The organism is Blastomonas sp. CCH9-A1 (genome assembly GCF_001557175.1).
Classification (GTDB): domain Bacteria; phylum Pseudomonadota; class Alphaproteobacteria; order Sphingomonadales; family Sphingomonadaceae; genus Blastomonas; species Blastomonas delafieldii_A.
This window is the reverse complement of sequence record NZ_LSHM01000031.1, coordinates 55,153-111,039: the sequence shown is the minus strand read 5'-3', so window position 1 is coordinate 111,039 and position 55,887 is coordinate 55,153. Positions and strand designations below refer to the sequence as shown.

Annotated in this window: 57 protein-coding genes and 1 pseudogene (2 of these 58 cut by a window edge); 22 read left to right on the top strand and 36 right to left on the bottom strand. The window is 64.7% G+C overall.

What is annotated here, in order from left to right; genetic code table 11:
- On the top strand, window positions 1–1,148 hold the 3' portion of the coding sequence (bchE, locus tag AX725_RS09745; RefSeq protein ID WP_066114086.1) for a magnesium-protoporphyrin IX monomethyl ester anaerobic oxidative cyclase. Its footprint begins 472 nt before the window's first position; the window shows 1,148 of its 1,620 coding nt (coding positions 473–1,620); the start codon falls outside the window, past its left edge; its stop codon occupies window positions 1,146–1,148.
- Window positions 1,126–1,680, top strand: a pseudogene (gene bchJ / locus AX725_RS21505) (bacteriochlorophyll 4-vinyl reductase); the annotation flags it as partial. The gene bchE and the pseudogene bchJ, both read left to right, overlap by 23 nt.
- A 76-nt stretch (window positions 1,681–1,756) precedes the next feature.
- Here bchJ and AX725_RS09740 read toward each other — a convergent pair.
- Together AX725_RS09740 and AX725_RS09735 are read right to left on the bottom strand one after the other, a co-directional pair.
- Complete coding sequence (locus tag AX725_RS09740; RefSeq protein ID WP_060979334.1) at window positions 1,757–4,288, bottom strand: ABC transporter permease; 2,532 nt, start codon at window positions 4,286–4,288, stop codon at window positions 1,757–1,759.
- Entirely contained in the window at window positions 4,285–5,010 is a 726-nt protein-coding gene (locus AX725_RS09735) for an ABC transporter ATP-binding protein (protein WP_060979335.1), read from the bottom strand. Before AX725_RS09735 ends, AX725_RS09740 begins: the two co-directional genes overlap by 4 nt.
- A gap of 56 nt (window positions 5,011–5,066) precedes the next feature.
- Between AX725_RS09735 and AX725_RS09730 the strand changes: the two genes are divergently transcribed.
- The 3 genes from AX725_RS09730 to AX725_RS09720 all read left to right on the top strand — a co-directional run bounded on the left by AX725_RS09730 (window position 5,067) and on the right by AX725_RS09720 (window position 9,624).
- Window positions 5,067–5,744, top strand: coding sequence for an arylesterase (locus tag AX725_RS09730; protein WP_208598011.1), 678 nt, complete (start codon window positions 5,067–5,069; stop codon window positions 5,742–5,744).
- 147 nt (window positions 5,745–5,891) lie between these two features.
- Entirely contained in the window at window positions 5,892–8,564 is a 2,673-nt protein-coding gene (locus tag AX725_RS09725; RefSeq protein WP_060979337.1) for a TonB-dependent receptor, read from the top strand.
- A 13-nt stretch (window positions 8,565–8,577) separates the two neighbouring features.
- Window positions 8,578–9,624 (top strand): tyrosine-protein phosphatase, encoded by a 1,047-nt coding sequence (locus AX725_RS09720; RefSeq protein WP_060979338.1) that lies wholly within the window; start codon window positions 8,578–8,580, stop codon window positions 9,622–9,624.
- A 76-nt stretch (window positions 9,625–9,700) separates the two neighbouring features.
- On the opposite strand, the gene AX725_RS20525 is transcribed toward AX725_RS09720, so the two are convergent.
- Both AX725_RS20525 and mscL read right to left on the bottom strand, forming a co-directional pair.
- A protein-coding gene (locus AX725_RS20525) for an IS5 family transposase (protein ID WP_155645956.1) occupies window positions 9,701–10,458 on the bottom strand; the annotation gives its coding sequence in 2 pieces (ribosomal slippage) (window positions 9,701–10,131 and window positions 10,131–10,458; 759 coding nt in all).
- A gap of 146 nt (window positions 10,459–10,604) precedes the next feature.
- Entirely contained in the window at window positions 10,605–11,030 is a 426-nt protein-coding gene (gene mscL, locus AX725_RS09705) for a large conductance mechanosensitive channel protein MscL (protein ID WP_066043928.1), read from the bottom strand.
- 160 nt (window positions 11,031–11,190) lie between these two features.
- Between mscL and AX725_RS09700 the strand changes: the two genes are divergently transcribed.
- From AX725_RS09700 to AX725_RS09685, 4 genes are all read left to right on the top strand, one after another.
- Entirely contained in the window at window positions 11,191–11,781 is a 591-nt protein-coding gene (locus AX725_RS09700; RefSeq protein WP_066043925.1) for a LemA family protein, read from the top strand.
- 50 nt (window positions 11,782–11,831) lie between these two features.
- On the top strand, window positions 11,832–12,620 hold the full coding sequence (locus AX725_RS09695) for a TPM domain-containing protein (RefSeq protein ID WP_155645791.1): 789 nt from the start codon (window positions 11,832–11,834) through the stop codon (window positions 12,618–12,620).
- Between the two features lie 6 nt (window positions 12,621–12,626).
- Complete coding sequence (locus AX725_RS09690) at window positions 12,627–13,310, top strand: TPM domain-containing protein (RefSeq protein WP_066043923.1); 684 nt, start codon at window positions 12,627–12,629, stop codon at window positions 13,308–13,310.
- 127 nt (window positions 13,311–13,437) lie between these two features.
- A complete protein-coding gene (locus tag AX725_RS09685; RefSeq protein ID WP_060980166.1) occupies window positions 13,438–13,968 on the top strand; it encodes an NUDIX hydrolase in 531 nt (176 codons plus the stop codon).
- A 28-nt stretch (window positions 13,969–13,996) separates the two neighbouring features.
- Here the strand turns inward: AX725_RS09685 and rimK are convergent, their stop codons facing one another.
- The 8 genes from rimK to AX725_RS09645 form a co-directional block, all read right to left on the bottom strand.
- Window positions 13,997–14,902: a 30S ribosomal protein S6--L-glutamate ligase gene (gene rimK, locus AX725_RS09680; RefSeq protein ID WP_060980134.1), complete on the bottom strand. Its 906-nt coding sequence runs from the start codon at window positions 14,900–14,902 to the stop codon at window positions 13,997–13,999.
- Between the two features lie 10 nt (window positions 14,903–14,912).
- A complete protein-coding gene (locus AX725_RS09675; protein WP_060980135.1) occupies window positions 14,913–15,383 on the bottom strand; it encodes an ATP-dependent zinc protease family protein in 471 nt (156 codons plus the stop codon).
- Between the two features lie 84 nt (window positions 15,384–15,467).
- Window positions 15,468–16,823, bottom strand: a complete 1,356-nt coding sequence (gene gdhA, locus AX725_RS09670; protein WP_060980136.1) for an NADP-specific glutamate dehydrogenase — start codon at window positions 16,821–16,823, stop codon at window positions 15,468–15,470.
- A gap of 220 nt (window positions 16,824–17,043) precedes the next feature.
- Window positions 17,044–17,919, bottom strand: a complete 876-nt coding sequence (locus tag AX725_RS20520) for an SRPBCC family protein (protein WP_082730842.1) — start codon at window positions 17,917–17,919, stop codon at window positions 17,044–17,046.
- A gap of 93 nt (window positions 17,920–18,012) precedes the next feature.
- Window positions 18,013–18,690, bottom strand: coding sequence for an MBL fold metallo-hydrolase (locus AX725_RS09660; RefSeq protein WP_060980137.1), 678 nt, complete (start codon window positions 18,688–18,690; stop codon window positions 18,013–18,015).
- 37 nt (window positions 18,691–18,727) lie between these two features.
- Window positions 18,728–19,066 (bottom strand): helix-turn-helix domain-containing protein, encoded by a 339-nt coding sequence (locus AX725_RS09655; protein ID WP_060980138.1) that lies wholly within the window; start codon window positions 19,064–19,066, stop codon window positions 18,728–18,730.
- Window positions 19,067–19,120: 54 nt separating this feature from the next.
- On the bottom strand, window positions 19,121–19,282 hold the full coding sequence (locus AX725_RS21705) for a type II toxin-antitoxin system RelE family toxin (RefSeq protein WP_196490519.1): 162 nt from the start codon (window positions 19,280–19,282) through the stop codon (window positions 19,121–19,123).
- A 140-nt stretch (window positions 19,283–19,422) separates the two neighbouring features.
- On the bottom strand, window positions 19,423–20,121 hold the full coding sequence (locus AX725_RS09645; protein ID WP_060980139.1) for a S24 family peptidase: 699 nt from the start codon (window positions 20,119–20,121) through the stop codon (window positions 19,423–19,425).
- Window positions 20,122–20,248: 127 nt separating this feature from the next.
- On the opposite strand from AX725_RS09645, the gene AX725_RS20515 reads away from it, so the two are divergent.
- Window positions 20,249–20,434 (top strand): hypothetical protein, encoded by a 186-nt coding sequence (locus AX725_RS20515; RefSeq protein WP_066117455.1) that lies wholly within the window; start codon window positions 20,249–20,251, stop codon window positions 20,432–20,434.
- On the top strand, window positions 20,431–20,763 hold the full coding sequence (locus AX725_RS09635; protein WP_060980141.1) for a hypothetical protein: 333 nt from the start codon (window positions 20,431–20,433) through the stop codon (window positions 20,761–20,763). The genes AX725_RS20515 and AX725_RS09635 overlap by 4 nt, the downstream gene beginning before the upstream one ends.
- Before the next feature lie 43 nt (window positions 20,764–20,806).
- On the opposite strand, the gene AX725_RS09630 is transcribed toward AX725_RS09635, so the two are convergent.
- From AX725_RS09630 to AX725_RS09615, 4 genes are all read right to left on the bottom strand, one after another.
- A complete protein-coding gene (locus AX725_RS09630) occupies window positions 20,807–25,120 on the bottom strand; it encodes an LVIVD repeat-containing protein (protein ID WP_502685938.1) in 4,314 nt (1,437 codons plus the stop codon).
- Window positions 25,101–26,924: a hypothetical protein gene (locus tag AX725_RS09625; RefSeq protein ID WP_066115117.1), complete on the bottom strand. Its 1,824-nt coding sequence runs from the start codon at window positions 26,922–26,924 to the stop codon at window positions 25,101–25,103. Before AX725_RS09625 ends, AX725_RS09630 begins: the two co-directional genes overlap by 20 nt.
- A gap of 339 nt (window positions 26,925–27,263) precedes the next feature.
- Window positions 27,264–29,246: a heme-binding protein gene (locus AX725_RS09620; RefSeq protein ID WP_060980142.1), complete on the bottom strand. Its 1,983-nt coding sequence runs from the start codon at window positions 29,244–29,246 to the stop codon at window positions 27,264–27,266.
- Between the two features lie 95 nt (window positions 29,247–29,341).
- Window positions 29,342–30,727, bottom strand: coding sequence for a multiheme c-type cytochrome (locus AX725_RS09615; RefSeq protein ID WP_082737530.1), 1,386 nt, complete (start codon window positions 30,725–30,727; stop codon window positions 29,342–29,344).
- A gap of 265 nt (window positions 30,728–30,992) precedes the next feature.
- On the opposite strand from AX725_RS09615, the gene AX725_RS09610 reads away from it, so the two are divergent.
- Window positions 30,993–31,670, top strand: a complete 678-nt coding sequence (locus AX725_RS09610) for a Crp/Fnr family transcriptional regulator (protein ID WP_066115111.1) — start codon at window positions 30,993–30,995, stop codon at window positions 31,668–31,670.
- A gap of 133 nt (window positions 31,671–31,803) precedes the next feature.
- Here AX725_RS09610 and AX725_RS09605 read toward each other — a convergent pair whose 3' ends face one another.
- From AX725_RS09605 to coxB, 15 genes are all read right to left on the bottom strand, one after another.
- On the bottom strand, window positions 31,804–32,400 hold the full coding sequence (locus AX725_RS09605) for a fasciclin domain-containing protein (RefSeq protein ID WP_066117452.1): 597 nt from the start codon (window positions 32,398–32,400) through the stop codon (window positions 31,804–31,806).
- A gap of 26 nt (window positions 32,401–32,426) precedes the next feature.
- Window positions 32,427–33,209 carry an SDR family oxidoreductase gene (locus AX725_RS09600; RefSeq protein WP_060980146.1) on the bottom strand — a complete coding sequence of 261 codons (783 nt, stop codon included), beginning with the start codon at window positions 33,207–33,209 and terminating at the stop codon, window positions 32,427–32,429.
- On the bottom strand, window positions 33,206–33,589 hold the full coding sequence (locus AX725_RS09595; protein ID WP_060980147.1) for a dihydroneopterin aldolase: 384 nt from the start codon (window positions 33,587–33,589) through the stop codon (window positions 33,206–33,208). The genes AX725_RS09600 and AX725_RS09595 overlap by 4 nt, the downstream gene beginning before the upstream one ends.
- A 167-nt stretch (window positions 33,590–33,756) precedes the next feature.
- The gene (locus AX725_RS09590) at window positions 33,757–34,653 is read right to left on the bottom strand and encodes a class I SAM-dependent methyltransferase (RefSeq protein WP_060980148.1); all 897 of its coding nucleotides are present in this window, start codon (window positions 34,651–34,653) and stop codon (window positions 33,757–33,759) included.
- Between the two features lie 9 nt (window positions 34,654–34,662).
- Window positions 34,663–36,078 (bottom strand): threonine synthase, encoded by a 1,416-nt coding sequence (gene thrC, locus AX725_RS09585; protein WP_060980149.1) that lies wholly within the window; start codon window positions 36,076–36,078, stop codon window positions 34,663–34,665.
- 66 nt (window positions 36,079–36,144) lie between these two features.
- Entirely contained in the window at window positions 36,145–36,651 is a 507-nt protein-coding gene (locus AX725_RS09580; RefSeq protein WP_060980150.1) for a GNAT family N-acetyltransferase, read from the bottom strand.
- Between the two features lie 17 nt (window positions 36,652–36,668).
- Complete coding sequence (locus tag AX725_RS09575) at window positions 36,669–37,256, bottom strand: SURF1 family cytochrome oxidase biogenesis protein (RefSeq protein WP_060980151.1); 588 nt, start codon at window positions 37,254–37,256, stop codon at window positions 36,669–36,671.
- Window positions 37,253–37,645 carry a DUF983 domain-containing protein gene (locus tag AX725_RS09570; protein WP_060980152.1) on the bottom strand — a complete coding sequence of 131 codons (393 nt, stop codon included), beginning with the start codon at window positions 37,643–37,645 and terminating at the stop codon, window positions 37,253–37,255. Before AX725_RS09570 ends, AX725_RS09575 begins: the two co-directional genes overlap by 4 nt.
- On the bottom strand, window positions 37,638–38,150 hold the full coding sequence (locus AX725_RS09565; RefSeq protein WP_060980169.1) for a DUF3291 domain-containing protein: 513 nt from the start codon (window positions 38,148–38,150) through the stop codon (window positions 37,638–37,640). Before AX725_RS09565 ends, AX725_RS09570 begins: the two co-directional genes overlap by 8 nt.
- A gap of 18 nt (window positions 38,151–38,168) precedes the next feature.
- A complete protein-coding gene (locus tag AX725_RS09560; protein WP_060980153.1) occupies window positions 38,169–38,984 on the bottom strand; it encodes a cytochrome c oxidase subunit 3 in 816 nt (271 codons plus the stop codon).
- A 42-nt stretch (window positions 38,985–39,026) separates the two neighbouring features.
- On the bottom strand, window positions 39,027–39,602 hold the full coding sequence (locus AX725_RS09555; RefSeq protein ID WP_060980154.1) for a cytochrome c oxidase assembly protein: 576 nt from the start codon (window positions 39,600–39,602) through the stop codon (window positions 39,027–39,029).
- Window positions 39,599–39,757 (bottom strand): cytochrome c oxidase system small membrane protein, encoded by a 159-nt coding sequence (locus AX725_RS21275; protein ID WP_167348233.1) that lies wholly within the window; start codon window positions 39,755–39,757, stop codon window positions 39,599–39,601. The genes AX725_RS09555 and AX725_RS21275 overlap by 4 nt, the downstream gene beginning before the upstream one ends.
- On the bottom strand, window positions 39,754–40,668 hold the full coding sequence (locus AX725_RS09550) for a heme o synthase (RefSeq protein WP_060980170.1): 915 nt from the start codon (window positions 40,666–40,668) through the stop codon (window positions 39,754–39,756). Before AX725_RS09550 ends, AX725_RS21275 begins: the two co-directional genes overlap by 4 nt.
- 152 nt (window positions 40,669–40,820) lie before the next feature.
- The gene (ctaD, locus tag AX725_RS09545; RefSeq protein WP_060980155.1) at window positions 40,821–42,488 is read right to left on the bottom strand and encodes a cytochrome c oxidase subunit I; all 1,668 of its coding nucleotides are present in this window, start codon (window positions 42,486–42,488) and stop codon (window positions 40,821–40,823) included.
- Between the two features lie 15 nt (window positions 42,489–42,503).
- Window positions 42,504–43,601 carry a cytochrome c oxidase subunit II gene (coxB, locus tag AX725_RS09540; RefSeq protein WP_060980156.1) on the bottom strand — a complete coding sequence of 366 codons (1,098 nt, stop codon included), beginning with the start codon at window positions 43,599–43,601 and terminating at the stop codon, window positions 42,504–42,506.
- Window positions 43,602–43,799: 198 nt separating this feature from the next.
- On the opposite strand from coxB, the gene pyrE reads away from it, so the two are divergent.
- The 5 genes from pyrE (at window position 43,800) to lepB (ending at window position 47,753) form a co-directional block, all read left to right on the top strand.
- Window positions 43,800–44,393 (top strand): orotate phosphoribosyltransferase, encoded by a 594-nt coding sequence (pyrE, locus tag AX725_RS09535; RefSeq protein ID WP_060980157.1) that lies wholly within the window; start codon window positions 43,800–43,802, stop codon window positions 44,391–44,393.
- The gene (locus tag AX725_RS09530) at window positions 44,390–45,487 is read left to right on the top strand and encodes a serine hydrolase domain-containing protein (protein WP_060980158.1); all 1,098 of its coding nucleotides are present in this window, start codon (window positions 44,390–44,392) and stop codon (window positions 45,485–45,487) included. The genes pyrE and AX725_RS09530 overlap by 4 nt, the downstream gene beginning before the upstream one ends.
- Window positions 45,484–46,224, top strand: a complete 741-nt coding sequence (locus tag AX725_RS09525) for a pyridoxine 5'-phosphate synthase (protein WP_060980159.1) — start codon at window positions 45,484–45,486, stop codon at window positions 46,222–46,224. The genes AX725_RS09530 and AX725_RS09525 overlap by 4 nt, the downstream gene beginning before the upstream one ends.
- Window positions 46,225–46,441: 217 nt before the next feature.
- A complete protein-coding gene (gene acpS, locus AX725_RS09520) occupies window positions 46,442–46,846 on the top strand; it encodes a holo-ACP synthase (protein ID WP_060980160.1) in 405 nt (134 codons plus the stop codon).
- Between the two features lie 37 nt (window positions 46,847–46,883).
- Window positions 46,884–47,753, top strand: coding sequence for a signal peptidase I (lepB, locus tag AX725_RS09515; protein WP_060980161.1), 870 nt, complete (start codon window positions 46,884–46,886; stop codon window positions 47,751–47,753).
- Window positions 47,754–47,878: 125 nt separating this feature from the next.
- Here lepB and AX725_RS09510 read toward each other — a convergent pair whose 3' ends face one another.
- Window positions 47,879–48,676 (bottom strand): NTP transferase domain-containing protein, encoded by a 798-nt coding sequence (locus tag AX725_RS09510; RefSeq protein ID WP_066115109.1) that lies wholly within the window; start codon window positions 48,674–48,676, stop codon window positions 47,879–47,881.
- A gap of 141 nt (window positions 48,677–48,817) precedes the next feature.
- Here AX725_RS09510 and AX725_RS09505 point away from each other — a divergent pair, with 141 nt between their 5' ends.
- Window positions 48,818–50,122 (top strand): homoserine dehydrogenase, encoded by a 1,305-nt coding sequence (locus tag AX725_RS09505; RefSeq protein WP_060980164.1) that lies wholly within the window; start codon window positions 48,818–48,820, stop codon window positions 50,120–50,122.
- A 3-nt stretch (window positions 50,123–50,125) separates the two neighbouring features.
- A complete protein-coding gene (locus AX725_RS09500; protein WP_060980165.1) occupies window positions 50,126–51,064 on the top strand; it encodes a DUF808 domain-containing protein in 939 nt (312 codons plus the stop codon).
- A gap of 167 nt (window positions 51,065–51,231) precedes the next feature.
- On the opposite strand, the gene AX725_RS09495 is transcribed toward AX725_RS09500, so the two are convergent.
- Window positions 51,232–51,759 (bottom strand): GNAT family N-acetyltransferase, encoded by a 528-nt coding sequence (locus AX725_RS09495; protein WP_060978084.1) that lies wholly within the window; start codon window positions 51,757–51,759, stop codon window positions 51,232–51,234.
- Window positions 51,756–52,265, bottom strand: coding sequence for a hypothetical protein (locus tag AX725_RS09490; protein ID WP_060978085.1), 510 nt, complete (start codon window positions 52,263–52,265; stop codon window positions 51,756–51,758). The genes AX725_RS09495 and AX725_RS09490 overlap by 4 nt, the downstream gene beginning before the upstream one ends.
- A gap of 97 nt (window positions 52,266–52,362) precedes the next feature.
- Between AX725_RS09490 and glpX the strand changes: the two genes are divergently transcribed.
- Complete coding sequence (glpX, locus tag AX725_RS09485; RefSeq protein ID WP_060978086.1) at window positions 52,363–53,364, top strand: class II fructose-bisphosphatase; 1,002 nt, start codon at window positions 52,363–52,365, stop codon at window positions 53,362–53,364.
- Between the two features lie 29 nt (window positions 53,365–53,393).
- Here glpX and AX725_RS09480 read toward each other — a convergent pair whose 3' ends face one another.
- Entirely contained in the window at window positions 53,394–53,654 is a 261-nt protein-coding gene (locus tag AX725_RS09480; RefSeq protein ID WP_060978087.1) for a hypothetical protein, read from the bottom strand.
- A gap of 72 nt (window positions 53,655–53,726) precedes the next feature.
- The gene (locus tag AX725_RS09475) at window positions 53,727–54,620 is read right to left on the bottom strand and encodes a LytR/AlgR family response regulator transcription factor (protein ID WP_060978088.1); all 894 of its coding nucleotides are present in this window, start codon (window positions 54,618–54,620) and stop codon (window positions 53,727–53,729) included.
- 102 nt (window positions 54,621–54,722) lie between these two features.
- Between AX725_RS09475 and nadC the strand changes: the two genes are divergently transcribed.
- Both nadC and AX725_RS09465 read left to right on the top strand, forming a co-directional pair.
- On the top strand, window positions 54,723–55,571 hold the full coding sequence (gene nadC / locus AX725_RS09470; RefSeq protein WP_060978089.1) for a carboxylating nicotinate-nucleotide diphosphorylase: 849 nt from the start codon (window positions 54,723–54,725) through the stop codon (window positions 55,569–55,571).
- On the top strand, window positions 55,571–55,887 hold the start of the coding sequence (locus AX725_RS09465) for a ribonuclease T2 family protein (protein ID WP_066115106.1). It continues 400 nt past the right edge of the window; 317 of the gene's 717 nt are visible here — the first part of the coding sequence; the start codon lies at window positions 55,571–55,573; the stop codon falls past the right edge of the window. Before nadC ends, AX725_RS09465 begins: the two co-directional genes overlap by 1 nt.

Here is a 55,887-nt window from a genome sequence, read left to right as displayed (position 1 = left end):
CGATCGTCGCAACCAAGGCGGCCGAGACGATCAAGGATATGGACAGCCTCAAGCCCGACTGGGACATTCTCGACTGGAAGCAGTACACGTACATTCCGCTCGGCACGCGCGTTGCCATCCCCAATCTGGCGCGCGGCTGTCCGTTCACCTGCAGCTTCTGTTCGCAATGGAAATTCTGGCGCGATTACCGCGTGCGCGATCCCAAGAAGGTCGTCGACGAGATCGAGGAGCTGCACGAGAAGCACGGCGTCGGCTTCTTCATCCTCGCCGACGAGGAGCCGACGATCAACCGCAAGAAATTCATCGAGTTCTGCCAGGAGCTGATCGATCGCGGCCTGCCGGACAAGGTGAAATGGGGCATCAACACCCGCGTCACCGATATCTATCGCGACAAGGAATTGCTCAAATTCTATCGCTCAGCGGGGCTGGTGCATGTGAGCCTCGGCACCGAGGCGGCGGCGCAGATGCGGCTCGACCTGTTCAACAAGGAAACCAAGGTCGAGGAGAACAAGACCGCGATCCGCCTGTTGCGCGAGGCCGATATCTTCGTCGAGGCGCAGTTCATCGTGGGGCTGGAAAGCGAGACCGCCGAGACGCTCGAGGAAAGCTGGCGCATGGCCTGGGACTGGCAGCCGGACCTTGCCAACTGGTCGATGTACACGCCCTGGCCGTTCACCCCGCTGTTCGAGGAGCTGAAGGACAAGGTCGAGGTCCATGATTTCAGCAAGTACAATTTCGTGACGCCGATCATGAAGCCCGCGGCGATGGAGCGCGGCGAGCTGCTCGACCGGGTGATGGCCAATTACCGCCGCTTCTACATGCGCAAGGCCCTGTTCCATTATCCCTGGCGCGGCACCGGCTTCCGGCGGCGCTATCTGCTGGGCTGCCTCTATGCCTTTCTGCGCGCAGGCTTCCGCCGCACCTTCTATGATCTCGGCAAGGCCGGCTATTGGGGGCCGCAGACGGCCAAGAGCGTCGACTTCCACTTCGACGAGAAGCGCATCGCGGTCGAGCAGGCGGCGTCCGATTGGGAAACGGCGGCGGATCGCGCCGCGCGCGCCGGGGAACGCCGCGCCGCCGTCCGCGCGCAAATGAAGGAGCGCGCGCGCGATCGCATCGAGTTGAGTGCAGCACCGAAGGGCGAGTGAGGTGGCTGCCGCTCCCTCGCGCGCTGGCAGTGTGCAGGCGCACACGGGCGCGCTGATCGGCCCCAATGCCGTCCTGCAAATGGCATGGGCGATGGAGGGCACGATTGGCGCAGACGCGGCGCGCGAGGTCCTCGAGGTCGCGGGGATCGATGCCCTGCCCTCGGGCGAGGCGATGATCTGCGAGGGCCAGGCGCTGCGACTGCACCACGCGCTGGCGATGCTGCATCCAGCCGAAGCGAATGACATCGCGGTGGCGGCGGCTGTCGGCACGGCGGACTATATCATCGCCAACCGCATCCCGCGCCTTGCCGCGATGGCCTTGCGCTGGCTCCCCGCCCCGCTCGCCGCGCGGCTGCTGATGCGCGCAATCGAGCGCCATGCCTGGACGTTCGTGGGCGCAGGCGCGTTCACCGTCACCGGGCCCTGGCATTTCACCATCGACCGGTCTCGCTCGGGCGATGCGACCGAGCCGCCCGACACGCTGTTCCTATGGTATGCGCACGTTTTCGCGCGGCTCTATTCGCGGCTGGTGCGCGCGCGATCAGGCTGCACCGGCACCGCGCCCGATCCGCGCTACCCGTGCCGCTGGCATTACCATATCGCCCCGCTCAAAGCTGGCGCAGCGCCCGCGCGGGCCTTGCCGCCAGCACGGGGAGCGATCCGGCAATCCCCAGCCCCAGCGTCAGCAGTGCCCCGCCCGCCAGCGTCAGCATCACCACCGGCCAGTCGGGTGCCCAGTTGAAGCTGAAAATCTGGGTGATGACATACCAGGCCGCCGTCAGCCCCAGCGCCAGCGCGACCAGCGCGAGCAGCGCGGCGAGCAGGCCATATTCGAGCGCCTGGGCCGACAATATCTGCCGCCGCGTCGCGCCCAGCGTCTTCAGGATCACGCTGTCATAGATGCGCGCCTGACGGCTGGCCGCGATCGCGCCGATCAGCACCGCGATGCCGGAGAGGATCGCGATCGACCCCGCAGCAGCGATGGCCGTCGCGATCTGCGTCAGGATCGTGGTCACCTGGCCGATGACATCCCGCACCTCGATCACCGAGCTCGAGGCGAACCCGGCGAGCACCGCCTTGCTCACCGCGCGCTCCTTTACGTCGGCATCGGCCATGCCCTTGAGCGAGACCGTCGCGGCCAGGTTGTGCGGTGCATCGCGCAATGTGTTGGGGCTGAACACCATCACATAGTTGAAGCCCATCGTGTCCCAGTTGATCTGGCGCAGCGAGGCGATTCTGGCGGTGAACTCGCGCCCCAACAGGCTGACGGTCAGGCTGTCGCCAACCTTGAGGTCGAGCACATTGGCCATCTCGCGGTCGATCGAAACCAACGGCGGGCCTTCATAGCCTTTCGGCCACCATTTGCCTTCGATCAGTTCGCTCCCCTCTGGCAGCGTTTCGGCATAGGTGAGCCCCCGCTCGCCGCGCAGCACCCAGGCGTTTTCGGGAATGTCCTTGAGGTCGGCGACGCGGATGTTCTTGTAACCGGTCACCGTGCCGCGCAGCGAGGGCACCGCGTTGATCGCCGCGCCCGGCGCGGCCTGCTCGACCGTGCGGCGAAATTCGGCCTCGCGCGCCACCGGCACGTCGAGCACGAACAGATTGGGCGCTTCTTTCGGCACCGTCCGGGTAATCTCGTTGGTCAGGCTGGTCTGGATGCCCGCCAGGATCACGAACAGCGTCAGCCCCAGCCCGAGCGCCACCACCAGCTGCCCGGTCTGTGCGCCCGGGCGGTGCAGGTTGGCGAGCGCAAGGCGCAGCAGCGGCGCCTTGGGCCGCGGCAGGCGCGAGGCGGTCCAGCGGATCGCCCAGCCGATTCCTGCGAGCATCAGCAGCACGCCCGTTGCCGCCGCCATGAACCAGGCCGAGAACACCGCCTCGCGCGCTGTCACCAGCGCCAGCGTGACGATGCCCGCAATGCCGATGCCGACCGCGATCAGCGTCGCGCGGTCCGGCCAGCGGTTGCCCTCGATCAGCGATCGGAACAGCCCCGCCGCCGGCACATGCCGCGCGCGCGCCAGCGGCGGCAGCGCGAAAATGAACGCGATCAGCAGGCCATAGGCCGCGCTCACCGCCAGCGGTCGCGGATAGATGGCAAATCCCGGCTTGACCGGCAGCACATCGCCCGCCGCCGCGATGATGGCAGGGGGGATCAGTGCGCCTGCGATCAGCCCGCCGAGAATCGCGAGCGCCGACACCGCGAGAATCTGCACGAGGTAAATCCGCAAGATGTCGCCGGAACCGGCGCCCAGGATCTTGAGCGTCGCGATGCCCTGGCGCTTGGTGGCAAGATACGAGGCGACGCCGTTGCCGACGCCGATCCCGGCAATCACCAGCGCGGCCAGCCCCACCAGCGACAGGAACTGGCCCATGCGCTCGATGAAGCGCGCAGTGCCCGGTGCGCCGCGATCGCGGTCGCGCAGCTCGAGCCCGGCTTCGGGGAATTCCGCCTTCAACCGCGCGATCGATTGCGCCGGGTCGGCGAGCGGGCCGACCTTCACGCGATATTTCGCCTCGTACATGCTGCCCGGCTGGATCAGCCCGGTGCGCTGGATGCCGAGATCGGAGACGAGCGCGACCGGGCCGAGCGTGAAGCCCTCGCCCAGTCGGTCGGGCTCATCCGCGATGATGCCCGTGATAGTGAACTCGGCGTCGCCAAAGCGGATTTTGTCACCGCGCTTGAGGTCCAGCCGGTCGGCCAGCCCTGCCCCGATCACTGTGCTGGCGGGGTCGAGCGGCGCGTATTTGCCCGATTGCAGCGTCATCGTGCCATAAAGTGGGTAATCGTAATCGACGCCCTTCAGTTCGGCGAGGATCGCATCGGGGCCGCTGCCGCTCGCGCGCGGCGCAGTGCGCTGCGCCATCGCCTGCATGCGTACGGTTTCGGACAGCAGGCCCTCGCGCTCGAACGCGGCGAGCTCGGCCTCGCTCGCGAGGCGCTGCGACATCGTCACCTCGAAATCGCCGCCCAGGATCACCTGGCCGCGCTGCGACAGCTCGCCGGTGATCGACGCGGTGAGGCTGCCGATCGTCGCCAATGTCGCGACGCCAAGGAACAGGCAGATGATGAGCAGGCGAAGCCCGCGGAACCGCCCGGATAGGTCACGCCGCGCAATGCGCCAGATCTGCGCCCAGGTCATGCGCCAGCGCCGCCAGCCCGGTCCGCGACGATCAGACCGTCGCGCATCTCGATCACGCGGTCGCAATGCGTTGCGAGCGAGGGATCGTGGGTGATGATCAGCAGCGTCGCGCCGCTCGCGCGCTGGCGGCTGAACAGCAGGTCGATGATCGCCTCGCCGGTCGCGCCGTCGAGATTGCCCGTGGGCTCGTCGGCAAAGATGATCTCCGGCCCCGGTGCCATCGCGCGCGCAATGGCGACGCGCTGCTGCTCGCCGCCTGAAAGCTGGCTGGGATAATGCGTCACGCGGTGGCCGAGCCCGACCGCCTCCAGCTCGCGCTGCGCCGTACCGAACGGATCGGCAATCCCGGCCAGCTCGAGCGGCACCGCGACATTCTCGAGCGCGGTCATCGTCGGCAGCAGGTGGAAGGCCTGGAGCACGATGCCGATGCGCCCGCGCCGCGCGCGCGCCAGGCCGTCCTCGTCCATCGGCCCGAAATCGAGGCCGGCGACGCGCACCTCGCCGCTGCTCGCGCGTTCCAGGCCGGACAGGATCGCCATCAGCGACGACTTGCCCGATCCCGAAGGTCCGAGCAGCGCGACCGACTGGCCCAGCGGAATTTCCAGATCGATGCCCTTCAAAATCTGCGTTTCATGCCCCGCTTCGCCGAGGACAAGGGTGACATTGCGGGCTGCAATAGCAATATGGGGGGCAATATGCGGCCGCGTGAGCGTATCGTGCATGAAATGAAAGGGCTTTCGCTTTGGGACGGAACAGCATTCTATATGGGGCGGCTTTATTGCTTGTCCATTGCACTGCGGCCTGCACGCAGCCGTCGGACGAAGCGACCAAGCCGCCGGTCGAAAAGGGCCAGGAAACCGGTGCCGAACAGCCCGGCCGCAATCCGCTCAACGCCGACACCCGGCTGGTCATGGCGTTCGGCGACAGCCTCTATGCCGGTTATAACGTAAAGCAGGACGAGAGCTTCCCCGCGCAGCTCGAAAAGGCACTGTCCGCCAGGGGCCTGAACGTCCAGGTGCACAATGCCGGGGTGTCGGGCGACACCACGGCAGCGGGGCTGCAGCGCCTCGCCTTCGCGCTCGACGGCCTGCCGCGCAAGCCCGATCTCGTCATCCTGGGCCTGGGCGGCAACGACATGCTGCGTGGGATCAGCCCGGAGCAGACCCAGAGCAATCTGAAAGCGATTCTCGACGAACTGAAGAAGCGCGACATTCCGGTCGTACTCACCGGCATGATCGCCGCGCCCAATCTGGGCCAGGATTATGCGAGCAAGTTCAACCCGATCTATCCCGCGCTCGCCAAACAATATGATGCGGGATTATATCCCTTTTTCCTCGACGGCGTGATCACCGACAAGGCATTGATGCTGCCCGATGGCATTCACCCCAATCCGAAGGGAATTGCCAAGGTGGTCAACGGGATAGACGATATGGTTGCGAGCAGGTTGCAGAGCTGAACCCGTTTTGGCGACAAAGACGCGACATCTTGATTACGATAGCAAGTCATATCGTAACCGAAGATCGACCATTTTGTCATCAAGACGCCATGGCGGCGTCATCGCGCGTCCCTAGCTGCGCCCCCGAACACCAACGGGGGTTGCGCCATGATTCTGAAAACATCTGCCACCGCGCTGCTGCGCACATCGATCTCGCTCATGGCCTTGGCCGCAGCAGCCACCGGCATGCCCGCGATGGCGCAGGAAGCTGCCGCGGACGATAAGGACGGCAATGGCGAGATCATCGTCCAGGGCGCGATCATCACCGCGCAGGGGGAATCGATCGCGCAAAAGCGCAATGCCGACAATCTGATAGACATCTCGGCAGCGGACTCGGTCGGCCGCTTCCCCGACCAGAACAGCGCCGCCGCGCTCTCGCGCCTGCCCGCCGTCGCGGTGCAGCGTGACCAGGGCCAGGAACGTTATATCCAGGTGCGCGGCGCGCCCAACCGCTGGACTTCGGTCAGCATCGACGGCGTGCCGATGATCGGTGCAGACGAAGGCGGCCTCACCCGCGCCTATCGCTTCGACGCGGTCCCAGCGGTCATCCTGAGCGCGCTGGCGATCAACAAGTCGCTCACCCCCAATATCCAGGCCGAGGCGATCGTCGCCAATATTGACCTCCGCACCTTTTCGCCGCTCGAGGGCAAGACCGGTTTCCATGTCCAGGGCGATGTCGGCTACGGCTTCATGGAGCTCGGCGAAGGCGACCAGCGCCAGGGTTCGCTGCGCGTCTCGTACAGCGACGGCACGTTCGGCGTCGTCGCAGGCGCATCGCATTACCGCCGCGAGCAGGTGACCGACAACCGTGAGGTCGGCCTCTATGACGAACCGAGCGGCCCTACCGATACCCAGTTCGGCCCGACCGAGATCGACATCCGCCAGTATCGCCTTTTCCGCGAGAATAACGGCCTGTTCGCCGCGTTGGAATATTCGCCGCAGGAAGGCCAGAAGCTCTATGCCAGGACCATCTATACCGAGTTCAAGGACGACGAGCAGCGCGACCAGTACGAGATCCGGCTCGACCGCGCGCTGTCGGGCACGCGCAACCTTTCGGGCGGCGATCTTGTTCGCGTGCCGATCCGCGGCTCGTTCAACCTCGGCAACTATCGCACGCGCAATTTCATCAACACCATCGGCGGCGATTACGAGGAAAATGGCTGGAAGGTGAATTTCGCTGCCAATTATACCCGTACCGAGAACACAACCTATCTGCCCTTGGTCCAGGCGAGCACCGCCACCGCGACCTCGCCTTCGGTACGCTATGATTTCAGCCGCCCGAACCTGCCGATCGTGCAGCTGTTCCAGACCGTGCCCGGGGCGACGGCGGGCAGCTTCGTGCGCGGCCCGGCGCTGGCGAATTTCGACCAGACCACGCTGATCAACGCCAACACCTCTCCCGCCTTGGTCATCCCGATCGTGCAGGACGTGTTCACCGACAGCTATACCGTGAAGCTCGATGTCGCCAAGGAACTGGGCGATGTGACGCTGACCGGCGGGCTGCTCTATGCCGATCGCGATATCGGCGGGTTCATCTTCGCGACCTCGAACGCGGTGCTGCTCTCGCCCCAGGCGCTGGCGGGCACGGGGCTCAGCTTCAACCCTGCCAGCTATATCACCAACACCCCCTGGGATACCGGCTTCCCGCTCGGGATCACTTTCAACTATGTCGACAACACGCGGATGCGCGCCGATCTCGACACTATCTTCGCGACGCTCCAGCGCCAGGGCCGGTTCAACCCCGCCAACAACGTTCCTGCGGAAAACCGCTTTCAACTGAACGAGAAGACGCTGACCGCCTATGGCATGGCCAAATGGGTGTTCGACGGCGGCCAGGTGATCGCCGGTGCGCGCGTCGAGCATTTCCGGCTGCAGAACCAGGGCCAGGCGCGGCTCGCCAACGGCACACTGGTGCCGCTCTCGGCACCGCAGGACTATACCGACATCTTCCCGAGCGTGAATGCGCGCTTCGATGTCACCGACAATCTCGTCTTCCGCGTCGCCGGACAGCGCGGCATCGCGCGGCCCAGCTTCGGCGAAATCCGCGTGGGCTCTGCGATCAATGACACGAACAGCCCCGGCACAATCGCTGGCGGCAACCCCGATCTTCGTCCCGAATATACCTGGGGCGTCGATGCGAGCCTCGAATATTACATTCCGGGCCAGGGCATCATCGCGGTGTCGGGCTTCCACCGCTGGGTCGACAACGTGCTGTTTTCGAACACGCAGATCGTGGGGTCGGACGCGTTCAACAGCAACGGCGTCGATCGCTCGCGCTATCTGCTGACCTCGAGCTTCAACGGCAATTCGGGCGAGCTTTACGGGGTCGAGTTCAACTATCAGCAGCAGTTCACCTTCCTGCCCTCGCCGCTCGACGGTTTCGGCTTCCAGGGCAACCTGACGCTGATCGAGGGCAGCTTCGATACCGACCAGCGCCGCAATATCGGCTTCCCCGGAACCTCGGACACGATCGTCAACGCCTCGCTCTATTACGAGAAATACGGGCTTTCGGTCCGTGCGAGCTATCAGTGGCGCAGCGACTATCTGGAAACGCTGTCGATCGGCACCGGCGGCACCGTGACCGGCGACGAGTTTCGCGGCGGCTACACCAATGTCGATGTCGCCATCCGCTATGACATCACGCCGAACATCAGCCTGTTTGCCGATCTCAACAACTTGACCGACGCCAAATATACCGCCTTCCTTGGCAACAAGGGCCGCCCGACCGAGGTGGAACAGATCGGCAGGCGCTACCTTGCCGGCATCCGCTTCGGCTTTTGACAGGAGAGACTGTATGCGCCTCAAGACCGCTTTCGCCCTCGCGCTGTTCGCCAGCGCCGCGCCTGCCCTCGCCATCGATAGCGTGACGGTCAGCCGCATCGATGCCGACAAGGTCAAGGTGACCTGGACCGACAGCGATCCGGTCGACATCATCGTCACCGACACCCCGGTCGCCGCCGGCGCTGCCGTTCCGGTGGTCAAGGCCAATCGCAAGGGTGAGGCGATCGTCGCCATGCCGTCAGCCAAGCGCCAGTTCCTGGTGCTGCGCGATGGCGGCGATGCCTCGCTGACGCTGACCGCCGAGCGCGAACTGCCGCTCGCCAAGGGATCGAATTTCCGCGATCTCGGCGGCTACAAGGCGGCGGGCGGAAAGACCGTGCGCTGGGGCAAGATCTTCCGCTCGGGTGCGCTGCCTCTGCTCACCGATGAGGATTATGCGCTGCTCGGCGGGCTGAATATCGGCACCATCGTTGACCTGCGCTCGCTCGAGGAGCGCGAGGTCGCTGCAACCCAGCTCGACGACCGCACCGGCGCGCTTTTCGTCTCCAACGATTATTCGCTGAAACCGCTGATGGCGAACATGGGCAGCATGAAGGGCGAATATGTCTATACCGGCATGGAAAAACTGCTCGCCCCGCAATACCGCTCCTTGTTCAAGCGGCTGCTCGCCGATGATGGGGCAGTCATGTATCACTGCTCGGCCGGACAGGACCGCACCGGCATTGCTTCGGCGCTGATCCTCAGCGCACTCGGCGTCGACCGCGAGACGATTCTCGCGGACTATCACCTTTCGACCCAGCTGCGCCGACCGCAGAACGAGATGCCGCCGCTCGATCCGGCGGATTATCCGACCAATCCGATCGTGCAATATTATGCCGCCGCCGCAAAAAAGCCCGGAGGGGTCAAGGCCGAACCGCTCTATTCCGCGTCGGGCAAGTCGCACCTGGCGCAGTTCTTCGAGGTGCTCGACCGCGATTATGGCGGGGTTGAGGGCTATCTGGCGACGATCGGGGTGACCAAAGTCGATATGGCGCGGCTGCAGGGGCTCTATCTGGAGTAATAGCCCTCTCCCCTTCAGGGGAGAGGGTTGGGAGAGGGGCCTGCGTTACTCGTGCCCCTCTCTGCTGCGACTAGGGTCAGGACTCATTGATCCAGAAGATGAAAATAGCTGCGAACGTGATGGCGGCGAGGAAGACGTCTGCACAACGGTCGTAGCGTGTGTGGATACGTCGCCAGTCCTTGAGTTTGGCAAACATGTTTTCGATGCGATGCCGCTGGCGGTATGTGACCGGATCATATTCGGGCAGATGCCGCCGGCGTCGCTGGGCCGGGATGCAGGCGGTGATTGCGCGTTGATCGAGCGATTGGTGCATCCAGCGTGAGGCGTATGCCTTGTCGGCGATGAGCACACGAGCGTTCGGCAGATGCGGCATCAACGCCTCAGCGCCTTTGTGATCGCTACGCTGGCCCTCGGTGAGATGGAGCCGAAGAGGGCGCCCCCGCCCATCACAAACGACGTGAAGCTTGGTGGTCAGCCCGCCCCGGCTGCGCCCGATACATCGGGGTAGAGCCCCTTTTTAAGCAGACTGGCTGCCGTGCGATGCGCCTTGAGATGGGTGGCGTCTATCATCAGAACGCCATCGCCATCCTTGGCCAGTTCGACGAAGATACGGTTGAATACCCCTAGCCGACTCCACCGAATGAAGCGGTTATAGATCGTCTTGTGCGGCCCATAGTCCTTCGGCGCATCACGCCAGCGAAGCCCGTTGCGGATGACGAACAGGATCCCGCTCAATATCCGCCGATCGTCAACTCGCGGAATGCCGTGCGACAGCGGGAAATACTTCTCAATCCGGCGCATCTGCGCATCGCTCAACATCAGCAAATCAGCCATGGCAGCTACCTCCTGCCATATTGAATCAACCGTTCACGCCGCGCGCAAGCGGTTAATAGGTCCTGACCCTAGGTGGCAAGCCACCAAGTCTCGCTGCCTCTCCCATCAAGGGAGAGGTGTTCAGCGCAATATGTTCTTATGATCGCTCACTTCTTCAGCAAGTCCCGGATTTCCGCGAGCAGTTCCACCTCGCTCGGACCGGTCGGCGCGGCGGGCTCCTCGGGCTTTTTGAACAGCTTGTTCGCCGTCCGCACGATCAGGAAGATGATGAACGCCAGGATCACGAAATTGATGATCACGGTGATGAACTGGCCATAGCCGAACAGCGGCACGCCCGCCTTCTTGAGCGCGGCATAGTCGTTCAGCGATCCGGTATAGGTCTCAGGCACCGGACCCAGCATGATGAAATAGCTGGAAAAATCCGCGCCGCCAAAGATCGCGCCGACCACCGGCATGATGATGTCCTCGGTCAGCGAGGTGGTGATCGTCGCAAAGGCCGCACCGATGATCACCGCGACCGCCAGATCGAGCACATTGCCGCGCGCGATGAACGCCTTGAATTCCTGAAGCACGTCTTTCCCCTTTTTATGCCTGCAGATGCCCCTATAATCGCCAGTGACGTGGAGATGTCGAGTGGCTTGCAAGTGGGGCGTGTAAAACATGGTCTTGCAGCTTTGCCGTATTAACACGATATAACGGTCGCGCGTTATCAACCGGAGGGAATTACTGACTATGCGTATCACCCGTTATGCCCTGCCCCTGCTGGCAGCGCTGTCGCTTACCGCGTGCGGCATCAACTCGGTCCCCACGGCGGAAGAGAACGCCAAGGCGAAATGGGCCGATGTGGAAAACCAGTATCAGCGCCGCGCCGACCTGGTGCCGAACCTGGTCGCGACGGTTCGCGCTGGCGCTGCATCCGAAGAAAAGATCCTGACCCAGGTGACCGAAGCGCGCGCCAAGGCGACAGCGATCAACGTGACGACCGAGGATCTTTCGGACCCCGAAACCTTCGAGAAGTTCAGCCAGGCCCAGAACCAGCTGACCCAGGCACTGGGCCAGCTGCGCACGGTGGTCGAGGCTTATCCGCAGCTGCAGAGCCAGCAGAATTTCACCACGCTGATGAGCCAGCTCGAGGGCACCGAGAACCGCATATCGGTCGCGCGGCGCGACTATAACGAGGCGGTGCGCGAATATAACACCACCATCCGCACCTTCCCCGATTCGATCGGCGCGAACCTGATCCACGGCGCCAAGCCCATGGTGCCGTTCAAGGCGACCACCCAGGGTGCCGAGGAAGCGCCCAAGGTCGATTTCGGCCAGTGAGCCGTGCGCCCGCCTCTGCGGGTGGCCTGAGAGCATGGCTCGGCCAGTGGCTGGCGGTAACGCTGCTGCTGGTCGCCGCCGCGCACAGCGCCGCCACCGCGCAAACCTTCCCCAAGCTCACCGGCCGGGTGGTCGACAATGCCAATCTGCTCGATCCCGCGCAGGAGGCATCGCTTAGCGCCAAGCTGGAGGCGCTGGAAAAGCAGTCGACACGCCAGCTGGTCGTGGTCACCCTGCCCGATCTGCAGGGGTACGAGATCGAGGAATATGGTTATCAGCTCGGCCGCAAATGGGGCATCGGCCAGGCCGAGAAGGGATCGCTCGAAAAGGACAATGGCGCGCTGCTGATCGTCGCTCCCAACGAGCGCAAGGTGCGGATCGAGGTCGGCTATGGCCTGGAAGGCGTGCTGACCGATGCGCTGTCGAGCATCATCATCCAGCAGGACATATTGCCGCGTTTCCGCGACAAGGACATGCCCGGCGGTATCGCGGCGGGCACCGATGCGATCATCACCCAGCTGACCCTGCCCGAAGAGGAAGCGCGCGCCTATGCCGCCAAGGTCGAGGAGGAATCGCGCAAGGCCGATGACGGCGACGGCATCGGACTGTTCATCTTCTGGCTGATCATCATTTTCTTCTTCTTCGTCATCCCGATGATCCACGCCGCGCGCGGCAAGGGCCGGCCCTATCGCAGCTCCGGCATCGGCGGCATCACGACCTGGGGCGCGTCCTCGGGATCGTCCTGGGGCAGTTCTTCCGGCTCATCCTGGGGTGGCGGCGGCGGTTTCGGTGGCGGCGGCGGCAGCTTCGGCGGCGGCGGCTCCTCGGGCGGATGGTGAGGCATCATGGCAAAAGTTGAAAGCGTGAGCCCCGACGAGCACTGCATCGTCACGGCCGCTGTGGCGGAGGCCGAGAAGCAGACCGATGGCGAGATCGTCACCGTGATCGCCCAGCATTCGGATGACTATCGCGAAACGCCGATCTATTGGGCGGTCGCGGCGATGTTCCTCGCGCTGGCCTGTGTCGCGGTCTTTCCCGAATGGTTCGAAGGGCTGCTGAGCTTCGCCACCGGCGGATGGCAGCATGTCTATACGCCCAGCGAATATCTGACGCTGGTGATGTTGCTGCTTGCTGCCAAGTTCGGCGCCGTGCACCTGATCGTGGCATGGAAGCCGCTGCGCTTGGCGCTGACGCCATCGGCGGTGAAACATGCGCGGGTGCGCGCCCGCGCGGTCAACCTGTTCCGGGTGAGCGCGGAGAAGCGCACGCGCGGGCTGACTGGCGTGCTGATCTATCTCTCGATGGCCGAGCACCGCGCGGAGATCGTCGCCGACAGCGCGATCGCTGCCAAGGTCAGCCCCGATGTCTGGGGCGAGGCCATGGCCGACATGATCACCGAACTGCGTGCGGGCCGCGCGGGCGATGGCATGGCGGCGGCGGTGCGCGATGTCGGCAAAGTGCTGGCCGAGCATTTCCCCAAGAGCGATGACAATCCGAATGAGCTGCCCGACCGGCTGATCGAGCTTTGAGGGCCTCTCGCCCCTCCCCATCCCCCGTCACCCCCGCGAACGCGGGGGTCCCGCTTTTCCGCTGGCATCGCACAACCAGCGGGATTCCCGCTTTGCCGGGAATGACGATAACAGGACCAAGACCATCATGACCCACCCCGCCATGAGCGAACCCGAAGAAACCGTCTGGCAGGGCCGGTTCATCACCACCAAACGCCGCGGGACATGGGAATATGTCTCGCGCAGCCGCGGGATTGGCGCGGCGGTGATCCTCGCAGTGTACAACGGCGCGGTGGTGCTGGTCGAACAGTTCCGCGTTCCGCTGGGGCGCAACTGCCTGGAACTGCCCGCCGGGCTGATCGGCGACGAGCAAAGCGGCGAGACCCCCGAACTCGCAGCCGCGCGCGAACTCGAGGAGGAAACGGGCTTTCGCGCTGGCCGGATCGAGAATCTCGGCGAATTCTTCTCTTCGCCCGGCATGGTCAGCGAATGCTTTCACCTGATGCGCGCACACGATCTGGAACGGGTGCATGCAGGCGGCGGCGTCGCGGGCGAGGAGATCAGCGTCCACGTCGTGCCACTGGCAGAGCTGGATACCTTCATCGCCGCAAAGCGCAGCGAAGGCTGCGGCATCGACGTGAAGCTGCTGCTGTTGCTCGGCGCGAAGATGCTGGGCTGACCGGCGCTCCGGTCAGCCCGATCGCGGCTTACCCTTTGCCCTTGGTCTTGGTCTTGCCCTCGCGGCAATTGGCGGCGAGGAAATCGATGATCATGCCCGCAATATCCTTGCCGGTGGCATTCTCGATCCCCTCCAGCCCCGGCGAGCTGTTAACCTCCATGATCACCGGGCCGTGATTGGAGCGCAGGATATCGACGCCCGCGACATTGAGACCCATGACCTTGGCCGCGCGCACGGCAGTCGAGCGTTCCTCGGGGGTGATCTTGATCGCCCTGGCGCTGCCGCCGCGGTGCAGGTTCGACCGGAAATCGCCCTTCGCCCCGGTGCGCATCATCGATGCGACGACCTTGCCGCCGATCACGAAGATGCGGATGTCGCTGCCATCGGCTTCCTTGATGAACTCCTGCACCAGGATATTGACGTTCGCGCCGCGAAACGCCTCGATGACCGACTTGGCCGATTTCTCGGTCTCGCCCAGCACGACGCCGATGCCCTGCGTGCCTTCGAGCAGCTTGATGACGACGGGCGCACCGCCGACGATCTTGAGCACCTCGTCGGTCTGCTTCGGGTCATGCGCAAAGGCGGTGACGGGCAGGCCCAGGCCATGCTTGGCAAAAATCTGCATCGAACGCAGCTTGTCGCGCGAGCGGCCGATGGCGACGCTCTCGTTCAGCGACCACACGCCCATCATCTCGAACTGGCGCAGCACCGCCAGGCCATATTGCGTGATCGACGCCCCGATGCGCGGGATCACCGCGTCATATTTGCCGATCGGTTCGCCATGATATTGCGCGCCGGGCCGGTGCGAGGTGACGTTGAGCGTCACCCGCAGCGTGTTGAGGATGTCGACCTCGTGTCCCCGCTCGCGCGCCGCCTCGCACAGGCGGACATGCGAATAGAGATTGGGATTGCGCGCCAGCATCGCGATTTTCATTGGGGGCACTTCATCTGTCGGTTTCCTCTGGCAGGCCGAGCGTCCATTTGCGTCGGCAGTCGACGCGAAAGCCGCGCCGCAGCGCCCGGCGGCCAATCAATATGGGGAAGTTCATGGTGTTGCGGTTGGCCAAGGTCATGTGCCCTTTCCAGCGCACGCTACCAAGGACCATGGTCGTTTCGATGACATAGCGCAGCTCGATCGCTCCGTTCGAGCTCTTGACGCTGCGCTGCTCCACTCCGGGCGCGCGATACTTGCGTGCCGCCTCGCCGCGATGCGCGCGAAACCAGAATTCGACGACCAGCTGGCCGTCGATCATCACCGGCTTGACGCGGGTTGCGTGGATGGAAGAGGTCGCTGCCCCGGTATCGATCTTGGCCTTGATCTTCGACAGGCCAAGGTCGGGCAGGTCGACGCATTCGACCCAGCCGATATCGATCGGTTGCCGGTCTGCTTTCGGGGTGCGGAGAGACCGGGCCATCGCCGCGCCCGTTAACAGGCGCGGCGACGAATGCAACAGGGTTGCGGCGAGCAGTTCGTCCTGCCCGCCGCACCCTTCACGGCGTCAGACTACGCCAAATGCGAGCATGGCATCGGCGACCTTCTTGAAGCCCGCAATGTTCGCGCCCTTCACATAGTCGATATAGCCGCCGCCCTGATCGCCATATTTGATGCAGCTGTCATGGATGCCGGACATGATGTCCTTGAGCATCTGCTGCAGCTCCTCTTCCTTCCACGCGCGACGCTCGGAATTCTGGCTCATTTCGAGGCCCGAAACCGCGACGCCGCCGGCATTGGAAGCCTTGCCCGGCGCGTAGAGGATCTTGGCCGCCTTGAACGTGTGCACGCCGTCGAGATCGGTCGGCATGTTCGCGCCTTCGGACACCGCGATGCAGCCATTGGCGACCAATGTCTTGGCATCCTCGCCCAGCAGCTCGTTCTGCGTGGCGCAGGGCAGCGCGACATCGCAGGGCACGCCCCAGGGGGTCTTGCCCGAATGGAAGGTGGCATTGGGGAAGGCTTCGACATATTCCTCGATCCGGCCCCGGCGGTGCGTCTTGTGTTCCTTCACCCAGTTGATCTTGTCCTGGGTGATGCCATCGGGATCATGGATGAAGCCGCCCGAATCGGACAGGGTGAGCACCTTGCCGCCGAGCTGCACGATCTTCTCCGCCGCGTGCGTGGCGACATTGCCAGAGCCGGAGATGACCGCCGTCTTGCCGACCAGGTCCTGGCCCTTGGTGGCGAGCATGTTGGCGAGGAAATAGACCGCACCATAGCCGGTCGCCTCGGTGCGGATCAGCGACCCGCCCCATTCCAGCCCCTTGCCGGTGAGCACACCGGTAAACTGGTTGGTGATGCGCTTGTACTGGCCGAACATGTACCCGATCTCGCGGCCCCCCACGCCGATATCGCCGGCAGGCACGTCGACATCCGCGCCGATATGGCGATAGAGCTCGGTCATGAAGCTCTGGCAGAAGCGCATGATTTCGCGCGTGCTCTTGCCCTTGGGGTTGAAGTTCGATCCGCCCTTGCCGCCGCCCATGGGCAGGCCGGTCAGCGCGTTCTTGAAGGTCTGTTCGAAGGCCAGGAATTTCAGCACCGATTCGGTGACCGAGGGGTGGAAGCGGATGCCGCCCTTGTACGGGCCGATGGCGTTGTTGTTCTGCACGCGCCAGCCGCGCTGCACGCGGATATTGCCGTTATCGTCCTCCCAGCAGACGCGGAACGAGACGACACGGTCGGGTTCGGCAATGCGGCGCAGGATCTGCTGCGCGTGATATTGCTCCTTGTCCGCCATGAAGTCGAAAATGTCTTCGGCGACTTCCTGCACCGCCTGGACGAACTCCGGCTGGTGCGGGTTGCGCTTCTTCACGCCTTCCATGAAGGTCGGCAAGTCTACGTGATCGGATACGGCCATAGGTCCCCCCTTTGAGGTGGTGCTGCGAACTGCGCGACCCGGCCCCAATGCAGCGAACTCTCCTGATTCGCCTGCATTGCTGCGCGAACTCTAACGCAAAACCCGCGCTGCGAAAGTGCTAATCCGCACAGAAAGGGGCAGCATTCCGGGGCTCGCAGCCAGCATGGCCGTTCGAGCGATGACGCTCATGCTGCACGCATGCGGTGCAGCATTGCCGGGATCAGCGACCGCCCTGCTCTTCATCCTCATCGCGCGCCGGTCGCGTCAGCGGACGCGTGCCGGGCTTGTAGCGCTTGGGCGCGCCGGGGTCCGCTACGACAGGTTTCGCAGCCGGCTTGGCAGCCGCAGGCTTCTCGATAGGCTTGGGGGGAGTCGCCTCCCCGCTGGACACGCTATCGTCGGGTCCGAGATCGGTGACGAGCGCGCTGACACCGCCCGGCGATCGCGCCGTTGCGGGCGCGTCCTCGTCCGGTACAGAGTCCTCCTGAAGAGTGGCAGGCTTGTCATCGGCCGGCTTGCTCGCCTCGCCCGCTCCGACCAGCGGCCCCAGCGCCATGCCGAGCCGCGAGAGCTGGGCGACCATCACCCCGTTCACGGCGGGCGCGATCTCGGACATCTTCATGCGCATATAGCCGCCGACGACATAATCCATCGTGATGCGCGTGCCACCCTTGACCGGCGCCAGCGTGAACGTCAGCGCGCCGGTCACCGCTTCGCCCTGTAACGGTCCCAGCCCGCCGGAAAGACGCAGCAGCTTGCCCGGATCGACATAGAGGATCTGCATGTGCTGCACGCTGCCGCGAAGCGTCCGCTGCGGTGCGCCGCTTTCGGTCGTCGCCTCATTGGGGATCAGTTCACAGAAACAGCCGCCCGCCTGCGCATCCATGTACAGATTTTCGGCATTGCCGGTCCATGTGTGATCCTTGTCCCACCATTTGGCGGGTGTCCGCAGCATGGCGAAGGTGGCATCAGGATCGGTGGAGACGGTGACGCTGTGCTGGACGACAAAGCCGTTATCGGCCTGCTGAACAATCTCGGCCCGGGCAGGCGTGACGACGGCCAGCGTGGCGGCGAGTGCGGCAAAAGCGGTGCGCATGGAAAATCCCCTCGATCAGCCGCACAGCCATGCCGCCGAAAGCGCGCCGGGGCAAGTGGGGGCATAGGCAAGCCCCTCACCCGATTGTCAGGATCACGCCAGGACGTGATCGGCGACAAAGCCGTTGCGCTGGCGCTCGAAGCCGAAATTGCTGGTCGGGCCATGGCCGGGCACGAATACGGTGTCATTGCCCAGCGGCCAGAGCTTCTGGGTGATCGAATCGATCAGGTCCTTGTGATTGCCGCGCGGAAAGTCGGTGCGGCCGATCGAGCCCTGGAACAGGACATCGCCGACGATCGCCAGCTTCGAAGGCGCGTGGTGGAAAACGACATGGCCCGGCGTGTGGCCGGGGCAATGGATCACGTCGAGCACCAGATTGCCGACGGTGACGGTATCGCCGTCCTTCAGCCAGCGATCGGGCTCGAACACCGATCCGGCGATCCCGTAATTGCGGCCATCATCGTCGAGCCGCGAGATCCAGAACCGGTCTTCCTCATGCGGCCCCTCGATCGGCAGGCCCAGTTCCTTGGCGAGCGTGCCGGTCTCGCCGCAATGGTCGATATGGCCATGCGTCACGAGCAGCTTTTCCAGCGTTACCCCCGCCTGTGCCACCGCGGCCTTGAGCTTGGGCAGATCGCCGCCGGGATCGACCAGCGCGCCCTTCATCGTCTCAGTGCACCAGAACAGCGTGCAGTTCTGCTGCAACGGCGTCACCGGAATGATCGCAGCACGAAGCGGCGGCTGGGCGGGATTGGCGGATGCGTCGGTCATGTAAGGCTATGTGGCAAGGATGGCGGGAGGGTGCAAGTCAGTCGTCCTCGATAGACCAGAGCGGCGCATCCAGCGCCTTGGCAATAGCCCGGCGCAGCTTGGCCGTTCCGCGTGCTGCGCCGGATTCGATCTTGCTCAGCCAGACCTGGCTGCATCCTGACTTGGCGGCGAGGTCAGCCTGCGAGAGGCCGCGAAATTTGCGCCAGGCCGCGATCGGCGACAAACCATCGTTGAGCATCAAACCGACGACTTCACCGGGAACGCCCTGCTCGCCCTGGCGCATGCGTTCCAGTTGCAGGGTAGCGGCGATGACATCCTCGGCATCTTCGGCCAGTTCGCGCAGTCGCTCAAACTCGGCGGCGGTCAGCACGACCATCCTGGTGCCGTCGGGCGCGGTAAAATGCTGTGGTTCATATCCCATCACTGCACCTCAATCATAAGCACTGCCGCGCGACGCGACCCGCACCACATGAACCACAACCATGTCCTGGTTGAAGATCACGCGCCAATCGCCGACCCTCAAACGCCAGAGCCGCTCCTCGCCCCTGCAACCGCTTGACCTGATTGGTGAGGCTCGCTGGATCTTCGGCATATTGTGCAACCTTTGCCTAAATGCGTTTCGCCGTCGCGTTGTCGATCGACCGCAACGTCTTCAGTGCATCCCGGGCGTAGATGATCTGCCGCACGAAAGCGATCTATAACAAATCGTACAGAAATTCAATAACGGATCGTTTAAACCCGCCGCCCTGCCCAGATCACGTGGCCCACGATATGCACGCTCTCCGGCGCGACATCGGGATAGCTGGGGTAAAGCGCGTTGTCCGAGGTCACCGACAGCCGCCCGTCGGGACGAAAGGCGAGCCGCTTGACGATCAGCGCATCGTCCATGCGCAGCACGTGGATCCCGTCGCGGCGGCGCGCGGCGGTGCCGCCGTGCATCGCGACCAGGATGTCGTCGCCGTCGTTCAGCGTCGGCGCCATCGAATCGCCCTCGACGCGGATCATCGTTACCGCGTCCGACCCGGCACCCAGCCGCCGCAGCCACGCTTCGTCGAACGCAATCTCTGCGACCGGGGCTTCATCGTCCGCCAGCGCGCCGGGGCCGGCCGATGCGCCGACCGCCAAGCGCGGGATCAGGCGCATGCGCGCGGGCAAAGTCCGGTGCGGCTGGCTGACCCGCACGGGTACGCGCCCTGCCCTGCCGGGCCTCGTCTGCACCTCGTCGTCGGGCGCACCGAGCTGCGTCTCGCTCACACCGAAGAACTGCGCCAGGATGCGCCGGTCGCGCTCATCGAGCCTTTTGGGCGTACCGCGCTTGATGAACTGCTGGATATAGGCCGGATTCTTGCCGAGCAGTTGCGACACCCCGGCAAAGCTTACGCCCCGCGCCGCGATCAGCCTTTCCAGCGTCTGGCGAACATCCTGTTCCATAATGGACATATAGCATCGCGCAGGAATTTCTCAAGGATATTTCCTACATCTTGCGAATCGCTTATAGGAATATTCCTACGAACATCCCGCGGGTCGTCGCCCGCATCGAGACGCGAAGGAGAATGCGATGCCGCTGCTGCGCCTGGTCGAAATATTCCTGCGCGAAACGGGAATGCCGCGCACCCGCTTCGGTCGCCTGTCGGCGGGCGATCCACGTCTGGTCGATGACCTGCGCCGGGGCCGCGAGCCGCGCAAGGCCTTGCGGAATCGGATAGAACATTTCATGAACATTTACCGAGAGGAGCAGGCATGATCCACCAGAAGATTCGCCACGACCCCGCCACCGCGCTGATCCGCGCGGTGCTCACCCTCGCATCCGGCGCGGCCGAGCTGGACGAGCATCGCGGCACGAGCTGGGCCAGCGCGACCTTTACCGGCATGCGCCATGTGATGCGCATCTCGCTGTCGGGTGAGGATGGCATCCGCACCGGCGAGTGGCTGGCGAGCGTCCTGCCGGAGCATGAATTCCGCATCGCCGGACATCTTGTCGCCGATATCGCGGTCAGCGCCGTCCACCGCCGCGCCGAGGGCAACCCTGCGATGACCCTGACCATCGAGGCTCTGACGGTCGAGGCGGACTGACGTCCGCCTCTCCCCTCTCCTATCGCTGAAATCGCTCGTTCGCTTATTGACCCCTGGCGGTCAACATCGCCGGGCGCGGGCCGAGCCAGTCGGCCATGGTCACCGTATCGCTCACCTTGTACGGACGGCCCGCCTTGTTGAGGAAAAGCTTTTCCATCTCGCTGCGGGTGAAGGGCCGCGAGCCCAGGCGTCCGAAGATCGCCATCTGCCCGCCCGATTCATCGACCCCGCGGTCGCGGTCTAGCCCCTTGGCGACAGCGAGCGCCGCCGACGGGGTCTTCGCCCAGGCGATCAGCTCGGGCCTGGGATCGGGCGAGAAGCCGTAGAAATTGGGCTGGCTCGACGGCGAGGTGAGCTGCAGCACCTTCATGCCGTTGCGGCCATCGGCGACATAGGCGAACAGCGTCGCGTTGGTCGATCCGACGATCACATCCTCGGCATCGTTGAGAATGCCACCGGCGTTGTAGCGCATATATTCGCGCGGTGCCTCGGGATTGGTGATGTCGAGGATCACCAGACCGTCCTGCTTGGCGGCGACATAGGCGAAGGTGCGCGCGAGATAGAGCTTGCGCGCATCGGCCAGCCGCACCGTGCCCGAAGGCACCGCCACAGGCGCTTCGAGCCGCGTGATGTCGAACAGCTTGATGCCATCTGCATCGGTCACCCAGAGATAGCGGAACTGCACCGCGCTCGCCCGCGCATCGGTGAGCGGCAGCACCGCCATCAATTGCGGGTTGAGCTTGCTGTAGTCATAATCGCGCGGCGGATTTGCCGGGATCGGGTCGGACAGACGCACGACCACGAGCCCGGCATCGGCGGTGATATAGGCATAATCGCCCGCCAGCGTGATATGCCGCGCACCCTTCAGCACATTGTCCGGGTTCCAGGTCAGCGTGCGCTTGAAGAAGTTGTTACGGAACTCGCCATCGGCCAGCGTGTCGATATTGACCGCGATCAGACCTTCGACGCTGTCAGTGACGAAGGCATAATGATAGACCGCGTGGAACGGCTGCTCCTGATTGGCCTCGCGCATTTCGGGCGTGTTGCGGCTTGGCGCGATCGGCTGGGTCGTCGCGATCGCCATGCAGGTCGCGTTGGTGGTCTTCACATGCGTGTCATGGCCGAGCGACGAGAATGGCGCGCGGATGATCCGCTCCGAAAAGCCCTTGTTGCCGATCGAGGCGATGTCATAGGCTCGGAAACCGCCCTTGCCTTCCGCGACGAACATGTACTCGCCCCGGTTCTGCAGGCAGTTCACGCGGCCATCGGTGCCCTGCACGACATTGGCGAACTCTTCACGCGCGTTGGTCTCGCCCGACAGGCCGTCGCTGAAGATCGGGCCGCGCGTCCAGTTCTTGAGCTCGCGGCCATTGTCCTCGACATGCTGCTTGTAGAAATCGGGATAGGCATAGCGGTGCAGATAGGAGCCGATGACCGCCTGCGGCTCGTCCCATTCGGTGACGCGCACCGCCTCGAACCCACCCTCGAGTCCGAACCAGCTGTTCAAGCCGACAAAATTGACGAAATTGGTGCCGAGCAGCAGCAGCTGCGCCATCACGGCATTGTTATCATTCGCCTCGCTGAGGTGACAGTCGGTGCACTGCTTGGTCTCGGTCTTGCGGACCGTGTGCGGGAAGTGCGGCGCGAACGCCTGGGACGAGAAGCCCGGGGCCGAGATCGGCGGCTGCTGCACATAGATGCGCTCGCGGTTGATATTGGTCGACGACAGGATCAGCGCCGAGGTCGAGCGAATCGGGGCGATGATATTGCCCTTGCTCGTCTGGTGACGACCGATCTGGAACATCTCGTCGCGCGCGACCTGCGGGTTGTAGGTCGCATAGTTGCGCGTCTCGTCTTCCTCGTATTTGTGGACCTTGGCCTTCCAGTTGGCCTCAATCGGCAGGTGGCATCCGCCGCACGAGGTCGTCCAGCTCAGATGGCAGGTGAAACACGCCATCTTGTCGGTATTATGCGCACGGTTCTCCTTCGAGACCGCAAGGCCGAAGCCGTATTTGCCGGTTTCTGCCCCGTCCTTCGCCATCAGCTTGGAGCGCGCCGCCTTGGGGTTGAAATCGGGGCTGTCGGGATTGACCGCATCCTTGACCAGGCTGACCTTCCACGACAGCTCGGGGTCGAGCACCGAGCGCTGGATCAGCACGCGCCGTCCGGTCGCATCCTTCATCCATTCGAAGCGGCGCTGGCCGTCAGGATTGCGAATCAGCGCCAGATTGTTGCCCTTGGGCCGCGCCGCGAGGTTCGAGGTAAACAGCGTGGGGTACGCATCCGCCGTGCCATGGCAATCCTTGCAGCCGATCTCGACGGCATTGGCGACTTCGCCATAGATCAGGCCGTTGCCGTGCCCGTCCTGGCTGAAATGGCAGTCGACGCACTGCATGCCGAGCTCGGCATGGATGTCCATCATGTGCACGGCCTTGCCCGGATTGGTGCCGACGGGAACGAACTTGCCCTCGCCCGCCTTGCGGAACTTCTCCGGATCGTCGGGGGAGACCATATTGGCGGTATCGGTGCCCCAGGTCGCCATGTTGCCTTCGGCGTCGAGCAGATTGCCCTTGCGGTCGCGCTTGAGGATCGCGCGGAAGTTCCAGCCATGGCCGTGATAATCGGCAAACTGCGTATCCTTGGCCTCGGTGTTGAGGTCATAGACGTTGCGCACGAAATCAAGATCCGACCACAGGCCGCGCGGCGATGCGCCCTCGGGATTGCGGTCGAGCGTCGCGCGCACTTCCTTGGCGGTGGGATAATGCTGCTTCTTGTAGATGCGCTGATAATCCTCTTCCGACATGCCCTCGGGCTTGGGCGCGCGGTTTTCCGGCCCCGGCCACAGCAGCGGCGCGTCGGATTCGTAATCCCACATCGTGTAGCCGAGATAGCTGTTCAGAAAGATGTTCGGCTGGTGCATGTGGCAATTCATGCACTGCGCGGTCGGGATCGCGCGGGTAAAGGCGTGCTTGAGCGGATGGCCCTTTTCCTTGAACGCGACCTTTTCGGCATGCCCGGCGTTCGCGCGATGGCCGTCGCCGCCACCGTGGCTCGATCCGTGCGCATCCGCACCTTCGGCGAGCGTGGTCCCGTGATCACCGCCATGACCGCCAGCGCCACCATGCTCCTCGTGATGCTCGGCCGCGTCATAATCGCCATAGCGACCGGGGCGCTTCTGTCCCTCGGTCAGGCTGTTGATCGTCGGGTCGTCGGTGATCGTCTGGCCGTCGCGGCCGTATTTGGCATAGACCAGGCTGTGGCGCGGTTCGCGGTCATTGGCGTAGACCACATGGCATGCCGCACAGCCCGAGGAGCGATAGTCGCCCGGCTGATCGTTGGTGCCCATCTGCCACAGGAACGGGTCATTGAGGCGGGTCTTGTGGATGTTCAGCACCGGAATCGCAACGCGCAGACCCGTGCCGGGGCCACGGTTCGACTGCTTGAGATCGGGACGACCCGGCTCCTCCAGACGCTGGATGATGCCAATGCTGTTGGGCAGGCCGATTTCCGGGAAGGTCGGGTTGATGTTGCGGCCGCCGCGTTCGAACACGCGGAAAATGTCTCCCGGCGGAATGATGTGCCAGGTCGGCAGCGGATACATGACCGGCAGCGCGCCGCGCGCCTTTTCCGCCTCGGTCACCGTGCCGTGCGCCGCGCCCGGCTCGGTCGCGGCCGACTCGATCATCGCCGGCTTGCCGTCGCGGGTGAAGCTTTCCCCGAAGATATAGTTCTTGAACGGCACGATGCCGTTATTATAGGCCGCGCCGCCCCAGAGCATGGCGCCGGTCGCCATCAGCGAGCGCTCAGACGCCTCGATGATCTCGATATGGCAGGCGCCGCAGGATTCGCGGACCACGCGGTAGTCCGACGGGTTGACGAAGCGGATGAACTCGGGCGCTTCCTTGGCGAGCAAAGCGTAAGAACGCTGTGGGTTGGCCGAGCTCGGCCATTTCCACGCCACCGGATATTTGGGCAGGACATGGCTCTTCATCAGCGCGTCCTGATAGGGCAGGCTTTCGCGGCCCCAGGCGTTGTCGCCCATCACCGTGGCATCGCCGCCATGGCAATCGGTACAGCCCAGCACCACGGCAGGCGAGGCATGCATCGTCTTGTGGTCGCTGGCGGTGTGGCAGGACTGGCAGCCTACGCTCTTGGCGTCAGCCTCGGCCCATTCCTGGTTCTCGGGCGCAGGCGGCGTGAAGCTGTACTTGACCTTCTGCGCTTTCTCCTTGCCCGATGCGAGCAGCTGATCGGCGGGAAGCGCAGCGAAGGTGACAAGCAGCAGGCTCGCCAGCATCAGCTTCCAATTGAAGGCGGGCAAAACGCCGCGCAGCCGGTCAGTACGCCAGGATCGCATTGAAAAGCACCGAATAAAAGAGGTCTGACTTGCCCGATTGGGTGAACAGGTCGCGGAAGCCGCGCGAGGGATCGAAGATCGCGCCCGACAGGCGGAACACCAGATTCTGGTTGGCATTGGGCCGCCAGATTGCCGCCGCCGAGACGTCCCAGCCGATCGATGCAGGCACCGTGCCTTCCTGCCGCAGCGCCTCGATCGTATCGGTCTTGTGGAACCACAGATGGTTCACGTTCGCCGACAATCGCGTCGTCGTGCTCAGGTCGAAATCCGCGCCCGCGCCGAGCAGCACCGTGCCCGGATTGTTGAAGTTGGACTGACCCTGTTCCTTGGACGAGCGCAGGTTGTTCAATATGCCGTTGCGCGTGTTCACGCCGACCGCGCGACCGCCGCCGGCAAACGGGATGACCTGGCGGATCCAGTAGCTGGTATCGGCCCCGGCAAAGATCGGGTTCTCGAAGATTGCGTCGAACCCGGCCTCGGTATCGTTATACGGATTGCCGTCGCCGCTGGCGAACAGCCCCTGCAGGCGGAAGCGCGCCCAGTCATTGTCATAGCTCAGCTCCGCCGCGCCGAAATAGCTGCGGATATCGGCCTTGCGGCTGGTGAAGAAGCTGTTGCGGTCCTCGCCGAACGCGCCATAGGCCTGGCCGGTGATGTTGATCCGGCCGATGCGGCCATCGACCGCATAGCCCAGATACACGACATCATATTCCCGGCTGCGCAGGTCGCCGAGCAGCGCCGGGCGCACCGGGAAGCCGTTATCGTCGATCTTGAGCTCGCGCCCGCCCTCGCGGTTCATGTTGTACGTGACCGACACCTGGCTGGTCAGGCCGACCACCGGAAAGTCCTGCCGATAGACGTTGGCGAAGAACACCCAGTCGTCGCGCGGGCTGTCGACCACGCTGTTCAGGCCCGAATTGGTATCCTTTTCCAGCCGCCAGAACGCGCCCAAATTGAACTGGAAGCGGTTGTTGTCGCGGTTGCCGAACAGGCGGATGCCGAGCTGGTTGTCCTGGAACAGGAAGCCGCGGAAATCGGCCTGCATCGGCTGAACGCCCGCGCGCAACGAGATGAAATCGTAGCGCGAGCTGTCATACTGGCCGAGGTGATAGTCGATGAACGCTTCCTGCACGCCCACGAAATGGTCGGTGCGGTGCGTCGGGCGCGAAGGCTCGACGAACAGGATGCGGCGTTCGTTGACATCGACATGGTTGACCTGTGCGGCGAGCACGAGCCGATATTCGATTGCGGGCGGCTTGTATGCGGTCTCGCCCTTGAGCAGCGAGAAGCCCGCAATCACCGTCTGCGCAACGACCAGCGAATCCGCCCGGCCGAACACGTCGAGGCTGTCGGGGCGCGCCGTGGTCTGCACGCCGACCGGTGTCGGGAAGCTGCGCGGCTCGATCACCGTGTCCGACACGACATTGGCGATGAAGAACCAGTCGTCCTCCTTGAGGAAGCTCGGGCGCTTGCCTTCGGGCAGCGGACGGTCGCCCTTCAGGACATTCTGGTGATAGGGGTCGAGCTTCGAGCGACAGACGTTAGACAGGTTCGGGTAGAGCCCGTAGATCGACTGGTCGCCGCCCTTGGTCGGGCAAAGCGAGGTGACGATGCGCCAGCGATCTGGCACCGGAAACTCGTCGGTCGGAAAGGCCTCGGGCGCAGGCGCACGCACCGCGCCGGGATTGTCCTGCGTGACCCGATCGGGCAGCTTTTTCTCAAGCCCCGGACGGCGGCGATCGTCGATCAGCGCCTCGTCGGCATCGATCGTTTCGGCATCCGGATCTGGCGCCGCTGGCGGCATCGCGCCGGGCGCCGGCGGCGCTTCCTGGTCCGCAGTGAGCAGCAGCTCGTCCTCGCCTGCCCCCCAGAAGAACAGGCTGTAATCCCCCGCCGTGCGCGGCGAGCTCAGCCTGTGCGGCGCCGGCACAACCGCTTTGCGGATCGGGCGCATGGCCGGTGCAGCCAGCTGCGGGGTCATCTCGTTCAGCGCGAGGCTCCGCCCCAGATCAGCTGCGATCAGTGCCGCGATGGCGGTTTGCGGTCCCTGTTGTGCGAGAGGTTCGATCGCCGGATCGCCCACCACATCGCCAGTCCCGGCGAAAGCCACGATCGGGATAAGGGCGACGAGCGGCACGGTCATTTACAGACCCTCGCAGACATTCTGGGTGTTGGTATCGAGGAATGGCGCGAACGGGCAGCTGACATAGCGCAGCCGCACCTGGGCGCTGCCGACATTCACCACGATCCGGTCTGCGCGGATATCCTTGGGCGCATTGCCGATGCCGCCGCCCCGTAGGCCGCCATTGTTGAGGCCCAGGAAGCTGACCATGTCGTCCTGGTCGATGCCGTCGCCCGAAACCCCGATACCGCCGACTAGGGTGTTGCCGCGATAGATCGGTACCGATCCGGGGAATATCTGGATGCCGTTCTGCAGGCGGTTCTGCCCCTGCACCACGTCAGGCAGAGCGGTGCAACGCTGCGCGGTATCGGTGGGCGATGCGCCGGAGACGAACTGCGCGTGCTGGATGATGTTGGCGGCGATAAGCTGGACCTGCAGTCCGACAGCGAACGGGTTGAAATCCTCGATCGGGCGCGAGAACGGCCCCGGCGGTCGGCCAAGCTCGCCATCGGGGAAATAGGGCCGCGACAGATTGCCATTGGCACGGTCTGAAAAGGCGGTCTTGCCGGTCAGCGCCTGCGGATCATTGAGGAATGTCCGCACCGCCTGCACGAACGGCGCGACGCCGCCGCCCGCCGACAACAGGTTGGACGCCGCCACGGAGTTGGAGAAGAACGCTGCAGTGCGCGCCTTTTGCAGCGACACATCGGTCCCGAAAATCGGCGCATCGGGCGACCGGACGATGCCCAGCACCTGGCCGTGCGTATCGACGATCGAGATGGTCGCCTGCATGCGGCTGTCGAGCGGGCGCCGGATCTGCGCGCGCGCGCGGGTCAGCACGGTGAACGCCTCTTCCAGCACCGCGCGCACTTCGGCTGCGGTCAGCGGCTGCGTGACTGAAGTGGCATCGGTTCCCGCGCGGATCGGGAAGCGCGGATTACCCGATCCGTCGGTCAGGATGAAGGCATCGGTATTGCTGAACTCGGCCGCGCGCGCGGCGCGGATGCCCGAGGCTTCGGTGCCATAAGGCGTGCCCGCGATGATCGCGGCATTGGCATAGCCGCGCACCGCGATCAGGCTGCCCGCACTGCCGTTGATGGCTGCGAAATTGGTCGAGAGCGGGCCGATATCGCTGGCCTGGATATCGCTGAAGCGCAGCGTCGTTCCGTCCACCGTGATGCGGTCAGCGCGGATCGCTTCGGGCGCAGCAAAGCCCTGCGTCCCGGCAAAAGCGATCGCCTCTTCAGAATCGATGTCGCGGTCGAGGATATTAGGGTCGAAGCCGTAATCGCCATCGCCCATCACGCCGATCGCGCCGACGACCACGCCGTTCTTGTACAGCGGCAAGCCGCCTGCATCCGCCGCCAGACCCAGCGGCGAGCGCTTGGGACCGATGAACGCGCTGGCTCCGCCCGCCGCCTGGAAGCGGGCATTGAGGTCCGAGCAGGGCAGCTGGCTGAATTGCACCCCGAACAGCGGGCCGCTTTCCAACCCCCGGGTCGACGGCGCGGGCGGGAAATGCTGCTGGACGATCTGGCTCGCCGTGCGGGTCGAAAAGGCATTGCCGCCGCTCGACAGATAGGCGCCGGTAACCGCCTTGGCGATCGAGGCCATCTCGGCGGGCACATCGAGCCCCTGCGCATCGACGAACGGATTGTTGAGCCCGGCTTCGGTCATCGCGCTGGTCCGCGCAGTGGCGCGCGCGCCGTTCATCCGGAACACCGCCAGCACATTGCCTACGCGGTCGACCACCGTGATCACGGACGGCAGATTGCGCCTCTGCGCCTCACCCACCGCCTGGGCGATGATGGTCTGGACCTCGGCCACGGTGAGCGCTTCCTGCGCTGGCGCGGTAAAGTTGCCACCCGCGGGCGGCGGAGTGGGATTGGGCGTGGGCGTGGGGCTGGGCGCGGGCGTGGTGCCGCTGCTGTTGCCGCCCCCGCAAGAGCTCAGCACCAGCGCCATTGCTGCCAGCGATGCCGTAACCTTGCCAATCCGCATCATGCGTTTCTACTCCGCCCGGATGCGACCCGGCCCGACATCACGAAACTGAACTCACCAAAACGTCCCACCTTGGTCATCTCCCTGCCCGGCCGGCCTTATTGCAGCGACCGGATGGTCCGCACTGCGCCCCCCAGCGCCCGGCGGAATTCGAGCGGCTTGTAACCATTGGGCTCAGCCACGGCGGCATAGGCCTGGTTGATCTGCGCCCTGAGCGACGTCGCGGCGCCGCCCGATACCTGGCCCTGGTTCACCAGACCGCTGAGCAGCGTATCCACCGCCATCACCGCCTGCACGCTGCCCTCATAATCGGTATAGCGCGGGCTGATCGCCTCGCTGGCGATCGCCTCCATGATCGAGAAGGTCTGCGCGCGGGTGAAGTCGCTGCGGCTGAACTGATCGGCCAGCGCCATCGCGGTCTGCCGGAGCCGGTTCGCGGCCTCGACCGCCGGGGCGCGACCCTGCGCCATCGCGGCATGGAAGGCGCGCGCCTGCTGCTCGTACTGCTGCGCCATTCCGGGCGCTGCGATCCGCACCGCCGCCGAGAGCATGATCATGTTCTCGTCATTATAGGGCGGCATGCCGGTCGGGATCGGACGGCCCGGATTGCTGAGCTTGGTCGGACGCGCATCCTCTTCGTCATAGATGCGGCGGTGGCAGCTATGGCAGTCGAAGAAATAGAATTCGGGGAAGACCCCCTCCTGGCCGATGCCCGGCTTGCCGAACAGGCTCAGCGAGCGTTCCAGCGCGATCGCCTGGCCCACCGCCCACAAGCGCATGCTGTTGGTCTTGCCCTTGCGCTGACGGTAGTCGGCGTCCTCGTCATGGTGCTGGGTCAGTGTCGAGAACAGGTCAAGCTCGAACGAGATGCGCGGGTGACCCGCCGCCATGATCCGGTGGTTGACGAACTGCCCCGGCGCATCGTTGCCCAGATGGCAATCGAGGCACACGCCCGCGCGCGCCTGAGCGTTCTCGAGCGGGATCATGCCCTGAGCGACGTTGCGCGCGTGGCTGGTGCCGGTGGCATAATGGCTCGACAGCCAGCCCGATGCGGCGCCATGGCACGCTTCGCAGCTCACGCCGTCATTGACCTGGAAGCGCGGCCCCTTCGCTGCTGCCGGGGTCGAATGGCATCCCAAGCACATCGCGGCCGAACGCGGATCGCCGATGCCCAGCTTCTTGCCGATGGCCAGGCTGCGCGGTTCGCCCAGAACGCGAAAAGCGCGGCTGTGCGCCCCGCCCGGGGTCGATTCTTCCTGCCAGCGCCACAATTCGTCCTGGCGCACCACCTCACCATCGGCCTCGTTGCGGCCATGGCAGGTAGATCCCGCACAGCTGCCCACGCCCATATGCGTGCCGCGCGCGGCAGCGCTCGCCGCCTGCGCCTCAAGCCGCTCAGCGGCTGCGAAATTCGCGATGAAGAAAGCGCCGATCGCCAGGGCAAGACAGGTCACGCCCGCAATCGCGGCACGGATTCCACCCAAGCGTTGAACGGCCAAGAGCCATGTATTGTGCATCGTCGCTTTTACCCCCGGCTCCATGCGGAACCGGCCCCCGATAGACTAACGATGCGACCCCTTAGTCTTGTCTTGCGGTCTCTTATCGCCGGTTCGTCCAGCAGTTTCAAGGCAATCCTTCAGGCGCCGCCGCAAAAATCTGTGGCCATCGGCAAGCCTCGCTCTCCCCCCGCGCTGCTTGTCGCAGCGCAGCATCTTTGCCATGGTGGTCCGCAGATCAGGGAGGACGTGAATGACGCTCGGCTTGGGATTCGCAAATGGCGCATGGCTCGGGCATCTGTCGTTCATGATCCTGGCGATCGCGCTGATCGCTCCGCCCATGCCGTGGATGCGAGTCGGCATCGTGCTCTCTGCCCTGGCCGGGCTCGGCTACGCGCTGGGGTTTGCCAATGATCTGGGCCTGGCGCTGTGGTTCCTCGTGCTTCTGGTCATCGGCGCATCGATGCTGCTGCGCTATCTGATGGCGGAGCGCGGTTCGCGCTTTTCTGCCGAGGAAGAGGCGCTGCGGGCGAGCTTCATGGGCGACATGACCCGCGCTGGCGCCCGCCATCTGATGGACCAGGGCAACTGGATCACCGGCCGGGCCGGCGAAGTGCTGATCAACGAGGGTGAGGCGATCAGCCATTTGTTCTATCTCCATGACGGCCAGGCAGAGATCACGCTGCACGGCGCACATGTCGGCAGCGTCACCAGCGGCGACCTGATCGGCGATGCGACCGCATTGAGCGGAGAGCCTGCGACCGGCACGGTCATGCTTGCCACCGATAGCCGGTTCTGGTGCGTCTCCGCGCCCAAGCTGCGCCAGTATCTCGAGCTTCACCCGGACGCGCTCACGGTGATCGAGCGCCAGATCAACCAGGCGCTCGAGGGCAAGCTGCGGGCTGCGAATGCGGCGCTGGCGGGGGGCTAAAACGCCGCTCCGGTCGCAGAATAGCTGTCGTCACCCCCGCGAACGCGGGGGTCCCGCTAAGCCGGAAGCCGCTCGCCGAAGCGGGATTCCCGCGTTCGCGAGAATGACGGGAAATGCGGGATGAAACTGGGGCCTATTGCTGCGGTTCGAGCACCTGGCCGATCACGTGGACCATGCCGTTGCTGGCAGCCAGATCCGCCTGCTGGATCGAGCCGACATCGCCGCTGGCATCGGACAGCCGCACCTGATCGAGCTCGATCGAGGCGTTGATCTTCTCGCCCTGCAACGTGGTCAGCTCGATGCTGCCGCCCTTGTCGCCAATCTGCTTGCGCAGGTCCGCAGCCGTGAGGCGACCGGGGATGATGTGATAGTTGAGCATCGCTGCCAGCCTCGCCTTGTTTTCGGGCAGCAGCAGGTCGGCAAGCGCATCGACACCCAGCTTGTCGAACGCCCCGTTGTCGGGAGCAAAGAGCGTCATCGGCTTGTCTGCCGCCAGCGCCGCGCTCAGCTCGGCCGCCTTGATCGCACGAGCAAGCGTCGAAAGGTCTGGATTGCGCAGCACGACCTCATCGACGCGAAGGATAGCATCAGGCTCGTCTGCAGCCGCTTCCTTGACCTCAAGGCTGGCAGGATCGACCCGCTTGACCGGATCGCCACCGCCATCATGGCTGCCACAGCCCGCGACCATCAGGGTGAGCGCGGAAAGGGATGCTGTGGCAATCAAACGCATGTCGTTCTCCAGAATATCGCGTGCGGTCAGGCGTCGTCCGTCTTGTCCATGAAGACGAAGTCGCGCTCCATGCTGAGCATATGGGCACCGCCATCGACGAAAAGCAACTGGCCGGTGATCGCAGGCTCCTGCGCCAGATAACGCACCGCGCGCGCAATGTCTCCCGGCGCGGACAGACGATGGAGCGGCATGCGCGCGGCGAGCCGCTGCATCTGCGCATCGTCATAATCGCTGGTGGCGAGCGTCAACCCTGGCGCCACGCCATTGACCCGCGCCTTTGCGCCAAAAGCCCGCGCCAGCGTGCGGATCGATTCGGCCAGCGCCTGCTTGGACAGCGTGTAGCTCAACTGGTCGCCATTGGGGTTGCGCACGCGCTGGTCGATGATCTGGACGATCGCGGGCACCTGCCCCTCGCCTGCCCCGGCCACGATCGCTCGGGTCAGCAGCATGGGCGCGAAGAGGTTCACCGAGAAATGCTCCTGCAGCATCTGTGCCGACATGCTCTGCCAGTCGTCATATTCGAACAGCGAGGCATTGTTGACCAGCAGGTCGGGCGCGCGGCCGAAATGCGCGGTCACCCGCTCGACAAGCCGTTGCGAGGCATCGCAATCGGCCAGATCGGCGGAGAAACCGTGCCACTCGGTCTGCTGTTTTGCCAGGGTCTCGGCGAGCTCGGGTTCCGGCGTCAGGTCGCTGCGACCGTGCAGTGCCAGCGCATAGCCCGCGCGCGCCAGCTCCATCGCGATGGCCGCACCCACCCGGCGAAAGCCGCCGGTGACGAGCGCCAGCGGGGCCGGGTTGCCGCTCACCGGCGGGTCCGGGTGAGCGTGATGCCGATCGATTCGCCCGCTTCGGCGATGGCCAGCTTGATGATCTTTACCTTCAGCCGCCTTATGCGCGGGTCCTGCAGGAACAGCGTCTCGATGACATGATCGGCCACCGCCTCGATCAGCGTGAAATGCACGCCTTCGGGCAGGGCCGTCGAGGCGGCGTGCTTGAGGTCCATGTAATTCTTTGACGCGCTGAGCGGCGTGTCGGGCGCATAATGGTCCTCGGCCAGCATCTCCGCCCAGATGGTGAAGCGCAGCGGCTGGGGCAGCTTGGTCTCTTCCGAATAGATGCCGGTCAGAACGTTGACGTCGAAATCGGCGACCTCGAGGATCAGGCTATCGGGTTGGGTGTCGGTCAAATGCTGGGCCTGTTCTAGTATATCTTCATCGTCCCCCCCGCGAACGCGGGGGTCCCGCTTGTTTCTTTCCGTCGCAGCAGAAGCGGGATTCCCGCGTTCGCGGGAATGGCGAGGGGAATTTCACCTTTCCCGCGCGTTGGCAAATTGCGCAGCGCAGCGCAAGTGTTTCAACCGTTGGACCAGCGCGCGAAGATCGCCGTCGGCAGCAACCGCCCGCCCGATTGCTCGCGAACCGCCAGTTCGCCGATCTCGATCCGGCCCGGCAGATCAGCGAAATGCGCCGCTAGCAGCTCGCCCAGCGCCAGCGCCGACATGCGCACCGCATAGACCGTCAAGAACAGGCACGACGAGCGCTCATCGAGCAGCCTGCGGCAATCGGCGATCAGCGCGGGCAGATGCTCTTCCAGCTTCCATACCTCGCCTTCGGGTCCGCGCCCGAATTTGGGTGGGTCGAGCAGGATCGCGTCATAGCGCTTGCCCCGGCGCACCTCGCGCGCGGCGAACTTGACGCAATCATCGACCAACCACCGCACCGGCAGGTCTTCCATGCCCGAAAGCGCGGCATTGGCGCGCGCCGCCGCGACCGATTTCTTCGATGCATCGACATGGGTCAGCTCGGCCCCGGCAGCAGCCATCGCCAGCGTGCCGACGCCGGTATAGCCGAACAGGTTGAGCCCCCTGGCCCGCTCCTCGCCCTTATGGGCAGCGATATGCCCGCGCAGCCAGCGCCACACCGGGTCCATGTCGGGGAAGAAGCCGAGATGCCGGAACGGGGTGTTGAGCGCGGTCAGCCGCACTTCTTCCCATTGCAAGGGCCAGCCCTCGCGGGGAACACTGGCTTCCAGCTGCCAGCGCCCGCCGCCATCCTCGTCCGATCCGGGGATGAACGCGCCATCGGCGTCCCAATCGGGCAGCCGCGTCGGCCACATCGCCTGCGGTTCGGGGCGGATGAAGCGGTACGGCCCGTACGCCTCGAACTTGCGCCCGCCGCCGCTGTCGATCAGCGTATAGTCGGCGCGCGGCTCGCCGATCATCAGCAGCGGTTGCGGGTCAAGCTCGGCCATGCGCGCGGGTCAGCCCTTGGCCGGGACCGCACGCTCGGCGATATAATCGCGCACCGTGGTGTAGTCGCCGGGCAGCTTGTCAAATTTCTCGGCACGCTCGAACAGGTCGCCGACGCGCGCAGGCAGGCGCGGGCGCAAGCCGGTCGCACGCTCCACCGCATCGCGGAACTTGCTGGGGTGCGCGGTGGCGAGCGTGACGCAGGGGATCGCGCGGTCGATCGTGCCGGCATCCTGCAGGCGGTGGGCAGCGCCCAGGCCGATCGCGGTGTGCGGATCGATCATCTGCCCGGCCTCGTCCCAGGCGCGGCGCATGGCGATGCCCATTTCCTCCGGGTCAATTCGCGCGCTCGAGAACAGCGCCTCGGCACCCGCGCGCATCTCGGGCGAGAGCTGCATCGCCTTGCTGGCTTCAAAGCCCTTCATCCGTGCGGCGGTCAGCGCGCCGTCACGGCCCTCAAGATCGAACAGCAGCCGCTCGAAATTCGAGCTGACCTGGATGTCCATCGAAGGGGCCGCGGTCGGCGTCACGCTGCCGGCGGAATAATCGCCCGCGCTGATCGCGCGATGGAGGATGTCGTTGACATTGGTCGCGACGATCAGCCGTGCAACCGGCAGACCCATCTGGGCAGCCACATAGCCCGCGAACACATCGCCGAAATTGCCGGTCGGTACCGAAAAGGCGACCGGGCGGTGCGGGGCGCCCAGCTGCAAAGCGGCGGCGAAATAATAGACGATCTGCGCCATCAGCCGCGCCCAGTTTATCGAATTGACCGCCGATAGCGTGAACCGTCCCGCAAAACCGGGATCGCCGAACATGCGCTTCACCATCGCCTGGGCATCGTCGAAGCTGCCGTCGATCGCGATGTTGTGGACATTGGGCGCAAGCACCGTGGTCATCTGCCGCCGCTGCACGTCGGAGACGCGGCCATCGGGGTGGAGCATGAAGATATCGACCTTCTCGCGCCCCGCCACCGCATCGATGGCCGCAGAGCCGGTATCGCCCGAGGTCGCGCCGACAATGGTCAGATGCGTGTCGCGGTTCGACAGGAAGCGTTCGAACAGATGGCCGAGCAACTGCAGCGCGACGTCCTTGAACGCCAGCGTGGGACCATGGAACAGTTCGAGCAGCCAGTTGCTCTCATCGACCTGGGCGAGCGGGGTGACCGCCTTGTGCGAAAAGCGCCCATAGGCCGCTTCGCACAGGCCGCGCAGCTCGTCCTCGGTCAGGCTGCCAGCGACAAAGGGCGTCATGATCCGCACCGCCAGCTCGACATAGGACAGCCCGGCCATGGCTGCGATCTCGGCATGCGTGAATTTGGGCCAGGCACGCGGCACGTACAGCCCGCCATCGCTTGCCAAACCTGCCAGCGTCACGCCCTCGAAATCGAGCGCCGCGGCTTCCCCCCTGGTGCTGATATAGTCCATGGGGTGGACCCGTTAGCGGTCCCTGCCCCTGTGCGCAACCTGCACGTTATGGCAGCCGGATAGCGCTCAGTCCTCTTCCGGGCTCTCGTAGAACATCAGCACCGCCGGACCCTCGGGCGTTTCGATCAGCCCGTGCTCGACGAAACCGGCGTTGACATAGGCGTTGCGTGCCCGCTGGTTCTCCGGATCGGGATCGATGCACAGCACGCGCACCCCTTGCGCGTTGAGCTGCTTGGCCAGCATCGCCAGCAGCTTCGCGCCATGCCCCTTGCCGATCAGCGACGGCACGCCGATGAAGCAATCGACCGCACGCGCCCCCTGCGGCAGGTCCTGCAGGTGCTTTTGCGGCCAGGCATGAACCTCGAAATGCTGGATATAGGCGATCGGATGGCCATCGAGCATGCCGATCAGCTGGACCATGTCCGGATTGTCCATATCCTCCATGATCAGCGCAAGCTCGTGCTTGGGATCGCCCCACCATTGCTCGACCTCGGGGGTCTTGAGCCATTGCTCGATCAGCGGCAGGTCCGAATGGGTGACCCGGTGAAAGCCGTAATAATGTCCGCCCTGCATGGTCTCTCCTTGCGGCGTCATGCGGACGATGGGGATCGCGTCCGCCTTGCGACTGCCAGACCATATATAACGGCAGCAATGCCCGCGAATAAAAACCATTGTACGGCATAGGCCCAATGGTTGTTCGGAATATCCTCTGGCGAAGGCTTCTGAACGGCCTGCAGACCGGCGACCGGCGGTGCGGCGACGAGGCGGATCAGCGCGCTGCTGTCGGGCGCGATCATTCCGCTGACCTGCCCTCCCTTCCAGTCCGGGCTGTCAGGGCGCTGCGACCAGCCCGCTACCACCTGCGCCCCCGGCCCTTCGGCGCCGGTGCGGCACGAGGCGATATGCACCCAACCCGATGCGCCCGACGCGCTGCGCCCGCTTGAGGACCGCCAGTCCACCACTTCGAGGCAATTGACGCTGGAGGTGCGGTAGAGCGGCAGCGCTTGCGGATCAGGCACTGCCGGCCAGGCAACCGGAGGCCTGTCCGCAGCGGTCCGGTACTCGGCAAGCAGCGCCTCTTTCCACGCCATGCGCTGGAGCTGCCAGACGCCGAGGCCGATCATGATGGCGATCGCGATGCCGACGATCAGCGTCGGCCAGAATGGCAGGCGCTTCATGGCCGGGTCTCGCCGCTGGTGTCGATGCGCCCTTCGCGCACCTCGGCGCGCGCCTCGTGGATCAGCATCGCCGCCTTGGACACCCGCAAGGACAGGATCACCAGCGCGAAGGTCAGCGGCACCCAGAGCAGGATATGCACCCAGAAGGGCGGGCTCGCCTGGACCTGCAGAACCACGGCAAAGGCTGAGACCAATGCGCCGATGACGAGAATCAGGAACGCTGCGGGGCCATCGCCGACATTATAGGAGGTGAAATCCTGCCCGCAGGCGCGACAGCGCGGGGCGAAGCGAACCCACCCGGCAAACAGCGTGCGCGCACCGCATGCGGGGCACTCGCCGGTGAGCGCAGCCTGGATCAGCGGCGAGCGCGGCTGCGTGCCCTCAGGCACGTCCCATGCACCAAGGATCGGGGTTCCAGTCCACCGGCGGCGTCGCCAAGCCCGGATGCGGGAACTGGTGCTTGAAGGTGAAGGCGTGCGGACTGGGACCGAAACGGTCGATCCGCCAGAGCGCGGCCAGCCCTTCATCGACGCTGGGAACATGCCCGGCGGGCACCCACCAGAGCGCCTGATAGGCGCTGTCCATGCGCTCGATCCATTCGCGCCGCCGCGCCATCACCGGCGTGTGCGCGCTACGATAGACGAAGTCGAACAGGCTCGCCGGATCGCGCCAGACCGACATGTTGACCACGAAACGCGGATCGGGGGTCGGTTGCAGGTCCACGGCATTGCCGCTGTCGCTCTGCAACCGCCAGATATAGCCGTCCGACTGTTCGGCAATGGCATTGATGCCGTCGAGCATCCCCATGAAACCGGCGACCGCCGGGTCATCGGGATGCGCGATCAGCCTGGCGACATTGATCTGGGCGATATGCCAGCCGGGCTGATCGGTCATCTCGTTCACTCGCGATTATCAGTGGGTTGCAGCGCCCCAGCCACCCCAGACATAGATGACCAGGAAGAGGAACAGCCACACCACGTCGACAAAGTGCCAGTACCAGGCAGCGGCTTCGAAACCGAAATGCTGCTTGGGGGTGAAGTGGCCCTTATAGGCGCGCACCAGGCAGACGATCAGGAAGATCGTGCCGACCAGCACGTGGAAGCCGTGGAAACCGGTCGCCATGTAGAAGGACGAACCATAGTTCAGGTCCTTGAACGGGAACGGCGCGACCGAATATTCATAGGCCTGCACGCAGCTGAAGACGACGCCCAGGATGATCGTGAGCCACAGGCCCTTGATCAGGCCGTCGCGGTCGCCGTTGATCAGCGAGTGGTGCGCCCAGGTGACCGTGGTGCCCGAGCAGAGCAGGATCAGCGTGTTGAGCAGCGGGAGTTCGAAGGCGTTGAGCACTTCGACGCCCTTGGGCGGCCACACGCCGCCGATCACGTCTGCGGTCGAGGGGAAGAGCGAGAAATCGAACCACGCCCAGAACCAGCCGACGAAGAACATCACTTCGGAGGCAATGAACAGGATCATGCCATAGCGCAGGTGAAGCTGCACCACCGGGGTGTGGTCGCCGGCATGGGCTTCCTTCACCACCTGCGCCCACCAGCCATACATCGTGCCGATCACACCGGCGGTGCCGGCGTAAAAGACGATGCCGGAGGTATCCATGCTGTGCATCCACAGGATGGCGCCCACCGCCATGACGAGTGCCGCCATCGATCCGGCGAACGGCCAGATGCTGGGGGGAAGAATATGATAATCGTGGTTCTTTGTTCCGGCCATCTCTCTGGTCCCCGTCGTCCCTTAACGTCTTGAACTAAGCCCTTAACTGCCCTTTTTCGCCTGGTCCAGCGGGTAAAAGGTGTAGCTGAGGGTAATCTCTTCGATATCCTTGGTGTCCGGATCGGTCAGGATCGCGGGATCCACATAATAGATCACCGGCATCCGCACCGTCTGCCCAGGCTCCAGCGTCTGCTCGGTAAAGCAGAAGCACTGCACCTTGGCGAAATAGCGGCCGGCCTGGGTCGGCGTGACGTTGAACGTCGCGGTCCCAGTCACCGGCTTGCTGGAAAGGTTGGTCGCGGTGAACGCGGCCATGTCGCGCGCGCCGATCGTGATCTTCTCGGTCGTGTTCTCGGGCTTGAAGCGCCAGGGCAATGCCGACGACACGTTCGAATCGAAACGGATGGTGATCGGCTTGTTGGTCACCGCAATCTTGTCGGCGGCCGCTTCGCTGACCTTCATCGTCGTACCGCCAAAGCCCGTCGCCTCGCAGAAGAGGCGATAGAGCGGCACGGCTGCATAGCCGAGGCCCAGCATCCCGATGGCAAGGCCCAAAGCGATGATGCCTGCGCGCCGGTTGCGGCGTGCAACATCGGGGCTGATCGCGGCGCTGCTCATCCCCACACCCCGATCTTCACGATGGTGATGACATAGAAGAGCACGCAAAGGGCGACCAGGATTCCCGCCATGAACAGCGCACGGCTGCGCTGGCGCGCCCGCAATTGCGCGAGCACTTCCGGATCGCTGAAATCGGGCGCGGGGCGATCGGTCATGCCGCAATCGCCGGAACCACCGCGCGGTCAACGACCACGGCGGCGAAGATCAGGAACAGATAGACGATCGAATAGGCGAACAGCTGCTTTTCGGGCTTGAGCGCATCGCCCTCGCCTGCGGTGCGAAAACCGACACGCGCGGCGAGCGCGACGAAGATCGCCGACAGCACGAAGGCGCCGATGCCATAGGTCCAGCCGACCAGGCCGAGCGCGGCGGGCGCCATCACCGTCGCCAGCAGCACCAGCGAATAGCCGAACACCTGATGCCGCGTCGATTTTTCGCCCGCGACATTGGGCATCATCGGAATGCCGACGCGCGCATAGTCCATCTTCACGAACAGCGCGAGCGCCCAGAAATGCGGCGGCGTCCAGAAGAAGATGATCGAGAACAGCAGGATCGGCAGCATGGTGACATCACCGGTCACCGCCGCCCAGCCGATTACCGGCGGGAATGCCCCTGCCCCACCACCGATCACGATGTTCTGCGGCGTATTGGGCTTGAGCCAGATCGTGTAGATCACGGCATAATAGAAGACCGAGAAGGCAAGGATCACAGCCGCCAGCCAGTTGACCGCCAGCCCCATGATCACGACCGAAAAGCCCGAAAGCGCCAGGCCGAACTGCAGCGCCGCCTCGCGGTCCATGCGGCCGGCGGGGATCGGACGGTTGGCGGTGCGCTTCATCAGCGCATCGAGATCGGATTCGTAATATTGGTTGAGCGCGGCAGCCCCGCCTGCCCCCATCGCGATGCAGAGGATCGCGACAAAGCCGATGACCGGGTGGATGCTGCCGGGCGCTGCGAGCAGACCGCACAGCCCGGTGAACACCACCAGGCGGATCACGCCCGGCTTGGTCAGCGCCCAGAAATCGCGCCAGTGCGCAGGCATGAGCACACCCGGCTGGGCGGTCATGGCGGCGCTCTGGCCCTGAACTGGCGATACAGCTTCGGTCATGCTCATGTCACTACCCATATGGCAAACCCCTCGCCGTCAGGCCGAGGGGTGCCGGGCCGGATGGGACGCAGTCCCGGTCCGGCCCTGTCAGCGGTGCAACGCTGCTGCGGTCACTTGATGACGGGCAGCGTTTCGAACTGGTGGAACGGCGGCGGGCTGGACAGGGTCCATTCCAGCGTCGTGGCACCTTCGCCCCAGTAGTTGCCCTCGGCACGACGGCCAGCAACCAGCGCATAGGCGATGTTGATGAAGAAGATCAGCATGCCGGCGGCCATGATGGCGTAACCCAGCGAGGCGATCTCGTTCCAATAGGCAAAGGCTTCCGGATAGTCGGGGTAGCGACGCGGCATGCCCTGACGGCCCAGGAAGTGCATCGGGAAGAACAGCACGTTCACGCCGATGAAGAACACCCAGAAGTGCAGGTGGCCGAGCGCTTCGCTATAGTGACGGCCGCTCATCTTCGGGAACCAGTAGTAGAAACCGGCGAAGATCGAGAACACCGCACCCAGCGAGAGCACATAGTGGAAGTGCGCGACCACATAATAGGTGTCGTGCAGGTTGTCGTCGACGCCGCCATTGGCGAGCACGACGCCGGTCACGCCGCCCACGGTGAACATGAAGATGAAGCCGAGCGCCCAGACCATCGGGGTCTTGAAGGTGAGCGAACCGCCCCACATCGTCGCGATCCACGAGAAGATCTTGATGCCGGTGGGCACCGCGATGACCATGGTGGCAGCGGTGAAGTACATCTTCATGTTGACCGACAGACCGACGGTGAACATGTGGTGCGCCCACACCACGAAGCCGACGACGCCGATGGCGACCATGGCATAAGCCATGCCGAGATAACCGAACACGGGCTTCTTCGAGAAGGTGGCGATGATGTGGCTGATCATGCCGAAACCAGGCAGGATCATGATGTACACTTCGGGGTGACCGAAGAACCAGAACAGGTGCTGGTACAGGACCGGGTCACCACCGCCAGCGGCGTTGAAGAAGGCCGAGCCGAAATTGCGGTCGGTGAGCAGCATGGTGATGGCAGCGGCCAGAACCGGCAGCGAGAGAAGCAGCAGGAACGCAGTGACCAGCATCGACCACACGAACAGCGGCATCTTGTTGAGCGTCATGCCCGGAGCGCGCATGTTGAAGATCGTGGTGATGAAGTTGATCGCACCCAGGATCGACGAAGCACCGGCAAGGTGCAGCGACAGGATCGCAAGGTCGACGGCCGGTCCGACCGAACCGCTGGTCGAAAGCGGCGCATAGACCGTCCAGCCGGTGCCCGCACCCAGACCCGAACCACCGGGCACGAAGGTCGAGCCGAGCAGCAGCAGGAAGGCCGGGATGAGCAGCCAGAACGAGATGTTGTTCATGCGCGGGAACGCCATGTCCGGCGCGCCGATCATGATCGGAACGAACCAGTTGCCGAAGCCGCCGACCATGGCGGGCATGACCATGAAGAACACCATGATCAGGCCGTGCGCCGTGATCAGCACGTTCCACATGTGATAGGCCTGATCCAGGGTCGCTTCGCTGCCCTGCATCATGGTGGCCCAGCCCTGCAGATACTGCACGCCGGGTTCGGCGAGCTCCATGCGCATCAGGCCGGAAATGGCACCGCCGATGATCCCCGCGACGATCGCGAAGATCAGGTACAGCGTACCGATGTCCTTGTGGTTGGTCGACATGAACCAGCGCTGGAAAAACGCGGGCTTGTGATCGTCATGTGCATGATCATGGTCATGCAGATCGGCCGGGTTGGCGGCAATCGTGGTCATGGTCTTGCCCTGTCCTTACTGAGCGGCAGCGGGAGCGGCGGCGGCTGCGGCCGCGCCCTGCGCTGCGGAAGTGGTGGTGGCGGCTGCAGGCGCAGCGGCGGGAACGGTGGCCGGAGCAGCAGCGGCGGCAAGTTCGTCACCCTTGACGGTGCCACCCTGCGAACGGACCCATGCATCGAACTTGGCGCGCGGGAGCGCTTCGACGGCGATCGGCATGAAGCCGTGGCGGGCGCCGCACAGTTCCGAACACTGGCCGTAATAGACGCCGGGCTCCTTGATGGTCAGCATCTTCTCGTTCGAACGACCGGGGACGGCGTCCATCTTGAACCAGAGCGACGGCACCGCGAAGCTGTGGATCACGTCCGATGCGGTGGTGATGATGCGGATCGGCTCGCCGGCGGGAACGACCATGCGGTTGTCGACCGCAAGCTGGTGCGGCTCACCGCGCTTGGCGGCTTCGGCTTCATCCAGCATGTTCGACACGACTTCGAAATCGCCATTGTCGGGATAGCTGTAACCCCAGTACCACTGATAGCCGGTGACCTTGACGGTGACGGCATCTGCGGGGGCCGGCTTGTACTGCTTGGCGAGCAGGTCGATCGACGGGACCGCGACACCGACCAGGATCAGCACCGGAACGAGCGTCCAGATGACTTCGATCGCGGTGTTGTGCGTGACCTTCGACGCCACCGGATTGGCAGCGGCGCGATAGCGCACGATGATCCAGACGAGCAGCGCGAGCACCAGCATCGAGATCGCGACGATGATCGGCAGCAGCACCGACGTGTCGAGCCAGTGCGCATATTCGCCCAGTTCGGAATACTGGTCCTGGAAATCGATGCCCTTGTCGACGGGCATGCCCTTGCCGGCAGTGGGCGCCATCGGCGTGTAGCTCGAATCGAGCGCCGGGGCGGCAGCAGCGTCGGCAGGTGCCGCTTCAGCTGCAGCAGCGGGCGCGGTTGCAGCCGGAGCAGCAACGGCGGGCGCGGCTTGTGCGCTCGGAGCGGGAGCGGTGACCGGCGGTGCGGGCGGGGTTTGCGCCAGCGCCATGGGCGCGGACACGAGAACAAGGGCTGCGAAACCAAAAGATTTCGTCCAAGATGCGAACGCCATTCGTAGACTGTCCCTGTATGGGCAGGGCATCCGTCCACGTCCCGTTGTGCCGGATCACTGCCGTGTTTTGCGTCAAAGCTATGGCTGCCTATACGCAGGCTTGCCGCCAGTCTCAAGCCAATCTAGGGATATTTTTTAATCGCCGGTTCAGCTTGCCACCCCCCTCCCCCGGCGACGCTACGTAAAGGGTAAATCGCGATGCAGGATGAAGAAATTCTCGCCGAGTTCCGCGCGAGCCAGGCTTTGCTGGAGGGGCATTTCATTCTCTCGTCGGGCTTGCACAGCGCGCACTATCTGCAGTGCGCGCGCGTTCTGATGGACCCGATGCGCGCCTCGCGCCTGGCGAGCGCGCTTGCGGCCCGCATGCCGCGCGATGTCCGCGCGCAGATCGACCTCGTCGTCTCGCCCGCCATGGGTGGCCTTATAATAGGGCATGAAATGGGCCGCGCGCTGGGCGTAGAGGCGATGTTCGTCGAGCGCCCCACCGGCACGTTCGAGCTGCGCCGCGGATTCGCGATCAAGCCGGGCCAGAAGGTGCTGCTGATGGAAGATGTCGTCACCACCGGCCTGTCCTCGCGGGAGGCGATCGCGGCCGTCAACGCGGCGGGCGGCGAAGTCATCGCAGCCGGCGCGCTGGTCGATCGCTCCGCCGGAGAAGTCTCGCTAGGCGTGCCTTTCTTCCCGCTGATTTCGCTCAACTTTCCGAGTTACCCTGCCGACTCGCTGCCGCCCGAGCTGGCAGCCGTGCCCGCGATGAAACCCGGCAGCCGAAAGGAACCCGAAGCGGCATGATCCGCGTGAGCCTGGCTCCGCTCGCCGCGCTGCTGATCGGCGCGGGCGCGCCCTCGCCGGTCGTCGATCAGGCCGCCGTCAATGCCGCGCTCGATCCGGTCAAGGCCCCTGGCACGGTGCTGATCGCGCGCGGCGACACGATCGTGTACGAGCGCGCCTTCGGCCTGGTCGATCCGGCCGGAACTGCCGAGCACCAGCTCGGCAAGGTCTGGCGCTGGGCATCGGTGACCAAGCAGATCACCGCAACCATCGCGATGCAGGAAGCCGCTGCGGGCCGGCTCGATCTGGACGCTCCGATCATCACCTATCTGCCCGACAGCAAGGCGCCCAATGCCGCAAGCATCACCTCGCGGATGCTGATGCAGCACATATCGGGCCTGCCGCGCACCGATGAAGGCCCTGTCGGGACGGATGACTGGCCGACCTTCTACATGGTTGATCGATCCAGCCCCGAAACCGGCCGTGCCTGGTGCGAGGGACCGACGACGCGCAAGCCTGCCGACGAGTTCTTCTACGGCGACTGCGACTTCATCATGATGGCCGCCGTCATCGAGGCGACCAGCGGCAAACCTTATGCCGCGCTGATCGAGGAACGCATCGCTAAGCCGCTCGGCCTCAAAAGCGTCGGCCTGTTCCCGCGCTTTGAGCCCAGCATGCCCGGCTTTGGCGACGGCAAGCCCGAATCGACGGCTTTCCGGCTCGAGAATTTCGGCGGCGCGGGCGCGCTTTACGGCACGACGCGCGACCTCTTCGCCTTCGATCGCGCGCTGATGACCGGCAAGCTCATCCCCGAGGCAAAGCGCACTGAGATGTGGGACGGCAAGCCGCAATATGGCTATGCCGCGCTCGGCCAGTGGTCGTTCAGCGTCCCGCTCAAGAATTGCGGCGACAGCCCCGTGCGCATCATCGAACGCCGCGGTTTCATCGGCGGCGTTGCGCTGCGCAACATCATCCTGCCCGATCAGGACATGGTGATCATCATGACATCGAACCGCGCCGAGGCCGAAGCGGCCTTTGGCGAAATCTGGCAGCAGGCCGGCATCACGCATGACGTGCTGCGCGCCGCCCTGTGCGCTACCGGAGCCCCGCAATGAGCAACCATATCCGTCTGGGCGTCAATATCGACCATGTCGCCACCATCCGCAACGCGCGCGGCGGCGATCATCCCGATCCGATGCGCGCGGTGCGCATCGTGCAGGAGGCCGGCGGCGACGGCATCACCGTGCATCTGCGCGAGGACCGGCGGCATATCCGCGACAGCGATCTCGACGCGATCATGGCGGGGTCGACACTGCCGATCAATCTCGAGATGGCGGCGACCGAGGAGATGCTCGCCATCGCGCTGCGCCACAAGCCGCACGCCGCGTGCATCGTCCCCGAAAAGCGCGAGGAGCGCACCACCGAGGGCGGGCTCGATGCCGCCGGGCTGCACAACACGCTGATGCCGATCGTCTCGCGGCTGAGCGAGGCGGGCATCCGCGTCAGCCTGTTCATCGAGCCCGAGGCGCGGCAGATCGAGGCGGCGATGCGGCTCGGCGCGCCGGTGGTCGAGCTGCACACCGGGCGCTATGCGCATCTGTGGCTCGACGACGATCGCGACGGGGTGCAGGCCGAACTCAAGCGCATCGCCGACGCCGCCGCGCTCGCCGCCAAGAACGGCATCGAGCCGCATGCGGGACACGGCCTGACCTTCGAAAATGTCCAGCCCATCGCTGCGATCCCCCAGCTCGCCGAGCTCAATATCGGCCATTATCTGATCGGTGAGGCGATCTTCGATGGTCTGGAAGCCAGCATCCGCAAGATGCGGCAGCTGATGGATGAAGCGCGGTGATAGGCGTGTCGTACTCACGCCACCCCTCTCCCTTTACGGGAGAGGGAGCGAGACTTGGCCGCGAGCGGCCTAGTCGCAGCGGGAGAGGGCGTGTCCCCTTTTGCCCTCTCCCCTTCAGGGGAGAGGGTTGGGAGAGGGGCCAGCGCAACCGTCGCCTTTCCCCCCTCCCTTCGCCGCTGCGCGGCTCTTCCCTCCCCCCTGAAGGGGAGAGGGCTATATGATCATCGGCCTGGGCTCGGACCTTTGCAATATCGAGCGGATCCAGAATTCGCTCGACCGGTTCGGCACGCGGTTCGAAAAGCGCGTGTTCACCGAGGTCGAGCAGGCCAAGGCCAACCGCCGCCCGTTCACCAAGGCGGGGACGCTCGCCAAGCGCTTTGCCGCCAAGGAGGCTTTTTCGAAGGCGGTGGGAACAGGGTTCAAGGCTGGTGTGTTCATGAAGGACATCGGCGTCGTCAATGCCCCTTCCGGCGCGCCGACACTGCATCTCACCGGGGGCGCGAAGGCACGGCTGGACAGCATGATCCCTCAGGGCCATTCCGCCTTCATTCATCTCACGCTCACCGACGATCATCCATGGGCTCAGGCCTTCGTCATTATCGAGGCGCGGCCCGTTGACTGACAGCCCCTCGCCCCGTCCGGACCCGAAAGACCCCGAAATGGCACCAGATTCTTCCGACATCGTGATGGAAGCAAAAGACGCGCGCGCGTCCGAAGGCGAAAAGCCGGTCAACTGGTTCGAGGAAATTCGCGGGCTGTTCCTGCTGCTGCTCGCGGTGCTGGCCTTCCACTCGCTGGTGGCAAAGCCCTTCTATATCCCCACCATGTCGATGATGCCCAATCTGCTGGTCGGCGACCGGCTGGTGGTGACCAAATATCCCTATGGCTGGTCCTGGGTCTCGGTCTCGTTCCACCTGCTGCCGCCGATGAAGGGGCGGATCATGGGCAAGACCCCCGAATATGGCGATATCGTCATCGCCACCCCGCCCGGCGCGCAGAGCGACTATATCAAGCGCGTCATCGGCCGCCCCGGCGATACCATCGAGGTCCGCCAGGGCCGCGTTATCCTGAACGGCAAGGAAATTCCGCGCGCGGTGCAGCCGAACCTGATGCTGCCGGTCGACGTGAACTCGCCCTGCAACGCCAGCGACTTTCCGATGCTCAAGGCGCGCGGCGCCGATGGCCGCTATTATTGCGAGCTGCCGATCATCCGCGAGACGCTGCCCAATGGCGTGTCGTACAACACCATCGACCTGGGTCCCGATTATCCGCTCGACAATTACGGACCGTACAAGGTGCCTGCCGGGCACGTGTTCCTGATGGGCGACAATCGCGATCGCAGCGCCGACAGCCGTGCGAGCCTGGAGGAACTGGGCCTGGGCGGCGCGGTGCCGCTGGAAAATATCGGCGGCCGCGCCGAAATCGTCACCTTCTCGCTCGACGGCAGCACGACATGGAATCCGGTGAGCTGGTGGGAATCGCTGCGCGGCGACCGCGCGGGAACGAGCTTGAGGCCGGACAGGGATTGATCCGCTCGAATTAGTGCTGAACCGTCACCCCCGCGCACGCGGGGGTCCAGCTTCCTTTTACGGTTGGAGCAAAAGCGGGATTCCCGCCTTCGCGGGAATGACGGTCAAGAGATTGAATTGATTCCCTAACCCGGCTTCCGCTTCGCCAGCAGCATCTCGGCGATCTTGTACGTGCGCTCGTTGTCGACATCGACCGCATACGCCCCTTCAGTCAGCAGCAGCGCGCGCACCTTCACCTTGAAGCGGCGCGAGATCGCGGCCATCGCGCCATCGACGCTCCACCAGCCGAGCCGGAAGCGGATGAGGTTGAGGATGCCGAACGCCTGCGCGATCCGCCCCTTGGTCTTGATGAACTGCCCCCCTGCCCGGAACGCCTCGGCCGCGCGGAACGAGGCCGCGTCGCGCAGCCAATAGGCGTTGCAGTTCGAGATTGCCATGTCGCTGAATTCGTAGAAGCGCCGCTGCGCTTCGGGATGTTCGGCGAGAATGCTCGATTTCTCGGCGATCGCGATCACCGCGCCCGCGCCCTCGCGCATGCCGAAATCGTGGATCGAGCGGATTTCCTCAGCGGTCACCAGCACATTGTCGCCTGTGGTGATCAGCATCGGGAACGGGCTCCCCGCTTCCTCGATGACCGCTTCGATGCTCTCGACAATGCCTTCGCGCGACACGCTCATGCGCAGCCTTCCGCTCGCCATGAGCTTCTGCACCGCAGGAAGGTCGGCGACCACCGCCCGATCATGGATCGACACCCAGATCGGGCTGTCCGGCCAGGCGTCTTCCACGCCTTCCAGCACCCATTGCAGCAGCGCCTTGCCCTGGATCGGCACGTTACACTTGTGCGTGACGCCGGCGGCCTCGGCCAGCGGGTCGAGCTTTCCATCGCGCTTGCCGGCGAGGATCACGATTGTCGGCGATGTCATCAACTACCCTTTATGCGATCATCCGGCCCCGGGCGGCCTATAGGGCGGCAAGGCGGCGCGAACAACCCGCTGCGCCCTCTTCCCTTTGCCGTTGCACACGCTAAGGACGCAATCGGATGAACTTTCGCTGAAGGACCGAAAATGGGGGAAACGCTGAACATCGCGCTGGTCGGGCTGGGTACCGTGGGCGCGGGCGTCATCCGTCTGGTCGAAGAGAATGCGGCGCTGATCGCGCGGCGTGCGGGCAAGCCGATCCGTATCTGCGGCATCACCGCGCGCGACCGGGCCAAAGATCGCGGCGTCGACCTGTCGCCCTATGAATGGGTCGACGACATGGGCGAATTCGCCACCCGCGACGATATCGACGTGGTGGTCGAGCTGATCGGCGGCGCGGACGGCCCGGCGCTCACCCTCGCCAAGGAATGCCTGAGCGGCGGCAAGGCCTTCGTCACCGCGAACAAGGCGATGGTCGCGCACCACGGGCTGGACCTGGCCGAGCGCGCCGAAAAGGCCGGACTCGCCTTCAAGTACGAAGCTGCGGTCGCGGGCGGCATTCCGGTCATCAAGGGCCTGCGCGAAGGTGCGGCGGCCAATCGCCTCAGCCGCGTCTATGGCATCCTGAACGGCACCTGCAATTTCATCCTCTCGGCCATGGAAAAGACCGGGCAGGATTTTGCCGAGGTGCTCGCCGAAGCGCAGGCGCGCGGCTTTGCCGAGGCCGATCCCAGCTTCGACATCGATGGCGTCGATGCCGCGCACAAGCTGTCGATCCTCGCTGCGCTGGCCTTTGGCACCGAGCTCGATTTCGACGGCATCGAGCGCAGCGGCATCCGCAAGATCCTGTCTGCCGATATCGCCCAGGCCGCCGCGCTCGGCTATCGCATCCGGCTGATCGGCATGGCCGAGCTCGATGGAAGCAATGGCGATGCGCAGTTGTTCCAGCGCGTCCACCCCTATCTTGTGCCGATGCACCATCCGCTGGCGCATGTCGAAGGGTCGACCAACGCGGTGGTCGCCGAGGGCAATTTCTCCGGGCGCCTGCTGTTCCAGGGCGCCGGCGCGGGCGATGGCCCGACCGCCAGCGCGGTCGTTGCCGATCTGATCGACATCGCGCGCGGCGAGATCGGCCCCGCCTTTTCGATGCCGGTGCGCGAGCTCGACAAGGTCGCGCGCGCCGAAACCGGGCATCGCACCGGCAAATGCTATCTGCGCTTCGAGGTCGCCGACCGGCCCGGCGTGCTCGCCGAGATCACGGCCGCGATGCGCGATGCGGGCGTCTCGATCGAAAGCCTGATCCAGAAGGGCCGCAGCCCCGATGGCAGCGTGCTCGTCGCCATGGTCACGCATGAAGGCCCCGAAAGTGCGGTCGCGGCAACCTTGTCCGCGCTCAAGGGTTCCCCCAGCTTGCACGCCGATCCGCTGGTCGTGCACATTCTCGGAGACTGACCGATGCCTTCAGGCCTTGCCGCGCTGCTTGACGATGTCGCCGCGCTGACCCGTCTTGCTGCGGTATCGATCGACGATGTCGGCGCAGCAGCGGCCAAGGCAGGCACCAAGGCTGCAGGCGTGGTGGTCGATGATGCCGCGGTTACCCCGCAATATGTCACCGATTTCACCCCCGATCGCGAGCTGCCGGTGATCTGGCGGATCGCCAAGGGATCACTGTTCAACAAGTTCGTCATATTGCTGCCTATCGGCCTGATATTGAGCGCTTTTCTGCCCTGGGCGATCACCCCGATCCTGATGGCGGGCGGCGCGTTCCTGTGTTTCGAGGGCGCGGAAAAGATCATCCACAAGCTCAGCCACAGCCAAGATACCGCCGAGGTGGTCGAGCAGGTGCAGGACATGTTTGCGCTGGAAGACGAACGGGTGAAGGGCGCAGTGCGCACCGACCTCATCCTGTCTGCCGAGATCATGGCCATCGCGCTCGCCGAGGTCGCCGACCGGTCGATCGCGATGCAGGCGGGCGTGCTCGCGGTGGTCGGTCTGCTGATCACCGCTGCGGTCTATGGCGCGGTCGGCCTGATCGTGAAGATGGACGATTTCGGCCTCCACCTGGCGACAAAACCCTCGGCGGCCGCCCAGGGCTTCGGCCGGGGGCTGGTCAAGGCCATGCCGATCGTGATGTCGGCGCTCGGCATCATCGGCACGGCCGCGATGGTCTGGGTTGGCGGACAGATCATCATTCACGGGCTTGCGGTGTTCGGCGTCGCCGGGCCTGAGCATCTGATCCACGACATCGCCGTCGCGGCGGGCGAAGCCGTGCCTGCGGTCAGCGGACTGGTCGAATGGCTGGTCGGCGCGATCGGGGCGGGCATTGTCGGGCTCGTGATCGGCGGCGTGATTGCGGCGGTCTACAACGCGGTCAAGGGCAAGGGCGCGCACTGAGGCGATGATTGACCCTCCCCCTTGCTGGGGGAGGCAGCGGAGACTTGGCAGCTTGCTGCCTATGTCGCAGCGGTGGGGGTGACGGTAAGGCTTCGTGCTGCCAATCGCCCGAAATTCAATCCGGAGAGATCACCCCCGCCCAACCCTCCCCCATCAAGGGGGAGGGCTTACCGATTACTTTCCCGCGCGTACACGTTCACCGTCACATCCCCGAGCGGCGCATCGCCGATGGCCGCGAAGCCCAGCTTGGCCGCCACATGCTCGGACGCGCCATGGCCGGGCTCGATGATGCAGCGCACCTCGCCGCCGCCCAGCGCGCTGTCATTCCACGCCATCACCGCGTTCATCGCCTCGCTGACGAGGCCTTGCCCCCAATGGTCCGGCGCGATCGCCCAGCCGGCCTCGGGATAACCGTCCAGCAGATCGATGCCGCGCTCGAAATTGGCAAGGCCCCCTACCCCCACCAGCGCGTCGCTCTGCCGGTCCGTGAACAGCCAGTAACCATAGCCGGTCAGCGCCCACAGCCCGTGCATGCCGATGAAGCGCGTCCAGCTCTCGTTGCGGGTGCGCGGCTTGCCGCCGATATAGGCGGTGACGCGCTCGTCGGCCCACATTGTGGCATAAGCATCGAAATCCGCCATGACCGGCGCGCGGAGGCGCAACCTCTCGGTCTCGATTACCGGAATATCGGTCATTGCGGCGCCCCCTCGTCGGCCTCGCGCGCCTTTTCGGCCGCCTCGGCTTCGCGCGCCTTTTGCAGATATTCCTCGTCGACCTCAGGAAGCTTGGAAAAGTCGATCATATAGGCCTTGGGCGGTGGGCACGGCGGAACGATGCAGCCCAGCCCCATCGTCGCCTTGCCCTTGAAGATGCCATCACCCGCGACATCGGGCGCGGGCGGCGGACCGCCGGTCGCGAGACGTCCCTCGGTATCGGCCGGAACGCGGAATTTCGCCCCGGCATCCGCCTCTCCGCAGACCACGATATCCTTGCCGGCAGCGCTCGGTGCGCAGCGCTTGGCGCGCTCTTCCTTGCCGGTCCATTCGTCGGCCTTGCGAATCAGCTGCTTTACCTTGGCTTCGACCGGATCGGGCTCGCGCTTCTCCGGCTCGGGCAGACGCGTGTCGTCCTGCGCCTCCTGCGCGAGCGCCACCGGCGCAAAAACCCCCGAAATGGCGAGCGCGGCGGCCACCAACAGCATTCTCGACAATGCAATAATGCTCCCTTATGGACCGGGCGCAACGCACCAGGCCTGGAACGCAACTGGTGCCCCACAAAAGAAGGATGACCCGCCTGCCATGTCCAGCGCAAGCCTGAAAGCGACGCCCCCCTCACAAACCCCGCAGCTCGACCGCGTGCTCGTGCTCGAAATGGTCCGCGTGACCGAGGCTGCCGCGATCGCCGCATCGAACCTGATCGGCCGCGGTGACGAAAAGGCGGCGGACGCAGCGGCGGTGGAAGCGATGCGCGCAGCGCTCAACGGGCTGGACATCGACGGCACCGTGGTGATCGGCGAAGGCGAGCGTGACGAGGCGCCGATGCTGTATATCGGCGAGAAGGTTGGCCTGGGCAATGAAGGCGCGCCGCGCATCGACATCGCGCTCGATCCGCTCGAAGGCACCACCATCACTGCCAAGGCCGGCCCCAATGCGCTGGCCGTGCTGGCGATCGCCGAAAACGGCTGCCTGCTCAACGCACCCGACGTGTACATGGACAAGATTGCGGTCGGCCCGGGCTATCCCGAAGGCGTGATCGATCTCAACAAGAGCCCGACCGAGAACGTCCAGGCGGTTGCCGCCGCCAAGGGCGTCAAGCCGGGCGAGATCATCGTCTGTGTGCTCGACCGTCCGCGCCATGCCGATCTGATCGCCGAACTGCGTGGGCTCGGCTGCGGCATCATGCTGATCCCCGATGGTGACGTTGCCGGGGTGATCGCCACCACCAACCCCGAAACCACCATCGACCTGTACATGGGCTCTGGCGGTGCGCCAGAGGGCGTGCTGGCGGCTGCCGCGCTGCGCTGCGTCGGCGGCCAGTTCAAGGGCCGACTGCTGTTCCGCAACGACGACGAGCGTGCCCGCGCGCGCAAATGGGGCATCGAAGACCTGAACGCGGTCTATGACCTGACCGACCTTGCCAAGGGCGATTGCATTTTCGCTGCGACCGGCGTGACCGATGGTTCGCTGCTGCAGGGCGTCAAGCGTCGCCGCGACGGCATCATGACCACCGAAACCGTGGTGATGCGCTCGGCCAGCGGCACCGTGCGCTGGGTCAAGGGCGAGCACCGCATCGCCCGGTAATCGGGAAAGACGGCTGGTGCAGGGATCGTTCAGCCCTGCGCCAGCCGCCCCGCGAGCCGCGCGACCAGTGCGGCGCGAACAGCCTCGGCGTCCCCCGGCGCCAGATTATCCGCCTGCTCATAGCCGGCGCGACGCAGCAGTGCCTGAACCAGCATCCTGCGATCCTGCGTCATGTCGCGTGCCAGCTCTTCGGCTAGCGCATCGACGATCCACAAGGCGGCACGGTTCATCACATCATCCTGGGTGCCGCGTGCAGATGTCACGGCGGGACGTTCGAGCAATTCCAACATCGTTCCGCCTTGCGCGGAGCCAGCCTGCGTCCCAAGCCGAGTGACGCGGATATCCAGCATTTGTGACGAACGTCAAGCCGCCCGGATATCGCGTTCGGGCTGTGATACGGTATCATCCGCTACTTTATTATCGGCGATAAACGGTCGCAGCTCGTCGGTCAGATGGCGTGCAAAACGCCGCCCCATCGGGGCTTCGGCTCCGCTGGCGAGCAACGCGAGCAAGGCTCCGCTGGGCTTGCGGCGATAGCCCTTGATGGCCGATCGTCGGCACAGTGCCGACCGGTGGATCCGGACGAAATCCTCGGCAATCAGCTGCGATTCGATTGCCGCCAAAGTGGAGCGAACGAGCCCGCTATGCCCGCCCGCATGGATGCGGACATAATTGCCTTCCGCCTCGATCCATTCGACCTTGGCGTGAGCGATATGGATGGTCTGCCGCCCGGTCTTGACCCAGAAGCCCTGATCAGGCGCATCGGCCCGGGCTGTCGCCGCCCTCGGATCCAGCGCCGCCTGTCGCTCCACTTCGGCCAGCGCGATGCCATAGCGCAGCGCCAGCCAGGCGGCGAGGCCGGTGCCGAAATACCCGCTCCAGAGCAGAATCCAGCGCAAGTTAAACGCAGCCATATTGGCCGTGTCGTGCAGCACCCAGATATCCATGGCCATGGCCAGGACGAACAGGACCACCAGCCCCGGCAGGCCGACCAGCGCCATGCGTCGCAGCATCTTCAGACCCGGTCGCGCCCCGGCCCGCCCGTGAATCGACAGCCAGAAGACCAGTGCGCCAGCAACAATCAGCACGATCCGCTTGGGATTGTAGAGATCGAAAACCTCATCGGGATTGAGCGAAGCCCGAAAGGCGGAGACGCAGAATGTGGAGACGCAAAAGATCAGCGCAGCCAGCGCTGCGCTGCGCGGCGGCCACCACGGCCCGGGGCTGTCCGATCGATGAGGCAGCATCAACTTCATTCTGGCAGCAGTCCCAGGCTTGTCCTAATGCGGGTTCGAACACGTATGGGCGGTGCTCCGCCCCATCCGCAGCGCGCGGTATCAGCCAGGGGATTTAGCGGGATGGTCTTTTCGATCAACGACTTCGATATGGGACGGTTCGTTTCCGCAACCTTGGCCGAAGACCTCGGCCCTAATTCCCGCGACGTGACGTCGGAAAGCGTGATCCCTGCCGAGGCGCGGTTCGACGGCGTTATGGACGCACGGCACCCAATTGTGGTTGCAGGCCTGCCGATCGCGGAGGCGTTTTTCCGCGCGCTCGATCCCGATTGCACGGTGGAGCTTCTGGTGGACGAGGGCGCGGTGATCGAGGCGGGCACCGACCTCCTCAGCGTTTCGGGCAAGGCACGCGCACTGCTCACCGCCGAACGTTCGGCGCTCAACACCGTCCAGCATCTGAGCGGCATCGCGACACTGACGCGGGCCTATGTCGATGCGATCGCGGGCACCGGCGCGGTGCTGCTCGATACCCGCAAGACGATCCCGGGGCTCCGCAGCCTCGAGAAATACGCGACCCGCATGGGAGGCGCGAAGAACCACCGCATGGGCCTGTGGGATGCGGCGATGATCAAGGACAATCATGTCGCGGTGGCAGGCCATATCGGCGAGGCGGTGCGCCGCGCGGTCGCCGCCGGGATCGACCAGATCATCGTCGAGGTCGATCATGTCGAACAGATCGAACCCGCGCTCGCCGCCGGTGCCACCCATCTGCTGCTCGATAACATGTCCCCCGCGACGCTGCGCGGCGCGGTGACACTGGTCGGCGGTCGGGTGCCGTGCGAAGCCTCGGGCGGGGTGACATTGGAGACGATCCGCGCGATTGCCGAGACCGGGGTCGATTATATCTCGGTCGGCCGCATCACCCAGTCCGCGCCCGCCGCCGATATCGGGCTGGATTTCAAAGCGGCCTGATGCGCCGCGTCGTCGCCCTGTTTGCCTTGGGCACCGCGCTGGCGCCCATGCCGCTGCTCGCCCAGGCCTATCAGTGCCGCATGCCCGAAAAGCTCTCGCCGCTGCCGCAGGAAAAACGCGGGCGCGATGCGGTGAAGCGCGTGGTCCCGGTCGCGGGCTATACGCTGGCGCTCAGCTGGTCGCCGGAATTCTGCCGGGGACGCGAGGATGACAAGGCGCAGACGCTGCAATGCAGCCGCCGCTTCGGCGAATTCGGCTTCGTGCTGCACGGGCTTTGGCCAGAAGGCAAAACCGCCGGCTATCCGCAATATTGCGC

Coding starts and splice junctions, on each gene's coding strand:
- AX725_RS21275 (WP_167348233.1), bottom strand. CDS start 39,757: ATGACCGATCGCCCCGCGCCCGATTTCAGCGATCCGGAAGTGCTCGCG.
- AX725_RS09510 (WP_066115109.1), bottom strand. CDS start 48,676: ATGACATCGCCGACAATCGTGATCCTCGCCGGCAAGCGCGATGGAAAG.
- AX725_RS09635 (WP_060980141.1), top strand. CDS start 20,431: ATGATCCACCAGAAGATTCGCCACGACCCCGCCACCGCGCTGATCCGC.
- AX725_RS09505 (WP_060980164.1), top strand. CDS start 48,818: ATGGGGGAAACGCTGAACATCGCGCTGGTCGGGCTGGGTACCGTGGGC.
- AX725_RS09700 (WP_066043925.1), top strand. CDS start 11,191: ATGCGTATCACCCGTTATGCCCTGCCCCTGCTGGCAGCGCTGTCGCTT.
- AX725_RS09610 (WP_066115111.1), top strand. CDS start 30,993: ATGACGCTCGGCTTGGGATTCGCAAATGGCGCATGGCTCGGGCATCTG.
- glpX (WP_060978086.1), top strand. CDS start 52,363: ATGTCCAGCGCAAGCCTGAAAGCGACGCCCCCCTCACAAACCCCGCAG.
- AX725_RS09580 (WP_060980150.1), bottom strand. CDS start 36,651: ATGCAGGGCGGACATTATTACGGCTTTCACCGGGTCACCCATTCGGAC.
- AX725_RS09630 (WP_502685938.1), bottom strand. CDS start 25,120: ATGCGATCCTGGCGTACTGACCGGCTGCGCGGCGTTTTGCCCGCCTTC.
- AX725_RS09495 (WP_060978084.1), bottom strand. CDS start 51,759: ATGACCGATATTCCGGTAATCGAGACCGAGAGGTTGCGCCTCCGCGCG.
- AX725_RS09480 (WP_060978087.1), bottom strand. CDS start 53,654: ATGTTGGAATTGCTCGAACGTCCCGCCGTGACATCTGCACGCGGCACC.
- lepB (WP_060980161.1), top strand. CDS start 46,884: ATGGCACCAGATTCTTCCGACATCGTGATGGAAGCAAAAGACGCGCGC.
- AX725_RS09620 (WP_060980142.1), bottom strand. CDS start 29,246: ATGATGCGGATTGGCAAGGTTACGGCATCGCTGGCAGCAATGGCGCTG.
- AX725_RS21705 (WP_196490519.1), bottom strand. CDS start 19,282: ATGCCGAAGATCCAGCGAGCCTCACCAATCAGGTCAAGCGGTTGCAGG.
- AX725_RS09475 (WP_060978088.1), bottom strand. CDS start 54,620: ATGAAGTTGATGCTGCCTCATCGATCGGACAGCCCCGGGCCGTGGTGG.
- AX725_RS20515 (WP_066117455.1), top strand. CDS start 20,249: ATGCCGCTGCTGCGCCTGGTCGAAATATTCCTGCGCGAAACGGGAATG.
- AX725_RS09675 (WP_060980135.1), bottom strand. CDS start 15,383: ATGGCCCGGTCTCTCCGCACCCCGAAAGCAGACCGGCAACCGATCGAT.
- AX725_RS09740 (WP_060979334.1), bottom strand. CDS start 4,288: ATGACCTGGGCGCAGATCTGGCGCATTGCGCGGCGTGACCTATCCGGG.
- AX725_RS09735 (WP_060979335.1), bottom strand. CDS start 5,010: ATGCACGATACGCTCACGCGGCCGCATATTGCCCCCCATATTGCTATT.
- AX725_RS09490 (WP_060978085.1), bottom strand. CDS start 52,265: ATGCTGTTGGTGGCCGCCGCGCTCGCCATTTCGGGGGTTTTTGCGCCG.
- AX725_RS09655 (WP_060980138.1), bottom strand. CDS start 19,066: ATGGTCGTGCTGACCGCCGCCGAGTTTGAGCGACTGCGCGAACTGGCC.
- coxB (WP_060980156.1), bottom strand. CDS start 43,601: ATGGCGTTCGCATCTTGGACGAAATCTTTTGGTTTCGCAGCCCTTGTT.
- pyrE (WP_060980157.1), top strand. CDS start 43,800: ATGCAGGATGAAGAAATTCTCGCCGAGTTCCGCGCGAGCCAGGCTTTG.
- ctaD (WP_060980155.1), bottom strand. CDS start 42,488: ATGACCACGATTGCCGCCAACCCGGCCGATCTGCATGACCATGATCAT.
- AX725_RS09590 (WP_060980148.1), bottom strand. CDS start 34,653: ATGGCCGAGCTTGACCCGCAACCGCTGCTGATGATCGGCGAGCCGCGC.
- AX725_RS09550 (WP_060980170.1), bottom strand. CDS start 40,668: ATGACCGCCCAGCCGGGTGTGCTCATGCCTGCGCACTGGCGCGATTTC.
- AX725_RS20520 (WP_082730842.1), bottom strand. CDS start 17,919: ATGCGCACCGCTTTTGCCGCACTCGCCGCCACGCTGGCCGTCGTCACG.
- AX725_RS09725 (WP_060979337.1), top strand. CDS start 5,892: ATGATTCTGAAAACATCTGCCACCGCGCTGCTGCGCACATCGATCTCG.
- AX725_RS09565 (WP_060980169.1), bottom strand. CDS start 38,150: ATGACCGATCAGCCCGGCTGGCATATCGCCCAGATCAATGTCGCCAGG.
- AX725_RS09500 (WP_060980165.1), top strand. CDS start 50,126: ATGCCTTCAGGCCTTGCCGCGCTGCTTGACGATGTCGCCGCGCTGACC.
- AX725_RS09605 (WP_066117452.1), bottom strand. CDS start 32,400: ATGCGTTTGATTGCCACAGCATCCCTTTCCGCGCTCACCCTGATGGTC.
- AX725_RS09660 (WP_060980137.1), bottom strand. CDS start 18,690: ATGACCGACGCATCCGCCAATCCCGCCCAGCCGCCGCTTCGTGCTGCG.
- AX725_RS09555 (WP_060980154.1), bottom strand. CDS start 39,602: ATGAGCAGCGCCGCGATCAGCCCCGATGTTGCACGCCGCAACCGGCGC.
- rimK (WP_060980134.1), bottom strand. CDS start 14,902: ATGAAAATCGCGATGCTGGCGCGCAATCCCAATCTCTATTCGCATGTC.
- AX725_RS09575 (WP_060980151.1), bottom strand. CDS start 37,256: ATGAAGCGCCTGCCATTCTGGCCGACGCTGATCGTCGGCATCGCGATC.
- AX725_RS09645 (WP_060980139.1), bottom strand. CDS start 20,121: ATGGAACAGGATGTTCGCCAGACGCTGGAAAGGCTGATCGCGGCGCGG.
- nadC (WP_060978089.1), top strand. CDS start 54,723: ATGGTCTTTTCGATCAACGACTTCGATATGGGACGGTTCGTTTCCGCA.
- AX725_RS09685 (WP_060980166.1), top strand. CDS start 13,438: ATGACCCACCCCGCCATGAGCGAACCCGAAGAAACCGTCTGGCAGGGC.
- AX725_RS09690 (WP_066043923.1), top strand. CDS start 12,627: ATGGCAAAAGTTGAAAGCGTGAGCCCCGACGAGCACTGCATCGTCACG.
- AX725_RS09525 (WP_060980159.1), top strand. CDS start 45,484: ATGAGCAACCATATCCGTCTGGGCGTCAATATCGACCATGTCGCCACC.
- AX725_RS09720 (WP_060979338.1), top strand. CDS start 8,578: ATGCGCCTCAAGACCGCTTTCGCCCTCGCGCTGTTCGCCAGCGCCGCG.
- acpS (WP_060980160.1), top strand. CDS start 46,442: ATGATCATCGGCCTGGGCTCGGACCTTTGCAATATCGAGCGGATCCAG.
- thrC (WP_060980149.1), bottom strand. CDS start 36,078: ATGGACTATATCAGCACCAGGGGGGAAGCCGCGGCGCTCGATTTCGAG.
- AX725_RS09560 (WP_060980153.1), bottom strand. CDS start 38,984: ATGGCCGGAACAAAGAACCACGATTATCATATTCTTCCCCCCAGCATC.
- AX725_RS09625 (WP_066115117.1), bottom strand. CDS start 26,924: ATGCCGCCAGCGGCGCCAGATCCGGATGCCGAAACGATCGATGCCGAC.
- AX725_RS09530 (WP_060980158.1), top strand. CDS start 44,390: ATGATCCGCGTGAGCCTGGCTCCGCTCGCCGCGCTGCTGATCGGCGCG.
- gdhA (WP_060980136.1), bottom strand. CDS start 16,823: ATGGCCGTATCCGATCACGTAGACTTGCCGACCTTCATGGAAGGCGTG.